Source organism: Halioglobus sp. HI00S01 (assembly GCF_001635445.1).
Taxonomy (GTDB): domain Bacteria; phylum Pseudomonadota; class Gammaproteobacteria; order Pseudomonadales; family Halieaceae; genus Halioglobus; species Halioglobus japonicus.
In genome coordinates this window covers 115344-172249 of the sequence record NZ_LWEE01000025.1, presented here as the reverse complement: position 1 = coordinate 172249, position 56906 = coordinate 115344, and the positions used below count along the sequence as shown (strand labels likewise).

Below are 56906 nucleotides of genomic sequence, written 5' to 3'. Positions count from 1 at the left end.
TTTGCCGGGCAGTGCGAAAAAACTGTTGCCGCTGTACTGGGTAGCGTACAGCGTGAAGAACAAACTCATCACTCCTAGCGATCCGCCGGCGAGGTAATAGTCTTTGAGGCTGGATTCGGCGCTGGCGCGTCTTGCGAACCAGCCGATTGCGAGCAATGAGCAGAGATAGACAATGACCAGCACGGTCCCGGTGCTGTCGAGAATCATAATGTCGTTGTTGTTTGTTCGTCGGTGAGCAGTCGTTCCAATTCTGCGATGTGTGGATCGGGGTCGCCCAGTTCGCGCAGGGCTTCGGCCAATTGCAGCGCGTAGTCGCGATTGCTGCCACTGGGGCCGTGTGCTCGGGCGATGTGCTGCGCGAGTTCCGGCATAGGGGCCGGGCCGAGGTAGGCGGGATTGTCGCTGTCGGCAACATAGATTACACCGGCCACCTGGGTGTTGTCACTGCGCAAGGTGATCAGTCCATTGAAGCGCTGGTAGCCGTTCTTCTCACGGTAGTCGAGATGTTCAAACACCTGATGCTCAACCAGGTAGGCGACGCCGTGGCAAACCCGGCCCGGTGCCGGGAGCAGGGTAACTACACGACCTGGAGCCTCCGGCGTGCCGCGATGATCGTGAGAGCCCTGCCAGAATCGCCGCTCCCAGCCCGTAATGCTCGCTATTTCTCGCCGCAGGAAAGGAAAGTCCACTTTGTAGATCAATGAGCCATAGCCAAATACCCAGGCAGGCTTGTGCAGGACGCGGGACTGGCGGTGGCCGGNGAGGGGGGCACTCATTGGGTTTGTCTGACATCGTACATGTTGGGCCAGTATATCGGGCTCCCGAGTTGCTGTGGAGAGCAACATCGTTTGTGCAAACTATATGTGGAATTTACTGGTCAATCCCGGGGGCGTTGACCAATTAGCGTGCGGCGCCTATAGCTTTTATGCCCCTTGTTGGAGCAGAAACAATGATCAATAAACGATATGCGTTCTTCACTTTGGTGGTAGCGATTATGGGTTGGTTTCCAGCGACTATCGCCTAAGCCGCAACAGACAGTGACGCCATAATGCAGCGATTGCTGGCGTTGGAGGGTGCCGTCCAGTGATGGGAGGCCAGGTAGCAACGACCCAGTCAGTTCCAGTTGGGCGCGCGCTTTTCGAGAAAGGCACTAATGCCTTCCTTGGCGTCCGGGCTTTGCAGGCATGCGTTTAGTTGTTCACGCAGGTAGGGTAGGGCACTGTCAAAGTCCATGCTGTCCTGGGCATTAAAGGCCGCCAGCCCCATACTCATTGAGCCGGGAGCGAGACTGGCCAATTCCTCTGCCAGCGCTGCCACATGTGTCTGCAGCGCTTCGGCCGGTACCGCGGTGTTAATCAATCCGTATCTTTCTGCCTCTATGGTACCAATAGGGTTGCCGCGCATAATGAAATCCAGCGCGGCCCGTTGCGGCATGATCCGGAACAAACCGCCCATTACCATAAACGGCCAGATTCCCCGTTTGATCTCGGGAGCCGAAAACTGCACACCTTCAGCGGCGATGGCGTGAGTGACATTGCACAGGAACAGCAAGGCGCCGGCAAACAGGTTGCCGTGAACGCAGGCAATAGACGGTTTGTTGAGATGGCGGAAGCGCAGGGCGATATCGTCCAGATTACCACGCACCGGTACGGTAGAGGCCGTCTCACTGGCCTTGCCGCTCATGGCGGCCAGGTCGCCACCAGCACAGAAAATATCGCCGTTGGCAGCCAGTACCACTGCGCGAATGCCGCGCTCCTGCTTGGCGTAATCCAGTGCATAGATGATCTCCGCAGCCATCGTGGGGTTAATGGCATTCTTGCGCTCAGGTCGGTTTAGCGTGATCGTGAGTACGTGGTTTTTCTCTTCCAGTTCGACGGTCTCAAAGTGAAGTTCGTTGAGTGAGAGTTGTTCATTGCTCATGGTTGCTGTCTCTACTTTGCCAGATCCGCTGGCACATCAATGAGTTTGGCGCGCAGATATTCGCCCATGGATTTGGCCTGCGGGTCAGTGCGTACTGAGGATGCCACGCCCTCGCCGAGAATACCCTTGATAAAAAAGTTCAGCGAATGAATGTTGGGCAGTTCGTAGCGCTCAATGTCGAACTCGGCGGTTTCGGGCATGAGCGTTTTGAGCCGTTCCACCGTCAGGAATTCGTGGAGAAATCCGTAGGCCTGTTCGCTGGTAGCCCAGACGCCGACGTTAGCGCAGCCGCCCTTGTCGCCGGAGCGCGTGCCGAACAAGCGTCCAAAGGGCAAGCTCACAGGGGCGCCCTGGGGGGCAGCGGGCACAGGTGCCGATGCAAACTCCGCTTCAATCGCTGGCAGGCCCAACTGTGATGTGGGTTTAACGTCAATCACCTGACCGTTTACGTGCACATGTTCAGTGACGTGGCTGCTGTCGATGAGTGCTGGCCAGTACGCGAGAAATGTGTCGCCATTGTCGATCGGGTTCATCGGTCCAAAGCCAGGAATGTTGGCCAGTGCGAGTTCGATCATCTTCGCGCTGAACAAGCGCCCGACAAGATCCTTGTCACGGGACTTGCATACGATGCGCAGCCGGGCGAAGGCCTCTTCATTGATGCTGGGGTTTTTTTTGTCCGTGCGCAGCAGTTCAATCGTCACATCGTCGAACTGTTCCTTGCCGCCAATACTGTTGAAGAAGGTTTCGCTCAGTATCTTGGCCTTTTCTTCAATATCCAGGCCGGTCAGCAGCAACTCGAAACCGTTGCGGAATCCGCCCAAGGTGTTAATGCAGACCTTGTGTGTTTTGGGAGGGGCCGAACCCTTGCAACCGCTGATATACACACGGTCTTCGCCAACCTGCTCAATTTGCAGCGAGTCAAAGTGGCCGATGACATCGGGGTTTTTGTAGGCGGGGTCACTGATCTCGTACAGCAACTGCGCCTTTACCGTGCCGACAGAAACGAGGCCGCCCGTGCCAGGGTGCTTGGTAATGGTGCAGTGACCATTGGCCTCAATCTCAGCGATGGGGTAGCCAGGGTTGTCGAAGCTGGGTACTTCCTGGAAGAACGCGTAGTTGCCTCCGGTAGCTTGCTGACCACACTCGATAATGTGGCCGGCGGCGAGTGCACCCGCCAGGGCATGGTAGTTATCCCGTTGCCAGTTAAACTTCCAGGCCGCCGGACCGATCACTACAGCTGCATCGGTGACGCGGGGACAGACCACCACATCAGCGCCCTGGTCCAGGGCCTCCTTAATGCCCCAGGCACCCAGGTAGGCGTTGGCGGTGAGCATCGTGTTCTCGGTGTCGACCAAGTTGATGCCGGTATCCATGTTGGTAAACGTTTCGCCACTCTCACCCAGCGCCTCCAGGCGCGGGGCAATATCGTCGCCATCGATGTAGGCAACATTTGCCTGCAAGCCTTGCTCGGCGGCAATGTCTTCGATGGCTGCCGCCATAGCGGCGGGATTGAGGCCACCGGCGTTGGTGACAATTTTGATGTTCTTCTCCAGGCACAGTGCCAGAACATCCTTCATTTGCTTGAGAAAGGTGCCCACATAGCCGGTGTTGCGCGACATTTTCTGGCTGTAGAGAATCGCCATGGTAAGCTCGGCGAGGTAATCACCTGTCAGCACGTCAATAGGACCGCCCTCAACCATCTCACGGGCCGCGGACAGCTTGTCCCCATAAAAACCACTGCAGTTGGCGACCTTGATTACATCAGTCATCGCTTTGTTCCCCCTCGATGGTTGCCAGCAATTGCTTGGATTTCACCTGCTGGCCCGTTTCGCAGCTGATCGCCGTCACGATGCCGCTAATGCCTGCCTTTAGGGCATGCTCCATCTTCATCGCCTCCAGAACCACCAGGGTCTGTCCAGCTTCGACAGTATCACCTTCCGTGACCAGTACATCGACAATCGCGCCGTCCATGGACGCTTTTAGTTGGCCGCTGCCTGCGCCTCCCGCAGCCGCGGCAGGCTGGTAGGTGACGTCCTCGATAATGAAATGACCGGTGCCGTCATCCAGATACAGCGTGTGGCCTGCAAACGCAAAGCGCATGGATTCGCGCACACCATTGTCGATATAGACGCACTCGGAATCGCTGAGGGCGACCAGGGTCAGGGAGTGACGCTCCTCTTCAACTGCAACTTCGTAGCTGCCGTTGCCTTCTGTGATCGCGATGGCCTGGGCTTGCCCATCGAAGGCCAGCTGGTAGGTGGTTGCCGCTGCAGCCGGGTTATGCCAGCTCGCGTCGCTTCCCGGACCGGCCGCAGTAGCCTGAGCCTGGAAGAGCAGGGCGGCCCGCGCGAGCGTGGCTTCCCCCGGCTTCTTCTGGTCCATACTGATGTCAGCACTGAAGTGCTGTTCGATAAATGCCGTGGTTGCTTCACCTTGAGCAAACACTTCGTGGCGCAAAACATTCTGCAGAAACAGCTTGTTGTTGTTCATGCCCAGCAGCTGGGTATCCTGAACGGCAGAAGCCAGGCGCCGGATAGCCTCCGCACGATCGCTGCCATAGGCGATGACCTTGGCAATCATTGGGTCATAGAAGGGGCTGACCTCCTGACCCTGCTGGATGCCGTGGTCCATGCGCAGTCCCGCGCGCTCGGGGTATTCCCACAGGCGCACCGTGCCGGTCTGAGGCATGAAGTTATTGCGGGGGTCCTCGGCGTAAAGGCGAACTTCCACCGCGTGTCCGCTCAGAGAGACTTCGTCCTGTGTCAGCGGTAGTTGTTCGCCGGAAGCTACTTTCAATTGCCAGGCGACCAGGTCTTGCCCGGTGATCAATTCGGTCACCGGGTGCTCTACCTGCAGGCGAGTATTCATTTCCAGGAAGTAGAAGTTCTTGTCCTTGTCGACCAAGAACTCTACCGTACCGGCCCCGCGGTAGTTGCAGGCTTTGGCTGCATTGACCGCCGCTTCGCCCATACGTTGGCGAAGCTGGGGATCTACAAAGGGCGAAGGGGCTTCTTCCACAACTTTCTGGTGGCGGCGCTGAATGGAGCAGTCGCGTTCCCCCAGGTACGCCGCATTGCCGTGCTCGTCTGCAAACACCTGGATTTCCACGTGACGTGGTTCGAGTACCGCTCGTTCCAGAATCAATTCCCCACTGCCGAAGGCGCTCTCGGCCTCTGAGCGTGCGGTGCGAATTTGTTCTGCCAGCTCACTCGCCTCAAACACCAGCCGCATGCCGCGGCCACCACCACCGGCAGAGGCTTTCACCATCAGCGGGAAGCCGATGTCAGCGGCCTTGGCGAGCAGCGTGTCGTCGGATTGGTCGGCATCCTGGTAGCCGGGAATACACGGCACACCTGCTTCGATCATGGCGATCTTGGATAGCCGCTTGCTACCCATTAATTCGATCGCATCGGGACGCGGGCCGATAAAGACAATGCCTGCGTCTTCGCACGCACGGGAAAAATCCGCATTTTCCGAGAGGAAACCATAGCCCGGATGAATTGCGTCGGCGCCTGTCAGCCTGGCGGCCTTAAGAATGTTGTCTGCTACCAGGTAGGATTCATTCACGGCGGCCGGGCCTATGCATACCGCCTGGTCGGCTTCGCTCACGTGCAGTGCATTCGCGTCGGCTTCACTGTAAACAGCGACGGTGCGATAGCCCATATCCCGAGCCGTGCGAATGACACGCACGGCGATTTCCCCGCGATTGGCGATCAGTAGTTTAGTAATCTTACTCATGATGCTGTTCCCTTACAGACGACCGACGCCAAAGGTATTGGTGTTGACCTGACGATCATCGCCCTCGCGGCACACGCTCAGCGCAAATGCCACGACTGAGCGCGTGTCCGCGGGGTCGATGATGCCGTCGTCCCAGATTCTGGCGGTATTGGCCAGGGCATTGGAGCGCGCTTCCATATCCTGGATGGTTTCCTGCTCCAGTCCGTCGATAAAGGCCAGGGTATCTTCGTTCAATTCGCCCCCGGAGCGAAGTACCTTTGCCTCGGCCACCTGGCGCAACACGCTGCCCGCCTGGGCGGGGCCCATGACGGAGACAACACTGCGTGGCCACGCAAACAGGAAACGAGGGTCCATGCCGCGCCCCGCCATGGCGTAGTTTCCTGCCCCATAAGAGCCAGCGATGAGAATCGTGATCTTGGGCACTGTACAGTTGGTGACGGCCTGAATGAACTTTGCACCGTGTTTAATGATGCCTGCCTGCTCTGGTTCGGTACCTACCAGAAATCCGGTTGTGTTCGTGAGGAACAGCAGAGGGGTACCGGACTGTTCACACAGTTGGATAAACTGCGCGGCCTTGGCTGCGCCCTTGGCAGTGATCGGACTGTTATTACCGATTACTCCACACGGGTAGCCTTCCACCTCGATGTGGCCGCACAGTGTGCCGTTGTCGAAATCACCTTTGAACTCCAGAAAGTCGGAGCCATCGGCGACCCGAGCAATGACCTCGCGCATGTCAAAGGGGGTTTTCGCATCTTCAGGAACGATGCCGCGCAGTTCCGCCGCCGGGTATAGCGGGGCAGCATGGTCGATTTGCGGTGGCAGGGATTGGCGCTTATTCCAGCCGAGTTTAGCGGTGATATCGCGCGCGATGCGGATGCCGTCGGCGTCATTCTCCGCCAGATAGTCGTTGGTGCCAGCGATCTCACTGTGCATCTCAGCGCCACCAAGCTCTTCATCTGTGGCGATCTCACCTGTAGCTGCCTTGAGCAGTGGTGGTCCCGCGAGATACATCGTAGATTGCTTGCGCACCAGTACCAGATAGTCGGAAAGCGTTGGCTGATAGGCTCCGCCAGCGGTGGCACTGCCGTGCACCACGGTAATCTGCGGGATACCTGCCGCGGAAAGGCGACATTGTTTGGCAAACATGGCGCCGGATGTGCCGAAGGTATCACCGACCAGCTTCAGGTTGCCGCCGCCACTCTGGGACAGGTTGACCATGGGCAGTTTGTTCTCCAGGGCAAGGTCCAGCATCCGCATGCGCTTGAGGCCGCCCAGCGGAGAGATGCTACCGCCTTTGGTCAGGTAGTCGTCTACGGCCACCACACAACGTACACCTGAAATGTAGCCAATGCCGGCGATGTAACTGCCACCCGCTGCGGAGCCGTCAGTGTCCTCTTCCTGCATGTAGCCACACAACGTCGACAACTCCAGGAACGGTGAGCCCGCATCAAGCAGCAGGCTCAGGCGCTCGCGCGGTGGTATCAGGCCTTTCTTGATGTAGCGGGGGGCCTTGGCCTGAGCCGCTTCAATCACGCGCCGCTCGATGCCGCGAAATTCATCGACGGCGGCGGTCATGACCTTATGGTTGTTCTGATAGTCCTCGGACTGGGTATCCAGCTGGGATTCGATGACAGCCATAGTACGTTCCTGTAGCTCGATTAGCTCTTGGGCAGAATGCCCATTTTCTTACAGATGATGCCGAGCATAACCTCGTCGGCGCCGCCGCCGATGGAGGTCAGGCGTACATCTCGGTAGGCGCGGGACACAGGGTTGTCCCACATAAAGCCCTGGCCACCCCAGTATTGCAGACAGGCATCGGTGATCTCTCGGCCGATACGGCCCGCCTTCAGCTTGGCCATGGAGGCCTTGAGGGTGACATCCTCGCCATTGATGTAACCCTCCACGGCGTCGTAGGTGAGGGCGCGCAGCGACTCCACCTCGGTTTGCAATTCCGCCATGCGATAGTGAATCACCTGTTGGTCGATGAGCGGCTTGCCGAACGCCTGACGTTCACGTGTGTAATCAATAGTGGCCTGGATAATGGATTCCAGGCTCTTGATGCCACCGGCGGCGGCGAATAGCCGCTCCTCCTGGAACTGCAGCATCTGGTAGGCAAAGCCCATGCCTTCATCGCCGATGCGGTTAATCTGAGGTACGCGCACATCGTCGAAGAAAATTTGCGCGGTATCGGAAGAGCGCATACCGAGTTTGTTCAGCTTCTCGGAGAAGGAAATACCGGGTGTGTTGGTGGGTACCACAACCAGCGATTTGTTCAGGTGCTTGTGGTCGCCGCCGGTGTTGGCCAGCAGGCACAGGTAGTCGGCCTGGGTGGCATTGGTAATCCACATTTTGGTGCCGTTGATGACGTAGTCTTCGCCATCTTTGACGGCGGTGGTTTTGATCGCGGCGACATCTGAGCCAGCGTGAGGTTCGCTCACTGCAATGGAGCACACTGCTTCACCGGAAATGGCCTTGCGCAGGAATTCCTGTTTGATGTGATCACTACCGAACTTGGCCATGGCTGGAGTCGCCATATCCGTCTGCACACCGATGGCCATGGAAATGCCACCGCTGGCGATTCTGCCGAGTTCTTCGGAGAATACTATCTGGTAGCTGTAGTCGAGCCCCATGCCGCCGTATTCAACGGGTTTGGCAATACCGAGCAGACCCAGATCGCCCATCTTCTTGAACAGTTCATGTGCAGGGAAAATGCCATCTTCCTCCCACTGGTCGCAGTAGGGATTGATCTCCTTATCGATAAACTGGGCGATAGTGTTGCGGATGGCTTCGTGTTCTTCAGTTAAACGCATAGTCTTGTCTCTTTCAATTATTTAAAAATACTGCCTTCTTCACCCAGCTTGACCACTTTCTGGAAAGCCGGGCGTTCGCGCATGCGGTTGAGGTAGTCGCGTACCTGGGGCTTGTAGCGTTCATCGATTTTTAGCACTTCACCCAGGTGTAGAGCGTAGGCAATGTCGATGTCGGCAATCGTGAAACGGTTGTCGACGAGATACTCGCGACCATCTTCGAGGTAGCGATTCAGTCTGCGCAGGCGTGCGTGGTACCACTTCATGTAGTCTGTCGCCGCTTCGGCCAGGCCGCGCTCAGGCGGTTCCTGCAAGGTGTAGCGAATGTAGACGGTCTGAGGGAAGGTGAGGGTGGCGTCGCTGTGGAATAGCCAGTTAATGTAGTCACCATACTCCGGATGGTCCGGGCGCAGGCCGAACTCGTGCTTGCCGTACTTCTCAACCAGGTACAGGGGAATGCCCGAGGACTCAGTCATGTGAACGTCGCCGTCGATCATATAGGGAATGGTACCCAGCTCATTGACGTCCATAAATTCAGGCTGCATAAAGCGGGGCGGGAAGGGCATGACTTCCACTTCATAATCGAAGCCCATTTCCTCCAGTGCCCAGATGGCGCGCAGTGAGCGCGCGTTATGGCAATGCCATACTTTGATTGTCACTGTTTATACTCCGTACTGGCGCGAGGCGAGGTCGCGCATGATTTCTTCTGATCCGCCGCCGATGGCCTGGACCCGCACTTCGCGGTAGATGCGTTCGACGCGGTTGTCACGCAGGTAGCTGGCGCCCCCGAGAATCTGGCTGGCTTCCCGGGCGCAAAACTCCATGGTCTGGCTGCACTGCACCTTGAGCAGGGCAATATCGCCGAAGTTCGGCTGGCCGGCCATGATCTCGCGGGTGCAGTGATTGATCATGGCCTGGCAGGCATTGATCTGCTGTTTCATCTCAGCAATCTTGTGGCGGATCACCTGGTGGTCGGCGAGACGCTTGCCAAAGGTTTTGCGTTCCTGCGCCCAGTTAACTGCTTCCTCCAGGCAAACCCGCGCATAGGCCTCCATCTGCACACACATGGACATGCGCTCGGCATTGAAGTTGTTCATGATGACCAGGAAGCCGTGTCCTTCCTCACCGATGAGGTTCTCTACGGGCACTTTCACGTTGTCGTAGTAGATGGTGGCGGTATCGGACACCCACCATCCCTGCTTGCGATCGAGCTTGGTGCGCGACACGCCCTCGGCATCCATGGGGACCAGCAGCATGGACACGCCGGCGGGACCCTCGCCACCCGTGCGTACCGCGGTGGTGGTCCAGTCAGCCCGCATTCCCCCGGAAATGAATGTCTTGGAGCCATTGACGATATAGTGGTCACCTTCACGACGCGCTGTGGTCTGGATATTGGCCACGTCTGAACCGCCGCTGGGTTCAGTAATGCCCAGAGAGATTTTCTTACTGCCGTCGAGCACCGCGGGCACGACCTGCTGTTTGATGGCATCGCTGGCAAAGTTGACCACTGGAGGTAGCCCAATGCCGTGAATGAGCAGCGACGGGAAGATGCCGCCGACACCCACACGCGAGAGTTCCTCGTTCATGATATTCACATGCCAGAGGTCGATCCCCTCCTGGACGCCGCCGAATTCTTCGGGATAGCCGAGTCCCAGCAAGCCCACCTCTGCAGCCTTTTGCCACAGTTCATCGGGCAGGGCGCCGTCTTCATCCCACTGCGCCGCATAGGGCATGATCTCGCGATCTATAAAGCGACGCAGTTGGGCGCGCCACTCCTCGTGTTCAGGAGTCAGATAGGGGTTGCTCAGGCGGGCACTGTCAAAGTCCAAAGCCATGATTTTGCTCCATATTCTGGTGGTATGGCAGACGGGAGCGCTAAGTGTAGACCGATGGCGGTACGGCGCCCCTTTTTGGGTGCCAATCGCATGGGAATTGGTGCCAAGGTACTGTCTCGAACCGAACAGGGCCCGGGCTGATGTGCCGGTCCTGTCGCACCGGGCCCAGCTACTCGCGCCACTTTTCGATGGAGAAAACCAACAGCAGTTGTTCGAACTTCGGGAAGGCAGTGGCCTCCGCATACAGCTGTTGGTCCGCGTTGACACGCAGCTGGCACGAACTATCGAGCAAATTGGTGTTGCGCGATCCACCGTTTAAATAACGATAGGTCGGAAATGTGTATCTCGCCGTAGCCCAGTGTCAGCAGGCCCTGAGTCTTTAACGTGGTCAGTGCTTTGCCGACGCTGACGCGTGATTGCCCCAGGGCAAAAGCAAGGTCGACCTGACGTACACGGATAACGTTGTCGCCAAAACAGCCTTCCTGTTGCAGGCGCAACAAGACTTTTGCGACGCGCACCTCGAGGGTGTTGGTCCGTGTGTCATCGGAAAATTCCAGCGCCTGGTACAGTCGGCTGGTAAGTGTGACCAGCAGTGCCTGGGTAAGAGCGGGCTCGCGGGCGAGCAGAGCATCCAGCTGTGGCTTGCTGACGGTGACAACGGTAGTTTTGCCGAGAGCGTCGGCATCGTAGGGCCGGGGCTTATTGAGGAACAGGGTAGCTTCACCGAAGCAATGACCTTCACCCAGTACGCCGGTTTGTATGAAGCCGCCGTCTTCACCATAGATTCCAAAGCCGACACGCCCATTCATGATGATCGACAGGCCTTGATGGTCGGTGCCACGGGTGTGGATGTGCTGGCCATTCTTGTAGTGTTTTTCCTGGCCACTTGCGGTGAGTGCCCTGGCCAGTGATTTGGGGAGGAGCGCGAGCAGGGGACGAGTTTCGTTCATCTGGATAGTCTTTTAAAAATGCTAAATATTTAGCATTCTATGTTGTGGCGGATCGCTAGGCTAGTGGGGAATATGTCGAACCTGGGAGCTTTGTGGTGGAGAAAGTCACGATATCCATAATCTATTTGCTGTTTGCAGTGGCCGAGACGCTGCGAGGCGGCTTTTTCCAGAAGCCCGGAGAAACCCGGAGCGACATGTATGTTGAACTTGTCAGTACGTTGCTGCTGGTCGCAGTAACCCAGCCGCTGGTCCTGCTCGGTGGTGGCTACGTTGCGAGTCTTGTGTGGCCGGAAGGTGCGGGGGCGCTCGTCGGGATTCCGATACTCGCTGTAATCGCACTGTTCCTCGTGTTTGACGACATGATGCAGTACTGGTGGCACCGCCTGTCCCACACGGTGCCCTGGCTGTACAACTTGCACAGACCGCACCACAACGCCGAGTATCTGTCAGTGCGGGTGGTTTACCGCAATAACATTTTTTACTACGCCATGATGCCGGGCCTGTGGTTTTCAGGTGCCCTCATCTACCTGGGGCTCGGCTGGGTTTACGCGGGCTACGTCATCGTCAAGATGACGGTCATCATCGGGGCGCACAGTGATGCCCGCTGGGATGCCCCGCTGTATCGTATCAAGTGGCTATCACCGGTGATGTGGGTGGTAGAACGCACAATCTCCACGCCGGCAACCCACAGTGCCCACCATGGTAAGTTTGCCGACGATGGTGTGACTCACTACAAGGGCAATTACGGCAACCTGCTGTTCTTTTGGGATGTGCTGTTCGGCACTGCGAAAATTACGCGCTGCTACCCTGAGCGCATGGGTGTTGAAAACCTGCCGGAGACCTCCGCCGCCGAACAGTTGCTGTGGCCACTGGTACGTGAGCCAGCCACACAGGTTGCTCGATCGCAGACACCCTGATCTGCCTGGCAGTTGTGGCGCCGCGTCAGGGGCGGCGATGCTCCAGGGGAGATATGCCATGCCAACTTTTGAACGCAGAGGAGAAGGATCCTTGATCGCTGTAGCCCAGCAAAAACGCGATTTCGGTCACAGTGAGTCGCTCGTCGCTGAGATAGCGCAACGCCAGGTCGGCGCGAACCTGCTGGAGTACCTGCTGGAAGTGGGTGTCGCGCTCAGACAGGCGGCGCTGCAGTGTGCGCCGCGACAACGTGAGCTCTTCGGCGACGCTGTCGATATTGCCGCGCCCCTGGGGCAGCAGCCGGAGCAGGCTTTGGCGCAGCTCTCTCAGAAAGGGGTCCTGGGTGTGATCCTTGTCAAACAGATGATCGACGGGCAGTTTCGCGAATGCCGAACTCATATCGCCGTAGGGGCGGGTGAGTGGATAGTCGAGGCTGTCGCGGTCGAAAAACAGACAACTGATCGGCTGCCCGAAGAGTAATTTGTCACCAAAGACCGTGCGCAGCATTTGCGTATCGCGGGGCTCAGCGTAGGTGAAGTGGGCTTCGCGAACGGGAATGGGCTGCACACAGAGCGAGTCGACAATAGCCGCGGACATGCTCAGCACAATGTCGCTGAGGTGGCGTTGCTCGCCGCTGGGCTGCCAGAGCGGGTGCCACTGCAGTTTCAAGAACCGTTTGTCGGCCTGCATGGCCACTTCACCGAGATCGCCCGTGGTGCGCAGCATGCTGGGCATCAGGTTGAGGTACTCGCGAAAGGTTGAACAGACCGTAGACATGTACAACTGCAGGTTGAGTCCGTCGACGTAGCCAACCCGCCCGGCGTAGAGGCCGAGGTTCTGGTCCTCGCTGAACTCGGTGATGAGGTCAAAGCACTGCAAAGCCTGGGCCACGGCGAAACGCTGGGCGGAATCCTTGAGCAGGTGTTTGTCGATGCCGGCCTTGATGAGCAGGGTGTCCATGGGGGCGCCGAGCGATTCGCCGGCCTGGACAATAGAACTCACGAAGGGGCTATAAACGCTCCAATTCGGATTGAGTTCGTGCATAGAATTGCCTTGGTGCCCGCGGTCATAAATTACTGTGCGGCAGTTTACCAGCCTCTGCGGCGCTTGCCATCAATCGGTGGCAGGTGGTGTTCCTGGCGTGGGTTCAGGCTTTGGCAAAAGTTTGACGTAGCCGCTGCGAAAATCCGGGTACAGCAACGTATACTCACTGTCGCGCAGTCGCTGGTTCCGACAGCGTTTACCGACAGCAACTGACTGGGCGTCGTCAGCGGCGGGCACGCGCCTTAGCTCAACCTGCAGCTGGCTGGCTAACCAGGCTTCAATATCCTGTAGTGATGCCGGCTCGTTATCGACCCCGTTGTAAATCGATAGCAACGGAGCGCCGGTGTGCGCGAGTGTGAACAAGTGGGCGAGAAAGCCGGCAGCATCGTCGCGGTGCACACGATTGGTATAGTGAATCGGGCTAGATGCGTTAGCATTTCCTGTGAGCACCCGCTCGATCAGGCGTGGGCCAGGGCCGCCATACAGACCACCGAATCTGACGATGCTTGCGGGCAGTCCGGCCGTTAAAAAATGATCCTCGGCGGTGGCGATAGCTATTGCCCTGGGGTCTGTATCTGATAGCTCAGACTTCTCGTCCACCCAGGCGCCGTTCTGCTCGGCATACACCCGGGTGCTGGAGGCCATGATGATGCGTTTGGGGCGGTGAGAGCCCAGGCCTGCGATGACATTTTCGGCCGCGCGAGTGAACCCCAACTGGTACCCGTCGATATCCCGTGAGATTGGGGTAAAGGTGGTCAGTACGTAATCAGGTTTGAGCTCTTCGAGCAGCGCGAGATCTTCGCTGCGCGTATAGTCGGCAGCGTGTAAAGGGAGTGTGTCGATTGCCTCCGGCCGGCGTCTTATGCCGGAGACACGCCAGCCCAGTGGGCTGAGAATGCGATGCACGCGAACGCCGAGATCGCCGCAGCCGATGATGAGAAGTGAAGGCTTGGCCATGTGTTCAGATCTGTTGTCTTGGGGTAGACATGTTGTGTTATCAATAGCGCGGAAGGATAGCATGGAAATTAGCGCCCACCCGGTTTATCCTGACTCGCTTTACGCACTTGAGATCCCACGAGGTAAATATGATCCGCACCCTTTCAGCGCTGCTGCTGTCCTGTGTTATCGGCAGTACAGCCGCCGTTGCCCAATCGGTAAAGTTGATGGCAAACACCTCGCCACCTTATGCGGACCAGCAATTGCCCCAGCGCGGCCTGGGTGTTGAGCTTGTCGAACATGTGTTCGCAGGCTCAGGTATCGATGCCACCATTACCATTGAGACCTGGTCGCGAGCGCTGGAAGGGGCCCAGTTGGGGGTCTATGACGGTCTGTCATCAGCCTGGTATGCCGATGAGCGCGCCAAGGACTTGCTGTTCAGTGAGCCTTACCTCAGCAGCGAACTGATTATTCTGAAAAAGCGCGGCGATAATCGCCAATACACGTCACTGGAGCAGCTCTCCGGTCGCATCGGCGTTCGTACCGACTACGCCTATCCGGTTGATTTGAGCGCGAACCAGAACCTGGTGCTGGTGCAGGAGAATCACCTGATTCAAAACCTGCTCAACCTGGTCAATGGCAAAGTCGACTATGTGATTGGCGATTTGCGCACGGTGAACCAGCAATTGCACGAGTACCTGTCTGGCAGTCGCCATCAGGTCTCTGTGACCGGCGTAGAACTGCCGCCGGTTGCGCGCCACGTGGCCATTAGCCGCAGCCTAGATGGGCATGCGGAAATCGTCGCGGCTTTCAACAAGTCACTGGCGAATGCCAAGCGCGATGGCAGTCACCTGGCCATTGTTGAACGCTGGGACGAGCGCTACCAGGGCCAATAAGCCTAAACCAGCCCCAGTGCCCGGGCACCGTCGTTGAGCTGAGCGTGAAACGGATCGCTGTCGGCGTCGCGGTGCCACTGGTATTCGGCACCATCCGCTGCGGCGATGGCGGCCTTCTCACCCCAAACCCGGGCGATCAGCGCCAGGGTCATATCCATGCCGGCCGAGACGCCGGATGACGTCAACATATTTCGATCTTCCACCCAGCGCGCCTGCTCAACCCACTGGGTGTCGCTGGGCACCATCGCATTGAGTTCGAAGAACTGTTTGTTGGTCGTTGCGCGGTGTTGATCCAGCAATCCCGCCTTGGCCAGAAGTAGCGAGCCTGTGCATACGGACGTGGTGTACTTTGCATTGGATGACTGGCGTTGCAAAAATGCGAGCAGCGCGGTGTTTTCCAGTTCAGGCATGGTGCCAAACCCTCCCGGCACAACAATAATGTCGGCCTGCGGCGCGCTCTTGAAGTCGTAGTCGGGCGTGGCGCGGGGGCCGATGCCAACGGCCTGACCCATAGCCGAACCCACCGGCTCAAGTGAGTGCGCGACGAGTTTGATGTCAACGTGTTCCTCGCCGAGTAGCGAGTACATTTCCAGAGGGCCGAATAAGTCCAGGAGTTCAAAGCCGGGGTAAAGCAGGCCGACGACCAGTAGTTTCTCGGTACTCACAGTATTGTTCTCCGCAACAGGTGGACTGGGGTTTGGGTGTGCTAGAGTGGCATTGAACATCCGCTAAGGCAAAATTTTGACTACGACACTACAGCGTACGCTCGCCATTCTCAGCCTGATTGTCGCGGGCGAAGTCATTTTCGCGTTGCCGTTTCATACCTCGCGATTTTTTCGCCCCACGTTTCTCGAAGAGTTCGGTCTTACCAATACTGAACTGGGTGATATGTTTGCACTCTATGGAATCGTGGCTATGTTGGCCTATTTTCCAGGCGGGTTCCTGGCTGATCGTTTTGCACCACGTTGGCTGATCGTTGTGTCGCTAGTGTTGACAGGCGCCGGCGGGCTGATCCTGGCATTCGTGCCGAGCAAAACAACCCTTTATGTCCTGTTCGGCTATTGGGGCTTTACCACGATATTTCTGTTCTGGGCAGCGATGATTAAAGCCACGCGAATATGGGGCGGAGCCAACTCGCAGGGCCTGGCCTTTGGATTGCTTGATGGTGGCAGGGGGCTGGTCGCCAGTGTGCTGGCAACCGGCGCTATCTGGTTGCTGCCGTGGCTTGCCCAGGGGCAGGCCGAGCTGTCCATGCAACTGATTATTTACTATTACACCGCGGCGACTTTCCTAGCGGCGGTGCTCGTCTGGTGGACACTTGGCGACGGCAACGTGGGCTCTGTCCAGGCCGTTCCCGGTTCGCGCCAGGCGTGGTCCGGTGTGGCTCGCAATCCATCTGTCTGGTGGTTGGCGGGTATTGTGGTGGCCGCCTATTGTGGCTACAAGGGCATAGATAACTATGGCCTCTACGCGGCACAGGTACTGGGCATGAGCGACCTGGCATCGGCGAAGTTTGTCACCGCGGCCAGCTATACCCGTCCCATCGCCGCGCTGTGTGCCGGATTGTTGGCAGACAGGATTGGGGCGAATCGCCTGATCCGCTATGTGTTTGGTTTATTGGTGCTCAGCTATCTAGTGCAGGCTGTATTCGGTTTTGTGTATCTGGGCGCGACCTTAATCATGGCCAACCTGGTGTTGTCGGTCGTCGCTGTTTATGCGCTGCGTGGGGTGTATTTTGCGGTGCTCCAAGAAAGTCGTATCGCCGCGCACCATACTGGCGCTGCTGTGGGCATTGTGTCTCTGGTGGGCTATACACCGGATATCTTCTTTGCGCCGCTGACGGGCCGAATTCTCGATGCAGGCACGCCCGCCGAGGGCTTTGCCAATTACTTCCTGGTGCTGACGATACTGAGTGTCTTGGGCCTGCTGTGTGCAATGGTGCTGGCCAGGAAGGTACGACGCGAGGCGCCCTGAATGTCGATTGCCCTGATTTATGCCCGTTCCCGCAACTATTGCATTGGCGTTGATGGCGATCTTCCCTGGCGGTTGCCTGCGGAGTTCGCGTTTTTCAAGCAAACGACGCTCGGTAGTGCAGTGATCATGGGGCGCAAGAGCTATGAAGATCACAATAGTGAACTACCTGACAGACTGAACATCGTGGTTACGCGCCAGCCAGATTACACGCCAGTGCCCGGCGTGCGTGTCGCCGATTCACTGGTAGCGGCACTGGCGCTGGCGCGCGATCAGGGTAAGCCTGTTTTTGTGATTGGCGGTGTCGGTCTGTTCCGCGAGGCTATGCCGCTGGCGGATACGGTATTTGAAACTATCGTCGAAGCGGATATTGAGGGTGATACCTTCGTCGATGCCTTTGATTTTTCCGGTTGGGGGTCCGAGCGGGTGCTGCAGCACGACGTGGATGCAAAACATCGCTACGCCTTTACGGCATATCGCCATTCAAGGCCTACATCGCACTCATCAAAAAGCCGGTAATCGCCGCATTATTATCACTGAGCGTGGGCACCACTTCATTGCGCACGTCTTTCACCAGCGTTTGATAGCGCTTGTAAAAGTCCCAGCTCGGGGTGGGGTGGTACTGGAAACTATCGATTTCAAGATAGGCCAGAATGCCCTTGGCAGTGGTGGGCTTTACGAAGACTTCGCGACTGGGCGCGTAGTAAAAGGGCACTACCGAAATCACCGACCATTTGGCCAGCTTGTGTTGCTGGAGCATGCCCAGCATGAGTTCGAATCCCAGCTGCTTTTTGCCATGGATACGCTCGTATAGCGCATCCGCAAAGCTCTGTTTTTCGTGACTGTTGAGGCTGTTAATAAAATCGCGAAAGCGTGGTTTCTCGAAACGCGACACCATGGAGGATCGGCTGAGCACGGTCAGTGCATCGTTGCAGACTTTTTCAGGGCGCCCGAAGGCGGCCTTGTTGAAGTTGCTTCTGGCAAAGTCGCTGAGCTTGCCAATATTGTGCCGTTTGCGGACGGTTTCCAGGCCGGGGTCGGCAAAGCCGCCAGGGTAGCGCTGCAGAAAATCCGCCTCGGCCTGGAGCAGTTTGTCGAGATTCACCAGCTGACGCAGAACACGTTCAGCTTGTTGCCATCGAGGTCGCGAAAATAACCGGCGTAAAAGCCTTCGCCGCGTGGTCCTGCAGCGCCCTCGTCGGCACTGCCCATGGCGATGGCTTTGGCGTAAACGCGATCTACCGCTTCCTTGCTGTCCACCTCAATGGCGGCCATGACTCCGTTGCCTACGGTTGCCGGCTCGCCGTTAAAGGGCTTGCTGATGGAGATCGGTGTGCTGTCGGCGCCGGTGGTCCAGGCGACAAAGGTCTCCTCGGTCATATACCGCTTGGCGCCAATTTCAGCGAGCAGTTCATCGTAGTAGGCGACGGCTTTGTCCAGGTCATTCGTGCCGAGCGTCAGGTATCCGATCATAGTGTTTATTCCTGGTTGAAGCGCAGAGCGCCGAGATAGTCCATTTTGCTGAGTTTAACGCCGTCCATGCGCAACAAGTCATAGAGTGTGGTGGCGTGGAAAAAGAAGTTCGGTTGCGAAAACGTCTGAACGAAATCGTCGGTCAAGAAGGGCAGTTCTGTTTCTCCCGCCTTGAATTTCATGGGTTTGCCACTCAATGCGTTAACCGCATCGGGAGTTTTCGCACTGATTTCTTCGATCGCCTCATGGATGAGCGTGTTGTAGCCGGCCCAGCCTTCGCAATCCACTTTGGGGGGCGGCTGGAACAGGCCCGACTCGAGGCTGCGCATGGCGCCCAGTGAGTGATGCCAGACTGAAACGATCTGGAAGGCGAGGGGAGCCATGTCATCGGTCAGGCGCAGTGTCAGGAGTTCGTCAGGGCTGCTGCCCCTGGCTTCGGCATGTGCTGCGCCCTTAGCCAGAACCTGCATGACCGCGCCAAGGGTTTGCAGATAGTTGGGAACAGTGATGTCGTAAAGGGATAACGCCATGGCTTACTTGTCTCGCAAATGTTTAGAGCCGATAAAGAAGTGCAGAGACGCCCAGGCCGCGGTCGCCGGAATGATATAGAGCATAGCGTAGCGCAGTGACTCCGAACCCAGCTCGGGTGCCAGATAGTCACTGAGTGCCCCAATCAGTGTCGGGCCCAGTCCCAGGCCGATGATATTAATCACCAGGAAGTACAGCGCTGAGGCTGTGGCTCGCATACGAGGCTCGACCATCCCGTGGGTCAGTGCCAGGCAGGGGCCGATATAACAGGTGGAAAGCAGGCTCGGGATCAGGTTAATCGAGAGGGCCGCGGTGGTATTCTCGGCCAATAGAAATGCGACGCAAAACGGCACCATGGCGAGTACGGCAATACCCGGCAGCAGCAGGTACCAGCGGCGATCAATTTTGCCCAGCTTGTCCGCATAGTAACCGGCGAGGAAGGTGCCTACACCACCGAATATACCGGCGCCGATTGCCAACCATATACCCAGTTCAGCAGTACCCATCCCGTGGCTGCGAATGTAGAAAGGTGCCGTCCAGTTCACCAGTCCGTAACCCACCAGTGAATTCAGCGCAGAGGCGAAGAACAGATTGCGAAGTGCGAGATTGGCATAGATGCGCTTGACCACGTCCTTGAGGGGGACCGAAGTCTCTTCGACAGCGGCTTGTTCGGACCAGCCCCTGAGTGGCTCGGCAACCGTCATGCGAATCCAGATTGCCAGCAGGATGCCCGGTGCGCCTACCAGCACAAACGCCCAGCGCCAGCCGAGCACCTCGTTCAGAATACCACCCAGGAAGAAGCCGAACATGATGCCGATGTTAATGCCCAGACTATAAGTGGACATGGCGGTGGCGCGGCTTTCCGGTGGGAAGATATCGGAGATCATCGAATGCGCTGGCGGGCTGCCGCCGGCCTCACCGACGCCCACGCCAATGCGGGCCAGCAGTAGCTGGGTATAGTTCATGCAAGCGCCGCTAATGGCGGTCATGAAGCTCCACACACCCACCGCCAGCGAGATGATATTACGGCGATTCCCGCGATCTGCCCAGCGGGCAATCGGCACGCCGGCGGAGACATAAAACAGGGCAAAGGCAAAACCCGTTAGTAGGCCCAGCTGGGTGTCAGAAAGCAGGAGCTCAGCTTTAATGGACTCCTGCAGTATGGAAATGAGCTGCCGGTCAATGAAGTTAAAGGAGTACACCAGCGTCAGCACCATCAGCACATAGGTGCGATAGGCGGGCTTGGTATACGGATTGTTCTCCACCGGAGCCTCGGTTGTCTCGGCCATTATTGGTCCTTATTGTCGTTATCGTGAAGGCTGCCGCTATCTTAGCCGCTGCGGCGGCCGGGCGCATCCCAAGCTGGTGCGAAAGCCCAAAACGCGCGATCATTGGCGCCCTCACGCCTGTATCGAGATAAACAAATGTTACGCCACCTGTATTACCGCTGGATTGCTCTGGCATTGACTGTTCTTTCACCATGGGTGCAGGCCCAGGCGCCAGCTGCGCCGGTGGTGGTGGCGACGGTGCAGCAGGCCGATATTGTGCAGGTGGTGCAATTGACCGGCACTGTCACCGCCGAACGTAATGCAGAGCTCTCGGTCGCAGTGGCCGGGCTGGTACAAAACCTGGCAGTCGATGCCGGAGACCACGTGGCGGCGGGCGACCCGTTGCTGCAGCTGGATCCAGAACTGGCCGAGCAGCAGATGCTGGCGGCGCAAGCTGCATATGCCCGCGCCGAACGCGCCGCACAGGATGCCCAGCGCCGCCTCGACGAGGCCCGGCGTCTCGCGCCCCAACAGAGCATTGCCGAAACCGCCGTGCGCGATCTCGAATCCGAAGTGGCAGAGGACAGCGCAGAACTGGCGCGCCTTGGAGCCGAGTTGGCCTATCGCAAGGGTGTGCTGGACAGGCACTTGCTGCGGGCGCCATTTGCCGGTGTTGTCAGCGCCAGGAGCGCTGAGCTGGGCGAGTGGCTGGCGCCCGGGGCCGCCGTCATGACCCTCGTTTCCACCGAGGACCTGCGGCTGGATTTCCAGGTGCCGGAGGATTATCTGGGACAGGTCGAGCCGGGTGCGCCGGTGCTGTTTTCGATCGGAGCCGACAAGTCGACTCGCTATCGTGGCTCGGTGATTGCTGCGGTGCCGGTGACAGATCCGACCGTGCGCACATTCCTGGTCAGGGTGGTGTCGGATGAGGTGATAACCGCGTTGTTGCCCGGTATGTCTACGCAGGTCACCCTGCGTCTGGGCGCAGGACAACAGGGGCTGGCGGTGCCGCGGGATGCGATTCTTCGCTACCCCGATGGCCGCATTATTATCTGGGAAGCAGTCACGGAGAATGGCGCGCCAGTGGCCCGAGAGCGCCTGGTACAAACAGGGTTCGAATTCGACGGGCTGGTGGAAATTCGCGCCGGGCTCAGCGACGGGGCGCAGGTGGTGGTCGAGGGCAATGAAAGCCTGCGCAATGGTCAGGCGCTAAGCCTTCGTCCCGGACAAGGGCGCTAACCGTGTTTGAAAAAATTATCGCCAGGGGCACGCTGGTAACGGTCTCTGTACTGATCGTCGCGGTCATTGGCATTCTCGCTGCCACACGTATTCCCGTACAAATGATTCCGGATCTGGATGTGCGCACCATTGGTGTGCGCACCGTCTGGCCCGGGGCAACTCCCCAGGATGTGGAGAAAGAACTCATCATTGAGCAGGAAGATTTTCTTCGCAACCTGCCGAACCTGTCGCGTATTACCTCTACAGCACAGACCAGCTCCGCATCGATTCAGCTGGAGTTTCCGCTGGGGGTCGATATGACGGACATGATGATCAGGGTCAGCAACGCCCTGAGTCAGGTGCCTAACTACCCGGAGAACGTCGACGAGCCCGCCGTATTTGCCAGCTCGTTCTCCAGCAATGCATTCATGTTCTTTAATGTTGTGCCGCTGCCGGGCAATCCAAGGCAGCTGGATATGGATCTGGTACGCGATTTTCTGATCGACAACCTGCGGCCGCGTATGGCCAGTGTGCCGGGAGTTTCAGAGGTGGATTTCTGGGGCGGTTCCATGCGCCAGGTGCAGATTCTGGTGGACCCTGCGCGTCTGGCACAGCGAGGCCTGACGCTGATGGATGTGCGTAATGCTATCCGCACCCGCAACCAGGACCGCTCCGGCGGCGACCTGTCTTCGGGCAAACGGCAATACATGCTGCGAACCATCGGCCGCTTTGAGGATTTGAGCGAACTGGAAAACCTCATTCTCGATCGGCGCGAAGATAATGTCATTCACCTGAAAGACGTGGCCACGGTTCAGCTGGATCATTTCGAAAAGCGCCAGTTTGCGCGCTACAACGGCCAGGAAAATATCACGATCGCGATTCGCCGTGAATCGGGATCCAATGTGATTGAGATCAAGCAGCAGATGCTGGCCGAGGTCGATGCACTGCGTGAACAGGTGCTGAAGCCGGCGGGGATGGATATCGTGCTGTCGTCAGACGATGTGCGTTACGTCGAAGACTCGGTGGCCACGGTCTGGAAGAACCTGATTCTGGGCGCGTTGCTGGCAACGGCAGTAATGTACCTCTTTCTGCGCTCCGGCCGTGCCACTGCGGTAGGTGTGATCGGGATTCCGCTGTGTATCATCGTGGCGTTTCTTGGTCTGTTGTTGGCGGGGCGCACCATTAACGTCATCTCACTGGCGGGGATTGCCTTCGCGCTGGGCATGACGCTGGACAACAGTATTGTGGTGCTCGAGAGCATCGAACTCGAGCGCCGCGGTGGAGCCAGTCGCTTCCAGGCGGCCGTGAACGGTGTGCGCAAGGTATGGCCGGCAGTGTTTGCGTCTACCATGACCACGGTGCTGGTGTTTCTGCCTGTGCTGTTTGTGGAGCAGGAGGCGGGGCAATTGTATTCGGATATTGCCATTGCGATCTCGGCCGCGATTCTGGCTTCGCTGCTGGTCGCTATCACGGTCTTGCCTACCGCGGCTGCGCGCCTGGAATTTGTCAACGAATCCAAACAGGCCAAGAGCGCCGCAGCCCAGGAAGCAGGCGCCAAAGCATGGACGCTGCGCCAGGTCGCTCGACTGTTGCACAGCCCCCGCAGTCGCCTGACGACAGTTCTGGTAGCTGTTATCGCTAGCGCCCTGGTGATCGTGGTGCTTACACCACCCGCCGAGTACTTGCCTGAGGGCGAGGAGCCCAAGATCTTCTCCTCGATGAGCCCGCCGCCAGGCTACAACCTGGATACTCTGGAACGAATTGCCAGCGAGGTGGAAGCCTACTTTCTCACCTTTGTCGGGGTAGATCCTGAGGCTTACGATCGCGGTGAAATCGATGTTCCCGCCCTCAAGTACTTTTCCATGCGTGTGAACGCTGGCAGGGTAGGGGCGCTCGTGGAGCCGGTGCGTCATCAAGACATTGAGCCACTGATGGATGCGCTGACCGGCAAGTATCGCGAATACCCCGGTATGCGGGCATTTGCCTCGCGGGGGTCGATTATCTCTAGTAACGACGGTGGATCGCGCTCGATTAACCTGGATATCTCCGGACCAGACCTGTTCACGCTGTTCCAGGTAGCTCGCACCATCGAGCAGCGGGCCGAAGAGGTGTTGGAGAACCCGCGTATCCAGAGCCAGCCGCGCTCGCTGTCGCTGGCCCAGCCCATGATGGAAATCCATCCGCGCTGGGAGCGGGCGGCCGAGCTGGGTATCGATGCCAATAGCCTTGGCTATACGGTCTCAGCCATGACCGATGGCGCGTTCGTGGACGAATTTTTCCTCGATGACGACAAGATCGATATGTACCTATACAGCGATACCGGGCTGGATGTGGAGTTGGAGAATATGCGCCAGCTACCGCTTTACACTGCGCGCGGTGAGGTCGTGCCCCTGGGGGCTATTGCCGATTTTCGCGAGAGTGTCGACACCAATGCGATTCGCCGTGTCGGTGGCAGACGAACTGTCACCCTCAATATTATTCCGCCGCGGACCACGCCGCTGGAGAGTGGCGTGGAACAGGTGAAGTCCGAGGTGATGCAATACCTGCTCGATAGTGGCGCTATTCCCGCCAACGTGACGGTAAGTATCTCCGGTGCCGCCGACGCATTGCAGAAAACCCGCGATGCGTTGTTGGGCAACTATCTGGTGGCACTGTTTATTGTGTATCTACTGATGGTGGCAATCTTCAATCACTGGGGCTATCCGCTGCTGATCCTGACCTCGATTCCCGTCGGCATTGCCGGTGGTCTGGTGGGGTTGTGGACATTGAATGGTGTTGGCGCGCTGCTACCGCTGTTCGGCGGTGCGGCGATCGTTCAGCCCTTTGACATGATTACCATGCTCGGCTTCCTCATTCTCATGGGAACAGTGGTTAACAACCCGATACTCGTTGTGCATCGCGCCGTTGAAAATGCGCGCACCGGATTCCTGCCACTGGAGGCTGTCACAGAAGCCGTGCAAACCCGACTGCGGCCCATTGCCATGTCGACGATTACCACCCTGTGTGGCCTGGCACCGCTGGTGCTGCTGCCGGGGGCCGGTACCGAGCTGTACCGTGGACTGGGCGCGATAGTGCTGTTTGGTATTCTCGGGTCCATGCTGGTGACCTTGACAATGTTGCCAGCACTCACCGTAATGGTGCTGGAGTTTCAGCGCCGCAAATCGTAATTGAGAGGAGGGCTCATGGCCGGCAATCTTTCCTTTGATTCGCTCAAGCAGCGGGTGGACGACGGTAGCATTGATACTGTGATTGCTGCCATTCCGGACATGCAGGGCAGGCTGATGGGCAAACGCTTCCAGGCCGAATACTTTGTGTCCACCGCCTGGAAGGAAACCCATTGCTGTAACTATCTCGTGGCCACCGATATGGAGATGGAGACGGTTGCGGGCTACAAGGCCTCCAGCTGGGAAGCGGGCTATGGAGACTATTCCATGGTGCCCGATATGGCCACACTGCGGGTGCTGCCCTGGGCTGATGGCACTGCCCTGGTGATTTGCGACCTGGTCGACCACCACACCCACGAACTGGTGCCTCACGCGCCGCGTACCGTATTGAAAAAGCAGTTGCAGCGGCTGGAAGCTATGGGGCTCAGTTCTGCGGTGGCCACTGAGTTGGAATTTTTCGTCTTCCGTGAGGATTTCGAATCCCTGCGCGATGCCGATTACACCGATATGACCACCATTAGTCCGTACAACGAGGACTACCACCTGTTTCAAACAGCCAAGGAAGAGCCTCTGATGCGCGGCATTCGCACCGGACTGCAAGGTGCAGGTGTGGCTGTGGAAAATACCAAGGGTGAGGCGTGCGCGGGGCAGGCCGAAATTAACGTCTGTTATACCCGTGGGCTGGAGATGGCCGATAACCACGTGTTGGTCAAACAGGCGGTGAAGGAAATCGCGCTCCAGCATGAGCGGGCCGTGACCTTTATGGCCAAGTGGGATACCGATGCTGCAGGTTCATCCAGTCATGTTCACCAATCCCTGCAAACGCTCGAGGGTGAGCCCGCGTTCTACGATGCGGATGCACCTTACGGCATGAGCGAGTTGATGCGCCACTATCTGGCCGGGCTATTAGCCCATGCCGACGACATCACCTTTTTTCTTGCTCCCTATGTCAATTCCTACAAGCGTTTCGCAGAGGCCACGTTTGCGCCTACCAAGGCGGTCTGGTCCATGGATAACCGCACAGCCGGTTACCGTATTGTGGCTCCAGATACTGCATCCGTGCGGGTGGAATGCCGGGTGGGTGGGGCCGACCTCAATCCCTATCTGGCCATCGCCGCGCAGTTGGCTGCGGGTATCAAAGGCATAGAAGACAAGCTGACGCTCGAGCCCGAATTCAGCGGCAATGCCTATGAAGAAGAGGGGATTCGCGAAGTGCCCCGTACCCTGCGGGCGGCGACGAATGCATTGCGTTCTTCGTCCATGCTGCGCGAAGCCCTGGGCGATGCGGTGGTGGACCACTATGTGCGCTGTGCCGAGTGGGAGCAGGAAGAATTCGACCGCAAGGTCACCGACTACGAACGCAGGCGCGGATTCGAGCGCGCCTAAGAGGTAACAATGATCAAGTGTATATCACCCATTGATGGCTCCACCTATATCGAGCGAGAGCCCCTGAGTGAGGCCGCTGCACGCAGCGCAGTGGATGCAGCCGCTGCGGCGCAGAAGCCCTGGGCGAGTCGCCCCTTACAGGAACGTATCGACCTCGTGTTGGCGGCGGTCGCAGAGCTGGAGGCCGTTGGCGATGAGATAGTGCCGGAACTGGCGTGGCAGATGGGCCGGCCGGTGCGCTATGGCGGTGAATTGGCCGGCGTGCGCGAGCGCAGTGAGTACATGGCCAGTATTGCCGCTGAAGCCCTGGCACCGCACGGGGTTGAGGACAGCGATAGCTTCCGTCGCCGGATTGATCGCAAGCCCCTGGGCGTGGTGCTGGTAGTGGCCCCCTGGAATTATCCGTACCTCACCGCGATCAATACCATTGTTCCTGCACTGATCGCGGGAAATACCGTGGTGCTCAAGCACGCCTCGCAGACTCTGGCGGTGGGCGATCGTCTGGCGCAGGCCTTTCATCGGGCCGGTGTGCCCGACACCGTCATTCAACACGTGGTGCTCGATCATGCCACCACGTCGGCGTTGATTGGCTCGGGCGTGTTCGGCTTCGTTAACTTCACCGGCTCGGTGCCCGGCGGCAAGGTGATGGAAGAGGCCGCTGCAGGTACGTTTACCCCGGTGGGGACGGAACTGGGTGGCAAGGACCCAGGCTATGTGATGCCAGATGCGGATCTTGATGCCGCGGTAGAGACGCTGATCGACGGCGCCATGTTTAATGCCGGTCAATGCTGTTGTGGTATCGAGCGGATCTACGTGTGTGAAGAACACTACGATGCCTTTGTGCGTAAAGCGGTGAGCATTGTCGAGGGCTATGTGCTCGGCAATCCTCTGGAGACGGCAACCACGCTGGGGCCAATGGCTCATGTGCGCTTTGCCGATGAAGTGCGCGCGCAGACAGTGGCGGCAATAGCCGACGGCGCGCGGGCGCTGATTGACCCAGCTCTGTTTCCCGCCGACAACGGCGCCTACCTGATGCCGCAGATTCTGGTGGATGTGAATCACAGCATGCGGGTGATGCGCGATGAGTCCTTTGGACCCGTGGTGGGCATCATGAAAGTGAGCAGCGATGAAGAAGCCATTGCATTAATGAACGATTCTGACTTTGGCTTAACCGCCTCGCTGTGGACGGCGGATGTGGCCCGCGCGGAACGTATCGCCGCAGAGCTGGACTACGGGACGGTGTTTATGAACCGCTGCGATTACGTAGATCCCGGTTTGTGCTGGACCGGTTGCAAGGACACCGGCCACGGCGGAGGGTTGTCGGTGATTGGCTACCAGAACCTGACCCGCCCCGCGTCGCGCCACTTCAAGTTGTGTTGAGCGAATTGTGAGTACTCAGGCTAACTGGTCGTATCCCACTGCCATTCGCTTTGGCGCTGGTCGGATCCGCGAACTGGCACAGGCCTGTCGCGAGGCAGGTATGGCGCGCCCGCTGCTGGTGACCGACCGCGGCCTGGCTGAACTCCCCATGGTGGCGATAGCCCGCCAAATCCTGGCGGAAGCGGGCCTTGGTGATGCACTGTTCAGTGGTGTCGACCCCAATCCCAACGAGCACAACCTAGCATCGGGTCTTGCAGCCTACCGCGATGGTGAACACGATGGTGTCATTGCCATGGGCGGAGGCTCCGGATTGGACCTGGGCAAGCTGGTGGCGTTTATGGCCGGACAGCAGCGTCCCGTGTGGGACTTTGAGGACGTTGACGATTGGTGGTCGCGGGCCGACCCGGCCGGCATTGCGCCGATTGTGGCAGTACCGACCACCGCCGGGACCGGCGCAGAGGTGGGGCGCGCAGGGGTGCTGTCCAATTCGGCGACGAGCGAAAAGAAAATTATTTTCCATCCGCAGATCCTGCCTTCCCAGGTGATCTGCGATCCGCAGCTCACCCTCAGCATGCCGCCGGCGATTACCGCCGGCACCGGCCTGGATGCCTTCGCACACTGTCTGGAAGCTTACTGTGCGCCTAACTACCATCCGCTGAGTCACGGCATTGCCGTGGAGGGCATGCGGCTGGTCAAGGACAATCTATCGCGGGTATATGCCGACGGCAGCGATATCGAGGCTCGCGGTCACATGATGTCTGCGGCGTTAATGGGTGCCACCGCATTCCAGAAAGGGCTGGGTGCTATCCATGCGCTCTCACATCCGCTGGGTGCGATTTACAACATCCATCACGGCACGACCAACGCCGTTGTCATGCCGGCTGTGCTGAACTTCAATCGGCCGATGATCGAGCTGGGGATAGAGCGCCTGGCTGCCTATCTTGAGATCGACGGTGGATTTGACGGTTTCCACGCTTATCTTGTGGCCCTGAACGAACAATTGGGAATACCGGAGAATCTCCGGGCTATGGGCGTGGTTGATCCTGATATCGATGCGCTGGTCGCAGCGGCATTGAGCGATCCCAGTGCTGGTGGAAATCCTGTTACCATGACCGCGGAAAATACCTGGGCCCTGATTGAGGCCTGCCTCTAGAGCAATAAGCAGGTTTACGCATGGGTGAGCTTTACGTCCAGTACGAGTACTGGTTCGCGACATTTCAATTGGTCACGGCGATGCTGGGCATGGGCGCCACGCTCACCGTGCGCGACTTTGGCGATATTCTGCGTGCTCCCCGGGCGGTGAGCATTGGCGTGGCGATCCAGTTGTTCCTGGTTCCCGTCATGGCTTATATGTTTTTAACGCATCTGGGGATAAGTGGCGGTCTTGCGATCGGTTTGGCGCTGGTGGCAGCCATCCCCGGCGGTACCACATCCAATATCTTTACGTTTTTTGCGCGCGGCAATAGTGCCTTGTCGATCTGCGTGACCGCAGTGAGTACCCTGGCCTGCCTGGTGAGTACCCCGCTGATTCTGTCGCTGCTCATCAGCGACAGCCTGCCACCGGATTTCAGCATGCCCACCGGGCAGATTATGATGGAAATCGCGCTGTCGCTGTTACTGCCATTGAGCCTGGGCATGTTGCTGCTCTATCTCTACCCGGCACCGGCGGCCCAGTTCTCGAAGTGGTGTATTCGCGCCTCTCTGCTCGGCATTGTGCTCATTATCATTGGTTCCACCTCGGCCGGCAGGCTTGACCTGGAGGCCTTTGGCGCGGCGAACATAGGGTTGGTGGCCCTGTTTATGCTGATGATGGTGGTCGTGGGAGCCGCTGTCCCGCGCCTGATGCGGCTGGAAAAGCGTGACGCCATCGCCGTTGAGTTCGAGGTCATTGTGCGCAACAGCAACCTTGGGGTGATGATTAAGGCATCGCTGTTCCCCGCGGCAGCGGCCAGTACCGCGCAACTGGGTGACACCGTACTGTTTACGGTTCTGCTCTACGGCGGTCTGCAGTTACTGATTGCGCCGATTCTGATCAGGCTCTACACCCGTGGCCCGAAGCGGGAAGAGGGCTGAAGGGTCACGCCGATGCCTGCTCCTGCAGCTGAAACAGCATGACAGCGACACCGGCAATCAGCAGCGGCACCGCAAAAATGATGAAACTGTCTGACTTTTCCACGCCGGCCTCGAGCAGGTAGCCTGCCAGTAGCGGCGAGATAATGGCGCCGATACGCCCCACGCCAATGGCCCAGCCCATGGCCGTGGTGCGGTTGAACGTTGGATAAAGCCGCGGCGCGATAGCGTACAGGCCAATCATGGACCCGATCAGGAAGAACCCCATCGTGAAGGCCACGCTCATGAGCAGGGTGAGGGGTGCCTGTAAAAACGTAGCGAAGGCCACTGTCATGGTGAATGTGGCGAACAGGTAGATGGCCGTCAGCCGCATCAGGCCGAAATAGCCGGAGATAACGCCGAGAATCAGGGAGCCGATGATGCCACCCACCTGAATTATCAGGCCGCCGGAAATCCCCTGCGACGCAGAAAGGCCTGCCTCCGTGAGCAACTTGGGTGTCCAGCTGAACGTGAAATACATGCTGAACATCAGCATAAAATAGGCCGTCCATAGCGCCAGCGTATTGCGGGTAGAGGCGTCGCCAAACAGGCTTGCTACGCTGGGTTTTCGGTTGTCCTCGGCGGTAAGTTCCGGCAGCGCCTGCAGGGGTTCCCGTCCCATAAGCAGCAGTGCTTTGTTGACTTTACGCAGCGCATCCCCGGGCTGCTTGGTAAGGAGATAGTCCAGTGACTCCGGCAGTATCCATAGCGTTATTGGAATCATCAGTAGCGACATAAAACCGCCAAACAAAAACGCAGATTGCCAGCCATAGTTGCTGATGAGTGGAATGGAAATCACACCACCGATAATAGCGCCGGCGGGATAGCCTGACTGAAGCACGCTGACTGCAAAGCTGCGGGCCCGCGCATTGCTGTATTCGGTGACCAGAATATTCAGGCTGGCAATCATGCTGCCAATTCCCAGGCCAGTGAGAAACCGCAGCGCGGCCAGTTGGGTCACGTTCTGACTGTAAGCCGAGGCAATCATGCCAACGCTGATCACGCCCAGACACACTAAGGTGATCGCGCGCCGCCCGATCCTGTCCCCATAGGGCGCAATAAACAGCGAACCGTGCGCCATGCCCGCGAGTCCGGCACTGAGCAGTACACCCAGTTCAGGCCGGGGAATCCCCCAGGCTTCGCTGATGGATGCGGCCGTAAACGACATGACCAATACGTTGAAACCATCGAGCATATTGATGATTGCGCAGATGGTGATGGTTATCACCTGGAGGCGACTGATGGGGTTCTGGTCTATGGAGGCTTTCAGGGTTTGTAGTTCACTCATGCAGCGCTGTTAACTTGACTGTCATTAGTATTGTGAGGGCCGCGCAGTCCGCAGTAGGAAACGCTAGCGGGGACACCGCCAAAAAGCCAGCCCAATCTATCTTTTGGTGCAGGCGCAGCCCGGTTGAATCAGCGCATGGAAATGAGACCGTTGCAGTGCCTAGTGTGTGGCGTCACCGCCGGCCTCTACCTTGGCAGCGATATCGGCGCCAATCTGCCCCATGAGCGCAAAGGTATTGTCGGGGTCACTGTGGCGCAATTTGGCGGCTTCCAGTTCCATACCTTTGGCGAACACCAGTTCGGGTGTGTTGGCCTGGATAGCCTCGGCAATCCCACGGGCGCAATCCATGGGATCGTCACCGTTGTCGATGTTGTCGTCTGATACGCCTCGTTGGGAGCCGTCGCCGGTCATGGCGTTGCGAGAGACGTCGGTGGCGACGGAGCCAGGCAGAATATTAGTGACCTGGATGTTGTGCAGGTTTGCAACCTCGGTCCGCAGTGCATCCATGTACCCAATGAGGCCGTGTTTGGCGGCACAGTAGGCCGTTCGCAGCGGCGTACAGCCGTCCCGCTACCGAACTGATGGCGACGATGTGGCCGCCACCGGCGGCTCGCATCCGCTCCAGTTGCAGCTGAGTCAGCCAGATGGGGGCGAGCAGGTCGATATTAATCATTTGCTGATAGACCTCAGGCGCAGTGTGCAAGGCCAGGCTGCGCTGACTCACGCCGGCGTTATTAACCAGAATATCGACCTGACCCTGCCAGGCCCATGCCGTCTCCACATGGGCGGCCAGCGCCGCATAGTCGGTCGCCTCAAAGGGCAGTACCAGCGACTGGGTGGGCAGTGAGGCGGCGACTTCCTGGAGCGCAGCCTCCCGGCGCCCGGAGAGAATAATATGCGCGCCCTCGGCAGCCAGCACGGTTGCCACTGCCTTGCCGATGCCTGATGAGGCGCCCGTTATCCAGGCGACCTTGCCGGCAATGTCTGTCATGGTGTCTTCCTGTCAGTGAATCAAGTCATTTGATTCTGCACAATCCGGAGCGCTTCTCAAGCGATCGCCTGATCTACGATGCGATTGAATGTATCCAGAGCACCTTCAAAGCGGCCGAAGTTGAGACGGCTATTGGCGTCACTGGCCAGCCCCGACTGAATGTCTTCCGCCAACTGGAAATCTTCATCCAGGGTCAGCACCGTGAACGCATGATTTTTTCGCCAGTACTCCTGCTTGGCGAGCGTGTTCTCACTGCGGGGCACCAGGGTCGAAAGTTCCAGCCGGGTATGTTCGGGGCCCAGCGGGATGCCACGAATCCACACAAAATGATCTGACTGCACCAGGAATTGGGCGCCCGGGAAAAAGCTGTAGAGAATGTTGGCGTGATCGCGCAGGCGCCATTGCTCGCGGGGCTGATCGGCCAGCGAGGCGAGGGTCGCGCGCGGCAGTATCGAGCGCAGGTGAGGCCCTTGGCTGCGGCAGGAGGAAAGGTTGTCGGGGGATAGGTCCGCAATGCTGTTCTTATGGGCGACTCGGAAGTGATAGGCCTCTATGCCGCCCTCCACCAGAATTTTCCAGTTGGCTTTGATCTCGCGTGTTTCTGTGGCAAAGATCTCGTGGCTGCCCGCATCCATGGCCAGCAGGTCATGGCGAATGTCTCCCAGATGATGCTCAACGTCGATTCTCGAGTCGCTGTCCAGTGAGAGCCAGATCCAGCCGGCATACTCCTGACAGGGCAGTGGCACCAGGCCAAACTCACTGCGATCTAGCACCGGGAATCCAGTCTTCTCATGGGGAACACCGATCAAGTCGCCGATGTTGTTCCAGGTCCAGCCGTGATACGGGCAGCGGAAGCGATGCTCACAGCCTTCATGCTCGCGCACTAGCTTTGCGCTTCGGTGGCGGCAGACATTGAAAAAGGCCTGCACCGCTCCGTCTTCATTGCGCGTCAGCAGCACTGGGCGGCATGCCACCTCCGTGGTCAAATAGGCATTGGGCTCGGGGAGGGGCGGAACTGTGGGCAATAATCTGGGGCAGGCGCACAGAAATTTGCGCCTGTTCACGGCGAAAGATGTCGGGTGAGTAGTGTCGCTCCAGGCTTTTGCGGTGACACTGCACATCCAGAAACGGCGACGTTTGTGCCTGTAACCCGAGAAGATCTTCGATCAATTCAATTTCGACACTGCGATCCATGGTGGAGGCCTCATAGAGCTAGCTTACCGAACGGTAAGTTTGCGGGCAGAATGCTTACCAACTGGTAAGGCGTCAAGCGCTGCGCTAGACTCGCCACCTAAACGCAGGATGACGAAATGAGTGAATCCACCCGGGAACAGTTATTGCTGACGGCGCAGCGGCTATTTGCCGAACGCGGGTTTTATGGTGCCAGTATTGCTGCCATTGCGACCGAGCTCGGGCTGACCAAGCAGGCATTGCTCCACCATTTCGGCAACAAGGAGAAGTTGTACGGACAGGTGTTGCAGCATATCTCCGAGAACCTGTCGGAGATAACCGACAGCATTCTGGCCAAATCCCTGGCGCCGGCGGAACGGCTGGAAACACTGGTAGTGGCGCAGTATCGGGATCAGATGGATAATCCCCACGCCGCCAGGCTCATCATGCGAGAGTTGCTCGATAATGAGGAGCGGGCTGCCCAGGCGGGGAGCTGGTATCTGCGATCCTATCTGGAGTTGCTGGTAGCGACTGCCCAGGCGCTGGACCCTGCGGGTAAATTGGATGATGCCAGGGCGTTGGCCCTGGTGTACCAGCTCCTCGGGGCTGCGCATTACTTTGCAGTGTCGGGCCCCACGTTAACCCAGACTTTTGGTGCCCAGCGCTACGCTCAAACCCGCAGCGCCTACGAACATGAATTACGGGTGCTGATCCGCACTCGCGTTGAAGCCATCGCTTAAAGGAAAAAACATTGAACAAGATTTCCCTGACCACTGTGGCTGCGGCCATTCTCCTATCGGGTTGTTCAGGCTCCGATACGGCCCAGAAAACCTCGGCAGAGTCCGACGCGGGCTTTACCGCGCCCAGCGCCTATACCGCGGACACCAATCGAGATATCGCCGCCGAACTGCCCGATGACCGTGGTGCCGATCTCGCGGCGGCGCAGCGCGGATTTATCGCGACCCGGTCTGATCCGCTGATTACTACTGCGGCGGGCGATGTGGTTTGGGACCTCGATGAGTATGCGTTCATGGAGGGTCCGGCACCGGACAGTGTGAACCCCAGTCTCTGGCGCCAGGCTACGCTGAACAACATTCACGGCCTGTTCAAAGTCACCGAGCGCATTTACCAGATTCGTGGCTTTGACCTGGCGAACATGACCCTCATCAAGGGCGATCAAGGCTTTATTGTGGTCGATCCATTGACCAGTGAAGACACCGCCGCTGCAGGGCTGGAATTTGCCCGTCAGCACCTGGGCGATTTGCCGGTCACCGCGGTGTTGTTTACCCACAGTCATATCGATCACTTCGCCGGCGTGTGGGGTGTCATCGATGAGGACGACTATCAGGCAGGCAGAATTCCGGTGGTCGCTCCAGAAGGGTTTATGGAAGAGGCGACCAGCGAAAACATCATCGCCGGCGTGGCCATGTCCCGTCGAGCTTCGTTCATGTACGGACGCCGCCTGCCCCGCGAAGCGCGTGGGCATGTCGGATCAGGCCTGGGCAAATCACCGGCCTACGGCACCGTGGGTATCGCTGAGCCCACTGAGATTATTGATCACACCGGCCAGACGCTGACGCTTGATGGCCTGGAGTTTGTTTTCCAGGCGGCGCCGGGTTCAGAAGCACCTGCGGAATTCACGTTTGCGATTCCTGAGTTGAAAGCCTATTGCGGGGCCGAGGTGGCGACGCGCAATTTGCACAACCTGTACACACTGCGCGGGGCCAAGGTGCGCGATGCGCTCGCGTGGACGGGCTATATCGATGAGATGATCGAATTGTCTGAGGGCAGTGACGTCTATTTTGCCAGCCACCACTGGCCAGTATGGGATCGGCCGACCATCGTCGCCTATCTGGAAACCCAGCGGGATACCTACAAGTATATTCACGACCAGACGGTGCGCATGTTTAACGGCGGCATGACGCCGCGAGAGATCGCAGAAGAACTGGCGCTGCCGGAGGGGCTGACCGCTGCCTACGCGAACCGCGACTACTACGGCACTGTGGCCCATAACAGCAAGGCCGTGTACCAGGCCTATCTCGGCTGGTATGACGCCAACCCCGCAAACCTGAACCCCTTGCCGCCGGTAGAATCCAGTGCCCGCTATGTGGCGCTGGCCGGGGGTGCCGAGGGTGTGATTGCCGAGGCAGAGAAATCCATTGAGGCGGGCGATTATCGCTGGGCCGCGGAGCTGCTCAATCATCTGGTGTTCGCTGAGCCCGACAATCAGCAAGCCATGCAATTACTTGCAAGCACCTATGATCAGTTGGCATATGTGGCTGAATCCGGGCCCTGGCGAGATGTTTATCTTAGCGCTGCTTACGAGCTGCGTTTCGGTGCTCCCCAGGAATCCCAGATCAAGTTGTCGCTGTTGGTGAATATGTTGGAGCAAACCCCGGTAGAGAAATTCTTCCAGACTATGTCGGTGCGTCTCGATCCTGACAAGGCCGCCGGGGTAGATCGTCGTGTGGGTATTGTGTTCGAGGACCTCGACGAGGCGTACCTGCTCACCGTTCGCAATTCGGTGATGCATCACCGAGGCCTGGATGCCGCGGATGAACCCGACGTGGTCTTGAAAGTGTCTCACGGCATGTTTATTCGCATGCTCATGGGGGAAGTCGGATTAATGGAGACGCTGCGCTCAGATGAACTGAGCGTGGAAGGCAATGCGCTCACGCTCGCCAGTTTCTTCGGTATGTTTGAGCAGCCCCAGGGCGAATTCAATATTGTGACGCCCTGACTCGGGGCGGCATTCAGGCGCGCTGGTTCCAGGCAATGCACTCGTCGAGGGTGATACCTTTGCCGCCGAATATATCCAGCGCGCTACCAATGGTCAGATCGACGTTGCCGCCGGACAGCGCTTGCACGCGCTCCAGATCGCTGAGATTACGGGCGCCTCCCGCATAGGTCACCGGCACCGGGCAGTGATTGCCCAGCAGGGTGACCAGCTCTTCGTCGATACCGTCCTGCAGGCCTTCCACATCCGCTGCATGCACGAGAAACTCATCGCAATACTGGCCCAGCTCGCGCAGTGTGCCGGCGTCCACGGGGGTGTCTGTGACGGTTTGCCAGCGGTCGGTGGCAATGTGCCAGCCGCTGTCTGTGCGCCGACAGCTGAGATCGAGCACCAGGTGCTGCCTGCCGGTTTCACGCAGAATGTTATCGAGTCGGGCAGGGGAAAGTTGGCCGTTCTCGAACAGGTAGCTGGTGACGATCACATGAGAGGCGCCGGCAGTGAGATAACTCGCTGCATTTCCGGCGGTGACCCCCCCTCCAAACTGTAGTCCGCCGGGCCAGGTATCCAGCGCCAACAGCGCCTGCTCCTGGTTGCCCGGGCCCAGTGCGATGACATGCCCGCCCATGAGGTTCTGCTCCCGGTACAGGCCGGCATAGTGGGCTGCGTCGTGCTGGCTGACAAAGTTGGTGTCGGCGCCGTCATCGTTGAGGCTGCCGCCGACAATCTGCTTCACCTGGCCCTGGTGAAGATCAATACAGGGACGAAATCGCGTCACGGTTGTGTTCCATTGGTATGCCGGACTGATTATAGCGTTTCATTATAACCAATTGAGCGCTCATAGCGAAAAAACGCACTGGTAATGGCCGGTAATAGGCCGCGTGCATTCGATTTGGTACAACTAGCGCTATTGTATCGCGCAGCCCGGAGGACATCATGTCCAAGCTGACAAACTGGTTAGAGCAAATTGACGAAGTGTGGATTGCCAGCGCCTTTTTCGTCTGCGCGGCCCTCAACGGTCTTTTCGGTACGTTCTAGTTCGCGCAGCGCTTGCTGCTCAAAGTTCCAGCCGCTATTCCACGGATAGGTCTGGCGTCTTGGAAACCAGGCCTTCCAGGGAAGGAGGGCCTGCCCAAACTCACCGTATTAATCCTGTTCGCTGTTCTTCGCCAGATACTTGTCTCGCAGTCGGGTAGAGCGGCTCACCATCGGCACCTGTTCGCCTGCAACAAACACCAGTTCCGCCTCGCGCACCAGTTCCAGCGGATCGCCACTCCACAGCACCATGTCTGCGGGCATATCAGCCGCGATTCTGCCGCTGTTGTCCAGCGAGAATACCGTTGATGGCGTACTGAAAAGCGCCGCCATCGCTGCCTCATAAGGCAGGCCATGGGCAACGGCCACCCCCGCACACTGGGTGACCAGGTAGGCGTTGTGGGTGTTCTGCCAGCCCATCCCGGTAAACATGATGTCGACACCTGCGGCGTGCAATAGCGCCGGGTTTTCCAACCTGGCACCGAGCGTCTGGAATTGCTCCGGGAGGTTCTCTATGGGATCGATGATGACCGGCGTGCCTGCCTCGGCGATGGCGTCAGCCACCATCCAGCCCTCCTGCGCGCCGACAAGAATCATGCGCAGGTTGTAGCTCTCACCCACCTCGAGAATTTTCAGAATGTCGCTGGCCCGGCTCACTTTGACGAACAGATACTCTTCGCCCTGCAGTACCGGCAGTAGCGCGTCAAGATCTTCAGCGGGAAGGCTGAGTTCTCGGCCTTCGCCTGCGGCGTATTGACGGCGCTTGTCAGCGAAGTGTTGGGCGTCGTTCAGGGCCCGGCGAATGCTGGCCAGTGCTGCCGCTCGTGAGCCACCTGCTACACCTTTGGCATATTCGTTGTAGTTCACCAGTACGCCGACACTTTGTTGCTCAATACTGCCCCCGGACTTGCCGGAGAGATTGACGATAGACACCTGGCCAGCAAACAGGGTGTCACTGGCGCTGGGAGCCACCAGGGCGCGGGTTAATCCGTGAATACGGTTCTGCGGAATAACCGTGCTGTTGGGATTGAATGCGTCGATGATGGCCAGCGACGCGGAGTAATCAACGCCTTCGGCGGTGGCATCGTAGGTTTCGTGGACGGCGTCGATCTCGACAACCCCCATTTGCGTCATCGCATTGAATACCCCCGGGGTGAGGCGCTTGTCTGTGCCGTCTATGATCCGGGCATCAGTGCTGTCGAGGTCGCGACCTATGGCGGCAACCCTGCCGTCGACGACCAGCACGTCGGTCTGGATGAGTTGGCCGGCGTCGCTCATGGTGTCGACCGTGGTGTTCTGGATAAGCACGGTTTCGGCGTGCGCGGCGCTGGCGAGAGAGAGTGCCGCCAGAGCCAGTATGTTGCGCATGGCGTTATTCATGGGCGGTTCTCCTCAGGGTTGATAATGCCGATATTGAAATCGCTGGTGCCCGCGACCGACGGGTTGTTAAGGTCGTACGTCAGCGTGCCATCGATCCACACCTTCTCGGCCAGTGCGTAGACGCTGAAGGGGTCCTCAGTCCACAGCACCAGGTCTGCATTTTTGCCGGCTTCGATAGAGCCGATCTGGTCGGCCAGCCCCAGCGATGTCGCGGCGTTTAGCGTGAGCCAGCGCATGGCTTCGCCGCGGGTCATATCCATGCCCATGCGTCGTGCCGCGGAGTAGGCCTTGGCTACCTCCTGGTTGAGTCGCTGTACCTGGAAGGCGTCATCAGAGTGGATAATGGCGCAGGCCCCGGCTTTCTCCAGCAGTGCCAGGTTTTCCCTGACCATATCAAAGGCCTCCTGCTTAAAGCCCCACCAGTCTGCCCACACCACGGCACAAATATCGGCGTCCGCCAATTGCGGTGCCAGTTTGTAAGCTTCGATGGCGTGATGAAAGGCAGTGATCTTGTAGTCGAACTCGCGAGCCATATCCATCATCTGTGCCATTTCGTCCGCGCGGTAGCAGTGGTTGTGGATGCGGATATTGCCGTTGAGTACCTCCATCAGCGTGTCGAGCTTCAGGTCGCGCTCTGGCGCCTCAGCCGAGTTGTCGCCACTTTCAAGTGCGGCATGGTAAGTGTCCCACTCGATTTTGTATTCCGCGGCCTCGGCCCAGGCCTGGCGGAACGCCGCCATGTTACCCATGCGGGTAGAGGGCAGTTGATTGCGTTCGCCATAGACCCGCTTGGGGTTTTCGCCGCAGGCCATCTTCAGCGAGTAGGGCGCGCCCGGGAACTTCATCCCCTGTACGGTCGTTGAGCGGATGTTCTTTACTGTTACCCCGCGGCCGCCAATCAGGTTGCCTGAGCCCGGCAGGATTAAAGCGGTAGTCACGCCGCCGGCGAGAGCCTTTTCCCACTGTGGGTCCTGCGGCCAAATGGAATGTTCTGCCCACACCTGGGCAGTCACCGGGGCGGTCATCTCGTTGCCATCGGCGTGGTTGTCCGTTGCCGGAGAGGGATAGACGCCCATGTGGCTGTGCACGTCGATCAAGCCCGGGGTGAGCCATTTGCCTTCGGCGTCGATGACGGTGGCGCCGCGGGGGGCGTCGAGATCTTCGCCAATAGCGACGAACTTGCCGTCCTGCACCAGCACGTCCACGCCCTCGAGTTGCTCTCCGGTGCCGTTATAAACACTCGCCGAGCGAACCAGCAGCGGTGGGCTGTCCGGCACCTGGTAGGTGGACGGGAAGGGGTTTTCGGGAGACCAGGCTTCGGTCTGTTCCTCGGGTTGGTCAGATGAACAGCCGGTAAGGGTGAGTAACGCGCTGGCCCCCAGCGCGGCCAGCATCGAGATGTGTTTTTTCACAGGCATTTCCTTTGCAGAAGACGGCAATAGCATAGCCTAAAGCCGCGTGGCTTGGCAGCGCTTGGTCTATGCTTGTTAACAGCGAATAAGCATAACGGGAGAACTCCATGCATACGGGTGCTTTCTCAATCAGTCTGGCCGTGAAGAATCTTGCGGCCTCACGGGAGTTTTACGAAAAGCTGGGTTTTGAGGTGTTTGGCGGCGCAGCCGAGCACAACTTTCTCATGCTTAAGCACGGTGAGCATGTGATCGGCTTGTTCCAGGGTATGTTCGAATTGAATACCCTGACGTTTAACCCCGGTTGGGATCAGTCTGGTCAGGATGCGCCTGCGTTTACCGATGTGCGCGAGTGGCAGGCACATCTGCAAGCGCAGGGCGTCCAGATCGATCAGGTGGTTACGTCAGACGGCGGTGCCGGATTTTTCCTGGTGCATGACCCGGATGGCAATCCTATTTTGTTCGATCAACATCGCCACTAGTCGATATCAAACACGCGGCGGGCATTGCCTTCCAGAAACAAGTCGCGCACATCATCACTCAACTCGAGCAGATCGAGCTGGGCCATGGCCCTGTCGGGTGTAATCATCGGGTAGTTGGTGCCGAACATCACCTTGTGCTTGCCATGCCCCTGCATGTACTCCACCAGTTCCCGGGGATAGCGCTTGGGAACGTAAGCAGAGGTGTCGATATAAACGTTGGGGAATTTCGTCGCGACGGCAATCATCTCGACATGCCAGGGATAGCCGATGTGGCCTCCGATAATCTTCAGGTCCGGGAAATCCAGCGCCATTCGCTCGATGTGAGCGGGACGCCCTGATTCAGAGCTGAGTAGCGGCCCGGTGTGCCCGACCTGCAGGCAGACGGGCACGTCGAGCTCCACGCAGGCGGCCAGAAGTGGATAGTAGAGCGCGTGGGTGGAGGGCAGTTCCCACAACCACTGGATGAGACGCAGACCCTTGAAACCGTGCTCGGTGACGTACTTACGCAGGGTGTTAACGGCGGCGACGGGGTCGCGCAGATCTGCAGAGGCGAGGCCAGAGAAGCGGCTGGGGTAGGCCTGGATCATTTCCAGGACCTGCTCGTTGGAGATCAGCGGTCCCTGGGGTCCGTACCACGCCGACAGCAGCGCGTGGCCCACGTCGGCCTTGTCCATACAGCCGATGAGGAACTCCGGCGAAATGTCGGTCAGGTCCTCGCCAGTCCAGCGTTTGAGCGAATCAAAGTAAGGCTGGGACAGGAAGTGGGGGTTGGGTTGCTGTGCCCAGACATCAATGGCAGCCACGCATCAGGCCTCTTTGGCGAGTTCGGAGAAATCGCCAAAGGCGCGGTCGCTGAAGCTGGGTTCGCGACCTTCCAGCGCGGCCATGACTGATTCCACCTGATTGGGCCGGCCAAGTATGGGGGTCTGCAGACGCTGCTCCTCGGCGAGGCCGTCTACGCTGCTGTCTCGCCAGGTGGTTTCGAACATGTATTTGCTGCGGGCAACGGCATCCGGGTTTTTCACGGCAATTTCGCGCGCCATGGCCATGGCGTCTTCATAGGGGGTGTCACTCAGGCGAGTTACCAGGCCCAGTGAGTGTGCTTCTTCTCCGCCGACAACCCGACCGGTATAAGACAGTTCCTTGGCGACGTCGACGCGCACCAGATCGCGCAGGGTTTGCGAGGCGGACATGTCCGGGATCATGCCCCATTTAATCTCCATCAGTGAGAATTTCGAGCCCGGGTGGGCGATGCGGATATCGGCTCCCAGTGCAATCTGGAAGCCACCGCCATAGGCCGCCCCGTGCACTGCACAGATCACCGGCGCCGGAATGGCTTTCCAGAGGTAGGCGGGCGCCTGGTAGTAATTTGGATGGCTATCACCGCGGCCGTTACCGAACGGGTCGTTGCCCATACCGCCGCTGAAGTTCTCCAGGTCCATGCCCGCACAAAATCCCTTGCCTTCTCCGGACAGGACTACGGCGCGCACCCCGCGGTTCGCCGCGAGTTCCCTGGCTGCTGTGGTAATTGCGTCGAACATATCCCAACTCAGGGCGTTCATTTTTTCCGGACGGTTCAGGCGTACGTCGGCGACGTGGTTGTCGATGGTAATGGTGACAAGTTCGGACATGGAAAACTCCAGGCAGGTGATTATGTTTGGATTGAGTATAGCGATTATCGCCAATGTTTACAGTGTTAACTCCGGGGCCGCTTAAGCAGTAAGTCCCGTCAGTCTGTTTCGAGGCCCGGCCCGGCCGTGGCGCGGATATCGCGCGGCGCCAGCAGGCGGCCGTCTTCACCTCTGACGCCCATTTTCTGGATCGGTCGGCCGGTTTCGCGATCGACAAACGTCACGCGTTCGCCGCGCGGGTGCGGGCGATGCTTGTCGCCCCAGTGGGTCATCGACAGGAGCACAGGTTGTAACTCCAGTCCCTGGTCGGTGAGCACATAGTCGGTGCGACCATCTTCTTTAGAAGTCCGGCGCGTGAGAATGCCTTCCTCCACCAGCGTATTGAGCCTGGCGGTGAGAATGTTTTTGGAAATGCCCAGGTTGCGCTCGAACTGGGCGAACCGCTTTGAACCAAAGAAAGCGTCGCGCAGTATCAGCAGTGTCCAGCGCTCGCCGATGATATTCAGCGTCTGCGCCAGGGAGCAGTTCATGTGGTCGAAGGTTTTGTATTTCACAGGCCGTCCAACAGTTTCTTCGCGGTGTGGCTTGCATAATACGGTTGCATGATGCAACCTTGCAACTCAAATAAGTTGCATCATGCAACCATATTGCGCATAGCGGAGGAGTGTTCATGAAGCCAGTTTGTCTGATTATTGGTGCGGGAGCCGGTATTGGCGGGAATGTCGGAAAGCGGTTTGCCGCCGCCGGCTACCATGTGGTGTTGTGTCGTCGCAGTGACGAGGAGGGCCTGCAAGCGATGGTGCGTGACATCGAAGCCGCTGGTGGCTCAGCAAGCGGTCGATTACTAAATGCGGCGGCGGAAGACAGTATTGAAGAGTGCGTGGCGGCTGTGGAAGCGGAGCATGGGCCCATTGAGGTGGCGCTTTATAACCTGGGTGCGCAGATCGGCAATCGCTCGCTCGAGGAAACCAGTTATAAAGCCTTCGAACTTGGCTGGCGCCTCGGCACTTTTGGCTTGTTCCGCCTGGCGTCGGTGCTGTGTCCATTTATGGCTCAACGGGGCAAGGGCAGTATTCTGGTCACCTCTGCCACTGCAGCGGTGCGCGGTAACGCAGGGCAGCATTCGCATGCGGCAGCGATGGGTGGCAGGCGTATGCTATGCCAGACACTGAACGCCCAGTACGCCTCACAGGGCGTGCACGTGGCGCATATTCTGGTCGATGGAGCGGTCGACGCGCCTGATACGCTCGGCAAGATGTTGGGCGCTGAAGCTTTCCAGGCCCTGCGCGATGCTCCCGACTACAACCTGATGCAGCCCTCGGAAATGGCCGAGACTTACTTTCATATCGCCCACCAGCACCGCTCCGCCTGGACGCACGAGCTTGATTTGCGCGCCCACAGCGATGTCGCCTGGTGGAATCACGCTTAAACTTTCGATAACGAGGAAACGTTATGTCCAAACTGGAATTCATGTTCGACTTTGCCAGCCCCAATGCCTACTACTGTCAAAAGGTGCTGCCGGGTATTCTCGAGCGAACAGGCGCCGAAATGGAGATCGTGCCGGTGTTGCTGGGTGGCCTGTTCAAGCTTACCGACAATCAGGCGCCGTTTTTGGCCTTTGGTGGCGTGAAGGGCAAGATGGCTTACGAAATGCTGGAGAGCCAGCGTTTTCAGGAAAAACACGGTCTCGATGACTTTGCGTTCAACAGCCATTTTCCCATGAACACCATTACCGTGATGCGCGGTCTGGTCGCCGCCACTGAGCTCGGAGTGCAAGAGGCTTACATTGAAGCGGTGATCACCGCCATGTGGGAACAGGACAAGAAGATGGATGATCCCGAGGTGGTTGCCCAGGTTTGGCGCGACGCTGGGCTGGACGCAGACAAGCTGCTGGAGATGATTCAGGCCGATGCCGTTAAAGATGCACTCAAGGCCAACACCCAGGCCGCTGCTGATCGCGGTGCTTTTGGCGTGCCTACGTTCTTCGTCGGCGATGAGATGTTTTTTGGTAAGGAGCGTCTTGGTCAGGTTGAGGAAGAGCTGAGCAAGTAAACGCTGTGCCCCATCCTATGGGTGGGGCGTTGATTTCTGCTCGAGGGGGTGCGTCTCCAACGTACCGAAGATCCAGTCATACAGCAGGGTGATGGTAGCGAAATTGCCCTTGTGCATGTCCAGATGATGCGCGTCGTGCTTGATGGCAATCCAGCTGAGCATTCTCCATAGAGGCTTGTCAATGTCGATTCGGCAGTGATTGATCTGGTTTAGCTGCGTGTAGATCAGGGTGGTGATGACGATAGTAGCAGCGTTGAACGGCTGCCCTGTTGCGAGTGCATAGCTGGTTGTCACGACATAGAACAGTGCGATTCCCATGAAGATTTCTACCGGATGCAGCAGATAGGAATCGATGGAGCTTACCCTGCTTCGAGCCTGGTGATGAACGGCGTGTACGCGCCTGAGAAAGCCCTGGCCGTGAAAGAGAAAGCGGTGCATCAGGTAGTAGAAGAAGTCGTAAATCATCAAAATCAGAACAACATCCAGCAGTATTTTCCACACCAACTGAGGCTCCAGTGTCACGATGAACGGGAGTATCAGTACGAAAAAGGCCAGGTTAAATGCGAGGCCAATTTTCTGTGAAGTAGGCACGCGATGCTGGTACTTCTGTGCCTTTTCTCGCCACTTCTTTTTGTTCTGGGTTCTGTCTTCATTCCGCGCTCTGGCAATATCAGGAATGGAGAATGCCAGTTTCTGGCCAAGGAAGGTGAACAGCACAACCAGGCCTACGGTGGTGAGCGCCGCCTCCCAGTGATAGGTCAGATTCATGAAGGCGTCTCGCTGGTGTCGTTGTTGGTGATGTCATGCTGAGCTTCGGAAATACCTTCTTCCATCGGGCCCAGCATCGCAGCGGCCCTGGGGTATCCGCAATACTGGGCAATGAACAGATGCAGTTCGCGCATGTCTTCCGGGGTGAGTTCGCCGCGTTTGACGCCTGCTTTGGTCTGAATCTTGAAGGTCTCCTTTTCTCCCTGGGCGGCGATCATGCCGAGCAAGAGAATACGCTTGTCGCGCATCGACAGGGCATCCCTGGTCCAGATCTCCGCAAACAGCGTGGAGAGCATGATGTCGGTAAAAGGGTAGCCTTCTGCGGGCACGACAATGTCGCCCGCGTACACATCCCTGATCGTGCTTTCGCCGATGGCTCGACGCTTTTCATCACTCATGGTGACTTCTCCCCTATTGTTTCAGGCGTTGTCGCGAGAATGCGCTCGGCCAGTTCGCGGGCCCGTTCCGGCCCAAGCTCGCGGTTTAAATTGCGGATAATGACGTCCATCTGATCGCCGTAGGCCTGGCCGAATACATCGCTCTCGAGCTGGAAGACTCGATAAATTTCTGCCATCGCAGCCGTGACCTGGGCAAAGGCTGCCTTGCCCATGAGTAAGGAAAATTCCGTCTTCAGTGTTTGCACAGCAGCTATTGAATCGGCAATCAGCTGTAGGCCTTTTTTAGTGAAAGTTACCACTAGTTGGCGAGCGTCATCCGGGTCGGCGCAGCGTTGGATATAGCCGAGCGTTACCAGTTCGGCAACTGTGGCGCTGATCGCCTGTTTGCTGACATCCTGGTATTCGGCTATTTGCTGGATGCGTCCACCATGCGGGCCGATAGCAATGAGGACCGGACCGAAACTTCGTTTGAGCCTCGGGTGTCCTGAGGCGATTGTCAGCTCCATTAGTTTGTTACTGATGGTGTCTGCCAGTCTGGGCAGCAGGCTGACCAGTGGGCTGTGTGTGCCGATACTGTCCGGTACGAACAGGCCGAGTTTGCGCGATAGCGTTGCCAGGTTTTTTGCGGTGTCATCGAGGGCCGGCTCGCCAATGATGTCTGCCAAACGCGACTGCTGCTGCATTGCCTCGCGTGCACCCTGGCGCGTTATTGATTTGCCGTCGTCAGTGAGCGTAAGCAACTTGGCGCGGCCGTCCTGCGGGTCGGGTGTGCGTTCCACATAGCCCGCGCGTTCGATTTGATTCACTGCCTGGTTTGCAGCCTGGCGTGAGATGCCCAGCCGGGTGGCGATGTCGGACAGTCGGGCACCGTGTTCACCGGCCAGGTTCATATAGGGTTCAAAATTGATGCGGAGTTGGCTGTGTCCGTGCTTTACCGTCAGTGCATTCATGATTTCAGACTGTAGATGAATGCTCACAGCGAGAATGTGCCTGGCAAAGTTGTCCCGGTAGTGACGCAGGAGTGACCGGTGGTTGCTGTTAATCGCTGTGCTCATGGAAATAAAGTAAATCATGGTTGACCTGTAGTCAATTAGGCTTGACATGCGGGAAGGCGCTTTTCTATGCTGCGAAAACATTTTCCCAACAAGCGGAATCAGCATGAGTCTGCAGACACACGTCGGCTACATCGGCCTGGGTAATATCGGCAAGCCGGTGGCTACGCGCTTGATTAGCGATGCCTATTCAGTGCATGTATTTGATGTTGATCAGGAGGCCGTGCAGTCGCTGGTCGAGCAGGGTGCCACAGCCTGTGAGTCACTCGCCGAGCTGGCGTCGCAGTGTGAACATATTGGAGTCTGTGTGCGCGACGACGCACAGGTAGAGAGCTTGCTCTATGGTGATGCTGGTCTTTTGAGTAATGCGGGGGCCAATACGGTTATCGCCATTCACAGTACTGTGACCCAGGAGCGACTGCTCAAGTGGTCAGATGACGCGTCGTCGTGCGGTATCTTTTTGATTGACGCGCCTATGACCGGCGGCGCTCATCGCGCGGAGGCAGGCACGTTGTGCTACATGGTTGGTGGGGATGATGCCATTCTCGATCGCAGCCATCCGATCCTGATGCGTTCCGCAGAAAAAGTGGTTCACGCCGGTGCCGTCGGCGCGGGCATTGCGTTGAAACTCTGTAACAATTTCATTCAGTACACTGAATTCGTCGCTATGGCTGAGGCTACACGGCTGGCAGAGGCCTGCGGACTGTCGGTGGATGTGTTGCGTGATGTTGGTTTGTCCAATGGCGTGGTCAACGAGCAAATGCATATGTTTGTCAGCGCTAGAAACAGTCTGGCCGCATCCGCCAGCGATGAGGATATGCAGCAATTCTTCGGAGCGATGGGCGCTCTGGGGAGCAAGGATCTCGAGTGTGCTATCGCGACGGCGGCCGCACACAGCGTCACGCTGCCCACGGCTGAATATGTGCGCGATCGTATTGAAGATGTTTTTCTGGCCCGTGATGCCTCGCGGCCGGCTCAGGCGGGGGATTGCAGCTGATATGAATGGCGAGGCACGATTGCTCATTGACGGCGAGCTTGTCGAAGCGACGGGCGGTGCCACTTATCCTAATCTCAACCCCGCGACGGAAGAAGTGTTGGGGCAGGTGGCAGATGCCGCTCCCCAGGACATGGAGCAGGCCATTGCTGCAGCGCGGCGAGCATTCGATACGTCTGACTGGTCAACCAACCACGCTTTCAGACACGCGTGTTTGCAGCAACTCAAGGAGGCGCTGGTGTCGTCAATGGATGTGCTTAAGCAGCAAATTGCAGCTGAAACTGGCGCACCACTGGGTATCTGTGGCCAGTCGGGGCCACAATGTGAACTGCCAATTGCGTTTATTGACTACACATTGGCGTCCTTGCCTGATTACCCCTGGAGCCGGGATCTTGGTGTGAACGAGATCATGGGAGGCAAAAACAAGCGTCTGGTGGAGAAGGAGGCTATCGGCGTAGTTGCCGCCATATCCCCATGGAATGTGCCGCTACAAATTAACCTCGCCAAGTGCATACCCGCGTTGGCTGCTGGTTGCACCGTGGTTCTGAAAGCTGCGCCGGATACACCCTGGTCAGCGACGATGCTGGGGCGCATCGTCGCCGAGCAAACGGATATTCCCGCCGGGGTGTTTAACGTTATTACCGCAAAGGATCCGGCTGAATTAGGAGATATGCTAGTCGCGGACCCACGAGTAGATATGGTGTCCTTTACCGGTTCGACGGCAGTTGGAAAGCGCATTATGGCGCGTGCTTCGGATACCGTTAAAAAGGTGTTTCTTGAGCTGGGAGGCAAGTCCGCCAATATCATTCTCGATGATGCCGATTTTGATACCAGTCTGCTTAGCGCGTTGGCGGTCTGTTTTCACGCAGGGCAGGGCTGTGCACTTAACACGCGCCTGCTGGTGCCCGGGCACAGGCAGCAAGAGGTTGAAGAGCGTTTGCAAACTTACTTCGGGTTTATCAGCTACGGTGACCCCTCCTCGGAAAGTGAGATTATGGGACCGCTGATCAACGAGCGGCAGCGGCAGCGCGTGTTGAGCTATATCGAAAGCGGCAGACAGGAAGGTGCTCGGGTACTGCTGGGAGGCGGTATCCCTCAGACATTGAAGAAAGGCTATTACGTTGAGCCCACGGTGTTTGTGGATGTCACCAACGATATGGTCATAGCCCGGGAAGAAATTTTCGGCCCGGTATTGTGCGTCATCGCTTATGACGATGAAGAGGATGCAATCCGCATCGCCAATGATTCCGAATTCGGCCTCTCCGGCAGCGTCTGGTCTGGAAGCGAAGAGCGTGCACTGGCAGTAGCCCGCCGGATTCGCACCGGAACGATTAATGTCAACGGCGGAAATTTCTACGGTCCCGACGCGCCGTTCGGCGGATATAAACAAAGCGGCATAGGCCGCGAGATGGGGCGTGAAGGTTTCGAGGAATATCTGGAAACAAAGACAATAGCGATAGCAGTATGAGTAATGCACTAGAAAATAAGGTTTATATCGTCACCGGGGGTTCCCAGGGTTTTGGTCTTGCGATAGCAAAGAGTCTGGTGGCGCAGGGTGCCCGGGTTGGTCTTGTATCGCGCAGCCAGCAGGGGCTGGATGCGGCAGTCAGCGAGCTCGGTGCCGAGCGGGCTATCGGCGTTTCGGCTGAGGTTAGCAGCCCGGGTGCGGTGCGCGATGCGTTTACCGACATCAAACAGCATTTCGGGCGTCTCGATGGTCTGGTCAACAACGCGGGGCTCGCAAGGCCCAATGCTGTCGAGCATCTGGTTGAAGAAGAAGTGGTGATGCAGGTGCACACCAACTTCCTCGGTGTTGTTTTCTCCAGTCAAGCGGCCATTCCCCTGTTACGAGGGGGCGAGGCGCCACGCATCGTGAACATTTCTTCCGCGTCTGCCCATCACTACGACGAAATGTGCCATCTATCAGTCTATGCCGCGACCAAGGCAGCGGTGGAGCGTTTCAGTCGTGATCTGCGGACAGAGCTTCAGGCTGATGGCATCGGTGTCACCTGTATTCGACCTGGTGCCGCCGCCACAAATTTTGCCCAGGGTTGGAATGTCGATGCCATTGTGGCCGGTCTAGAGGCCTGGTCGCATGTAGGTACCTACATGGACGTGGGTATGGAGGCAGGGCAAGTCGGCGATGCTGTCGCTTATGCGTTGGCGTTGCCAGGTGGTGTGGCTGTGGACTTGTTGGAGATTCGGCCTAACATCCCCACACCCAAAAATTCGCAGACCTAAGGGGGCAGGGATGTCAGCGTTACTGGGATATCAGGGCAAGCGCATCGTCATTACCGGCGCAGCTTCGGGAATGGGGCAGGCCGCGGCGCACATGCTCTCCGAACTCGGCGCAGAGGTTTACGCACTGGACATAGCGCCAGTGATGACGTCGGTTTACTCAGCGCTCATGATGGATATGCAAGACGCTGCAAGTATAGATGCAGGCCTGCAGCAGCTTCCCGACAGGGTGGATGCACTATTCAATTGCGCAGGTGTCCCCAGTCCACCATTTTCAGCAGAAGAAACAGTGCTGATTAATTTTTGTGGCATGCGCTACCTGACTGAGAAGTTGTTGCCGCGCATGACCGAGGGCGGCGCGATTGCCTCTATTGCTTCAACCGCCGGCATGGGGTGGAGAAATCACTTGGACAGCGTCAAAGCGTTTCTGGCCCTCGAACCAGACTTCGAGTCGGCGCGAGCATGGATGGTAGCCAACCCCGAAGTGTGTGCAGATGGCTACGGTTTTTCCAAGCAGTGCATGATCGTCTATACGATGCAGCAGGCGGCTGTGTTGGCGGGTAGGGGGATAAGAATCAATGCGATATCGCCGTCGCCAACGGCCAGTGGTTTCATGGACAAGCTCACGGGGGAAGGCCAGATGCCGGCAGAGGCCATCGATTTGTTCCTGCCCGCTAATGGACGATATGCCTCAGGGGCAGAGATGGCTCAGCCACTGGTGTGGCTAAACAGTGCTATGGCGGAGTTTGTCAGCGGCGTAAACCTGCCTGTCGACTTCGGCTATTGTGCCGAAGTATTTACAGGCACCCGGGATAATTTACTGAACATTAGCTGAGGTGACGGTGACTACCATTGAACGTAACAAGCAACGCACGCTGGAATTCTTCGATGCCATGCAGCGGGGTGATGGTGAGGCGATTGCCAATGCCTATTGTGATGAAGGTCGGGTTGTCACGATGGGACAAACCCTGATCTCGGGATCGCGCAGAAAGGAGGAAATTCGCCAGTTCGCGTCCGGGGTGTTGGATGCTTTTCCCGAGGGATTGGCCTTTAATGTTGTCGGTATGATTGCCGAGGGTGATCGGGTGGCCGTTGAGGCGGTGTCTGACGGCATGCACGTGTCCGGTCAGCAATACAGCAATGCCTACCATTTTCTGCTGACATGGCGCGACGATGGCCTGCTCGAGTTGAAGGAGTACATGGATACCGAGCTGGTGACGGACATCCTGTGCGGCGGCCAACGCCCCGGCGCTATCTAGACCGCGGTACTCTCCACATGTTCAGCGTCATTGGGTCTTAACCGCGCTGCGATCAGGCAGCCGGCGACAATAAGCGCCGTGCCCGATATCGTTACCAGCGTGAGTCGCTCGCCGTACATAAACCAGCCCAGCAGTGACGCCCAGACAAACGCCGTGTACTCCACGGGAATTAGCGCTTTCGCCTCGGCCCGGGCGTATGCCCAGGAGAGACACATCAGCGAAGCGACGCCCAGCGCTGCAGTGAGCGTTAGTACAGGCCATTGATGCAATTGCGGAACCACGGCCAGGAAAGGTGCGAATAGCAGGTAAATGCACGTCACTGTCCCGTTCTGGAACAGGGAGATCTCCACCGGGTTGGCAATAAGCGCCTGCTGGCGTTGCAGAATCAGGTTGTAAGCGTAGAGCGTGGCGGACAATAGAATCGCTACAACACCTTTGGCCGCTTCCGGGCTGTAGTCACCGCTGAGTTTGCCTTGGATGATGACAATGGCCCCGGCCAGTCCCAATAAGGAGGCGATGATTGTCTGGCGGTTAATGGTTTCCCCAAGTAGTAATGCGGCTAGGTACAAGGCGATCAATGGCGCTATAAACGACAGCGCAATGGCTTCGGCGAGGGGGATAAACACCAGCCCCCAGAAAAACAGGTAAGCCATCACGGAGGTAATCAGCCCCCGCCAGAGATGAATCCGCAGCGCAGCCCGGCCCGGCAACGAGCAGCGTTTGAGAGAGAACAGTAAGAGCGCCAGGCAGGCGGCAATGCCTGTCCGCCAGAGCAGTGCGTTGTACACACCCATCTCGATGGACAGTCCTTTCATCAGCGCGTCCATGCCGGCAAACGTAGCCATTCCCAGCATGGCGGCTGAGATCGGCAGGGCAGGATTGACGCCGGCGACGGTCACGGTTCATTCAATCCAGGTGGTCTGCCAGAAAGCTCACAAACAAACGCACCTTGGCCGACAGGTGACGATTATGCGGATACACAGCCCACACTCCGGTGTCGGTAGGGGTGCAGTGATCGAGCACACTGAGTAGCGTGCCTGCGGCGATGTCCTGATCCACATAAAACGACGGCAGTTGCACCAAGCCCATGCCGGCGAGAGCGGCGTGCCGCAGCGCCCGGCCATTGTTGCTGCGCCAGTTGCCGGCAACGCGCAGATCGATGTGGCGGTTGTTGTCCCGGAAGCGCCAGGTATCGAGTGTGCCCAGCAGGCAATTGTGATTAGTGAGCGCGTCGACGCTGGAGGGTTCACCATAGCGTTCGAGGTAGGCCGGTGCTGCGCAGGTGGTCAATCGGCGCGAACTGATGCGGCGGGCAATGAGTGAGGAATCCTTCAGAGTACCGGCCCGGATAGCAATGTCGTAGCCCTCCGAGATCAGGTCGATCAGACGATTGCTGAAATCCAGCTCTACAGTGAGGTCAGGATACTGGGCCATGAAAGCGATGGCCGCAGGGGCGATAAAGTCTTCGCCGAAAGCGCCAGCGACGGAAACCCGTAAGATGCCGCGGGGTTTGGCCTGCTGGTCCTGTACCGCGCGCTCCGCCTCATCGAGGTTGCCGACGATATCTTGGCACTGCAAATAGAATGCCTGGCCCACCTCGGTGGTCGACACCTTACGGGTGGTGCGCAACAGTAACTGGGCCCCCAGGCGGTTCTCGAGGGCGCTCACCTGGCGACTCACATGCGAGCGGGAGACGCCAAGATCCTCGGCTGCGCGGCTAAAGCTCTGAAAGCGCACAACGCGCTCAAAGGCTTCTATACTTTCCCAGCGATGGCCTGACAAAGTGAATGTCCTGATTGTTTCTGTATGGCAACAGTTAGATGCAAGATAGGCTATTTATCTTACTAACTGCAACTATTTTAATAAGGGCATCCAATCAAGCAATCGAGGGTCGATAAGATGAAAACACGTGCTGCAGTCGCTTTTGGTGCAGGCCAACCGCTGGAAATCTGTGAGGTAGACCTGGAGGGGCCCCGGGCGGGCGAGGTGCTAGTGGAGATCAAGGCCACCGGCGTCTGTCACACGGATGCGTTCACCCTGTCGGGTGATGATCCGGAGGGCGCATTCCCCGCTATTCTCGGCCACGAAGGCGCCGGTGTCGTGGTTGACGTCGGCCCAGGTGTTACGTCGGTAAAGCCGGGAGATCACGTCATTCCTCTGTACACGCCGGAATGCCGCACGTGTGATTTTTGTCTGCACCCCAAAACCAATCTGTGCCAGTCCATTCGTGAAACACAGGGCCAGGGTGTTATGCCGGACGGCTCAAGCCGTTTCTCCCTGGATGGTAAACCGATTCTGCACTACATGGGTTGCTCGACTTTTTCCAACTACACCGTGCTGCCCGAAATAGCGGTGGCCAAGGTCCGCGAAGACGCTCCCTTCGACAAGATCTGTTATATCGGCTGTGGTGTGACCACGGGTATCGGCGCAGTTGCCTTTACGATGAAAGTGGAACCGGGTTCGACTGTGGCGGTATTTGGCCTCGGGGGGATTGGCCTTAACGTTATCCAGGGTGCAAAGATGGTCGGCGCCACGCGTATCATCGGCATCGATCTCAATCCTTCCAAGGTGGAATTGGCGACCAAGTTTGGTATGACAGACTTCATCAACCCCAGTGAGGTGGATGATGTGGTGGGCCACATCGTGGAGATTACCGGTGGCGGTGTGGATTACAGCTTTGAGTGTATTGGCAATGTTGAGGTCATGCGTCAGGCGCTGGAGTGCTGCCACAAGGGCTGGGGCGAAAGCTGCATTGTCGGGGTTGCCGGCGCGGGCAAGGAAATCTCCACGCGTCCGTTCCAGCTGGTGACAGGGCGTTCCTGGAAAGGCACTGCGTTTGGCGGTGCCCGTGGGCGCACCGACGTGCCAAGAATTGTCGACTGGTATATGGAGGGCAGAATCAATATTGATGATCTGATTACCCACACCATGCCATTGGACGATATCAACAAAGCCTTTGACCTGATGCACTCCGGTGAAAGCATCCGCTCGGTGGTGGAGTACTGATGGAGCAGATTGCAGAGAACCGCTGTTTTGGCGGGCGTCAGCTGCGCTACCGACACCCTTCGGTAACGCTTGGCTGTGAGATGGTGTTCGCCGTCTATCTGCCGCCGCAGGCAGAGGCTGGGCCTGTGCCGGTGTTGTACTGGCTTTCCGGTCTGACCTGTACCGACGAGAATTTCGTGACCAAGGCGGGGGCACAGCGTTACGCCGCGGAGCACGGCATTGCCATCGTGGCGCCCGATACCAGCCCTCGTGGTGACGGCGTTGCGGATGATCCCGACGGTGCTTATGACTTCGGGTTAGGTGCCGGCTTCTATGTCAATGCAACCCAGGCACCCTACGCAGCTCACTACCGTATGTACGACTACGTGGTCGACGAGTTGCCGGCGCTGGTGGAAGCCGAGCTGCCTCTGGATTCCGCGCGAAGGGCGATATCCGGGCATTCCATGGGCGGTCACGGCGCGCTGACTATTGCCCTTAAAAACCCTGGGCGCTATCAGTCGGTGTCTGCGTTCTCACCCATTTGCTCGCCGCTCAATTGCCCCTGGGGTGAGAAAGCGCTGTCGGGATATCTCGGCGATGATCGCACTACCTGGCGCGATTACGACGCGACTGATCTGGTTGGTAGAGCTCAGGAGCAATTACCGGTGCTGGTCGACCAGGGTGAGGCGGATGATTTCCTGGTAGAGCAACTGAAACCGGAGCTGCTGGTCACCGCGAGCGAAGCGGCGGGCTACCCGATCACGATTCGCACGCAGCCCGGCTATGACCACAGTTACTATTTTATCGCCAGTTTTATCGGCGAACACCTGGCCTTTCACGCGGCAAACCTCTGAGTAGCGCGTCGCTAACATCATGTCGGGAGGAGAGCATTTGCAAGACCAAGCCCTGCTGGACCAGATTTTGACGTGCCATCGCAACGAGCCTGGCGGTTTGCTTCCTGTGCTGCGTGATCTGCAAGACGGATTGGGCTTTGTTCCCGAGGAAAGTTATCTGGCGATTGCCGAGGCGCTCAATATATCCGTTGCGGAAGTCCACGGTGTGGTGAGTTTCTACCATGACTTCCGCACTGAGCCTGCGGGGGCGTGTGTCATCCAGGTCTGTCAGGCAGAGTCCTGCCAGGCCTGCGGCTCTCGAGAGCTGACCGCGCATGCGGAACAGCGTCTGGGTGTCGCCCTGGGCGAGACGCGCGCTGACGGTGCTGTCACGCTGGAGCCCGTGTATTGTCTGGGTAATTGTGCCTGCTCACCGGCGATTGCCATCGATCAGCAAAGCCATGCGCTCGTCGACAAGGCGCGCTTCGACGCTCTGACGACACAGTGGGCGCAGGAGAGCGACACGTGACGCGACGATATTTCCTACCGGCCGATACCACCGCTGGTGCTCTCGGCGCGGACGCGCTTGCAGAGCAGTTACAAGGTGCATTGCACGAGGGCGAGACGGTCGTTCGCAATGGCTCCCGAGGCGCGTTCTGGTTGGAGCCACTGCTCGAAGTAGAGGAGGGCGGCGAACGCATTGCGTTTGGTCCGCTGGACGGGCGGCAACTCGGAGAGTTACTGGCGACTGACTATACCCAGTGGCGCGAGCACGAAAGCTGTTTGGGGCCAGTGGCGCAATTACCCTGGTTCAAGGCCCAAACGCGACTCACCTTTAAGCGTGCTGGTATTGACGACCCGTTGTGCCTGGATGGCTACCTTGCGCAGCAGGGCTTTGAAGGGCTGGAGCACGCCCTGCATCTGGCGCCTGAAGACATTGTTGAAGAAGTTCTGCGCTCCGGTCTGCGCGGTCGCGGCGGAGCCGCCTTTCCAGCCGGTATTAAGTGGCGCACCGTTGCCGAGGCCAGTGCAGAGCAGAAGTACATCGTGTGCAATGCCGATGAAGGTGACTCCGGTACCTTTGCGGACCGTCTACTCATGGAAGCCGACCCGTATCAGTTGATCGAAGGAATGGCGATAGCAGGGCTGGCGGTGGGCGCCACGCGCGGCTACATCTACCTGCGGTCTGAGTACCCGCGGACCTGGGAAGTCCTGCACAGAGCGATTGCCAAGGCGGAGGCTGCCGGCTACCTCGGGGATAATATAAGCAATAGCAATCGTGCGTTTCATCTTGAGCTGCGCATTGGGGCGGGCGCCTACATCTGTGGCGAAGAGACGGCCATGCTTGAAAGCCTTGAAGGCAAGCGAGGCATGGTCAGAGCGAAACCACCGCTGCCGGCACTGGAGGGACTGTTTGGCCAGCCCACCGTGGTGAACAATGTACTGACGCTGGCGGCCGTATCGACGGTGCTCGCAGACGGCGCCGAAGCTTATGCTGCGCTTGGCATAGAACGCTCCAAGGGTACCCTGTGTTTGCAACTGGCGGGGAATACCAAGCGCGGTGGTTTGCTCGAGGTCCCCTTCGGAATGAGTGTGCGCGAAGTGGTGGAGCAACTGGGCGGGGGAACCCGCAGCGGACGGCCCATTAAAGCGATTCAGGCGGGTGGGCCCCTCGGCGCGTACCTGCCGGAGTCAGCCTGGGATACTCCTCTGGACTACGAGGCGTTTGCAGGAATAGGCGGCATGCTGGGTCACGGCGGTCTGGTGGTGTTTGACGATACCGCGGACATGGCTGCACAGGCGCGATTTGCGATGGCATTCTGCGCTGAGGAAAGCTGTGGCAAGTGCACGCCTTGTCGGGTTGGCTCAACCCGTGGGGTTGAGGTGATCGACAAAATCATTGCGCGCGAAAATCCGACGGCCAACATGACGTTGTTGGAGGATCTCTGCGATACCATGGAACATGCCTCACTGTGCGCCATGGGCGGGCTTACACCGCACCCGGTGCGCAGTGCCATGACGTATTTCCCCGAGGATTTCTGTAAGGATGTCGGCGAGGTGTGACATGCTGAAATATTACGAACCCCAGAAAGATTTTGGTACACCGCCAGCCAGTAGCGATGCACAGGTGTCGCTCACTATCGACGGTGTTGCCATCAAGGTGCCAGAAGGTACCTCTGTGATGCGCGCCGCCGCGCTGGCCGGTATCAAGGTGCCGAAACTGTGTGCCACAGACAGCGTCGATGCATTCGGATCCTGTCGCGTGTGCATGGTTGAAATCGATGGGCGGCGCGGCTACCCGGCTTCTTGCACAACGCCGGCGGAGGAGGGCATGTCGGTCAGCACCCAGACGCCTAAGCTGGCAAATCTGCGGCGAAATGTCATGGAGCTGTATATCTCCGATCACCCACTGGATTGTCTGACCTGCCCTGCTAATGGCGACTGCGAACTGCAGGACACCGCCGGTGAGCTTGGCCTGCGTGAAGTGCGCTACGGCTTCGAGGGTGAAAATCACCTGTCCGCCGAAAAGGACCAGAGCAACCCCTACTTCACCTTCGACCCCAGCAAATGCATTGTGTGTTCGCGCTGTGTGCGCGCCTGTGAGGAAGTTCAGGGCACGTTCGCACTGACGATCGAAGGGCGCGGATTTGATTCCAAAGTCAGTGCCG

Annotated in this window: 58 protein-coding genes (2 of these 58 cut by a window edge); 25 read left to right on the top strand and 33 right to left on the bottom strand. The window is 58.1% G+C overall.

From position 1 onward, the window contains the following. The 10 genes from A3709_RS05740 to A3709_RS05695 all read right to left on the bottom strand — a co-directional run. Positions 1–207: the 5' portion of a sodium:solute symporter family protein gene (locus A3709_RS05740; RefSeq protein WP_066051396.1), read on the bottom strand. Its footprint begins 1248 nt before the window's first position; the window shows 207 of its 1455 coding nt (coding positions 1–207); it begins with the start codon at positions 205–207; the stop codon falls past the left edge of the window. After that, positions 204–776 carry a gamma-glutamylcyclotransferase gene (locus A3709_RS05735; protein ID WP_066051393.1) on the bottom strand — a complete coding sequence of 191 codons (573 nt, stop codon included), beginning with the start codon at positions 774–776 and terminating at the stop codon, positions 204–206. Before A3709_RS05735 ends, A3709_RS05740 begins: the two co-directional genes overlap by 4 nt. Before the next feature lie 337 nt (positions 777–1113). After that, positions 1114–1920: an enoyl-CoA hydratase/isomerase family protein gene (locus A3709_RS05730; protein WP_066051391.1), complete on the bottom strand. Its 807-nt coding sequence runs from the start codon at positions 1918–1920 to the stop codon at positions 1114–1116. 11 nt (positions 1921–1931) lie between these two features. Continuing rightward, complete coding sequence (locus tag A3709_RS05725) at positions 1932–3689, bottom strand: acyclic terpene utilization AtuA family protein (RefSeq protein WP_066051388.1); 1758 nt, start codon at positions 3687–3689, stop codon at positions 1932–1934. Then, positions 3682–5658 (bottom strand): acetyl/propionyl/methylcrotonyl-CoA carboxylase subunit alpha, encoded by a 1977-nt coding sequence (locus A3709_RS05720; protein WP_066051385.1) that lies wholly within the window; start codon positions 5656–5658, stop codon positions 3682–3684. The genes A3709_RS05725 and A3709_RS05720 overlap by 8 nt, the downstream gene beginning before the upstream one ends. A gap of 12 nt (positions 5659–5670) precedes the next feature. Then, on the bottom strand, positions 5671–7296 hold the full coding sequence (locus A3709_RS05715; RefSeq protein WP_066051382.1) for an acyl-CoA carboxylase subunit beta: 1626 nt from the start codon (positions 7294–7296) through the stop codon (positions 5671–5673). A gap of 20 nt (positions 7297–7316) precedes the next feature. Further along, the gene (locus A3709_RS05710) at positions 7317–8468 is read right to left on the bottom strand and encodes an acyl-CoA dehydrogenase family protein (RefSeq protein WP_066051379.1); all 1152 of its coding nucleotides are present in this window, start codon (positions 8466–8468) and stop codon (positions 7317–7319) included. Positions 8469–8485: 17 nt separating this feature from the next. Then, positions 8486–9124: a glutathione S-transferase family protein gene (locus A3709_RS05705; RefSeq protein ID WP_229801579.1), complete on the bottom strand. Its 639-nt coding sequence runs from the start codon at positions 9122–9124 to the stop codon at positions 8486–8488. 3 nt (positions 9125–9127) lie between these two features. Then, complete coding sequence (locus A3709_RS05700) at positions 9128–10300, bottom strand: acyl-CoA dehydrogenase family protein (protein WP_066051376.1); 1173 nt, start codon at positions 10298–10300, stop codon at positions 9128–9130. A gap of 281 nt (positions 10301–10581) precedes the next feature. After that, on the bottom strand, positions 10582–11250 hold the full coding sequence (locus tag A3709_RS05695; protein ID WP_066051374.1) for a Crp/Fnr family transcriptional regulator: 669 nt from the start codon (positions 11248–11250) through the stop codon (positions 10582–10584). 95 nt (positions 11251–11345) lie between these two features. On the opposite strand from A3709_RS05695, the gene A3709_RS05690 reads away from it, so the two are divergent. Beyond that, on the top strand, positions 11346–12167 hold the full coding sequence (locus tag A3709_RS05690; RefSeq protein WP_197484082.1) for a sterol desaturase family protein: 822 nt from the start codon (positions 11346–11348) through the stop codon (positions 12165–12167). A gap of 25 nt (positions 12168–12192) precedes the next feature. Here the strand turns inward: A3709_RS05690 and A3709_RS05685 are convergent, their stop codons facing one another. Both A3709_RS05685 and A3709_RS05680 read right to left on the bottom strand, forming a co-directional pair. After that, the gene (locus tag A3709_RS05685; protein WP_066051367.1) at positions 12193–13209 is read right to left on the bottom strand and encodes an AraC family transcriptional regulator; all 1017 of its coding nucleotides are present in this window, start codon (positions 13207–13209) and stop codon (positions 12193–12195) included. A gap of 69 nt (positions 13210–13278) precedes the next feature. Next, positions 13279–14166 carry an NAD(P)H-binding protein gene (locus tag A3709_RS05680; protein ID WP_066051364.1) on the bottom strand — a complete coding sequence of 296 codons (888 nt, stop codon included), beginning with the start codon at positions 14164–14166 and terminating at the stop codon, positions 13279–13281. Positions 14167–14294: 128 nt separating this feature from the next. Between A3709_RS05680 and A3709_RS05675 the strand changes: the two genes are divergently transcribed. Continuing rightward, positions 14295–15041, top strand: coding sequence for an ABC transporter substrate-binding protein (locus tag A3709_RS05675; protein ID WP_066051360.1), 747 nt, complete (start codon positions 14295–14297; stop codon positions 15039–15041). 2 nt (positions 15042–15043) lie between these two features. Here A3709_RS05675 and A3709_RS05670 read toward each other — a convergent pair whose 3' ends face one another. After that, positions 15044–15706: a DJ-1/PfpI family protein gene (locus A3709_RS05670; RefSeq protein WP_082849920.1), complete on the bottom strand. Its 663-nt coding sequence runs from the start codon at positions 15704–15706 to the stop codon at positions 15044–15046. 76 nt (positions 15707–15782) lie between these two features. Here A3709_RS05670 and A3709_RS05665 point away from each other — a divergent pair, with 76 nt between their 5' ends. Continuing rightward, positions 15783–17015, top strand: a complete 1233-nt coding sequence (locus tag A3709_RS05665) for a nitrate/nitrite transporter (protein WP_197484080.1) — start codon at positions 15783–15785, stop codon at positions 17013–17015. Further along, the gene (locus A3709_RS05660; protein ID WP_066051354.1) at positions 17016–17531 is read left to right on the top strand and encodes a dihydrofolate reductase; all 516 of its coding nucleotides are present in this window, start codon (positions 17016–17018) and stop codon (positions 17529–17531) included. Here the strand turns inward: A3709_RS05660 and A3709_RS05655 are convergent. From A3709_RS05655 to A3709_RS05640, 4 genes are read right to left on the bottom strand one after another with little or no spacing between them, the layout of a single operon-like run. After that, entirely contained in the window at positions 17503–18117 is a 615-nt protein-coding gene (locus A3709_RS05655) for a hypothetical protein (protein WP_066051351.1), read from the bottom strand. The genes A3709_RS05660 and A3709_RS05655 overlap by 29 nt on opposite strands. Then, entirely contained in the window at positions 18114–18485 is a 372-nt protein-coding gene (locus A3709_RS05650) for a VOC family protein (protein WP_066051348.1), read from the bottom strand. Before A3709_RS05650 ends, A3709_RS05655 begins: the two co-directional genes overlap by 4 nt. Positions 18486–18490: 5 nt before the next feature. Beyond that, positions 18491–19015, bottom strand: coding sequence for a DUF1993 family protein (locus A3709_RS05645; RefSeq protein WP_066051346.1), 525 nt, complete (start codon positions 19013–19015; stop codon positions 18491–18493). 3 nt (positions 19016–19018) lie between these two features. Then, positions 19019–20302 carry an MFS transporter gene (locus A3709_RS05640; RefSeq protein WP_066051343.1) on the bottom strand — a complete coding sequence of 428 codons (1284 nt, stop codon included), beginning with the start codon at positions 20300–20302 and terminating at the stop codon, positions 19019–19021. A 135-nt stretch (positions 20303–20437) separates the two neighbouring features. Between A3709_RS05640 and A3709_RS05635 the strand changes: the two genes are divergently transcribed. The 6 genes from A3709_RS05635 to A3709_RS05610 are packed head-to-tail and all read left to right on the top strand — an operon-like array spanning position 20438 to position 29502. After that, positions 20438–21520 carry an efflux RND transporter periplasmic adaptor subunit gene (locus tag A3709_RS05635; protein ID WP_066051340.1) on the top strand — a complete coding sequence of 361 codons (1083 nt, stop codon included), beginning with the start codon at positions 20438–20440 and terminating at the stop codon, positions 21518–21520. Between the two features lie 2 nt (positions 21521–21522). After that, entirely contained in the window at positions 21523–24666 is a 3144-nt protein-coding gene (locus tag A3709_RS05630; RefSeq protein WP_066051337.1) for an efflux RND transporter permease subunit, read from the top strand. Between the two features lie 15 nt (positions 24667–24681). Then, complete coding sequence (locus tag A3709_RS05625; RefSeq protein ID WP_066051332.1) at positions 24682–26049, top strand: glutamine synthetase family protein; 1368 nt, start codon at positions 24682–24684, stop codon at positions 26047–26049. A 9-nt stretch (positions 26050–26058) separates the two neighbouring features. Then, positions 26059–27429 (top strand): aldehyde dehydrogenase family protein, encoded by a 1371-nt coding sequence (locus A3709_RS05620; protein ID WP_066051330.1) that lies wholly within the window; start codon positions 26059–26061, stop codon positions 27427–27429. A 7-nt stretch (positions 27430–27436) separates the two neighbouring features. Continuing rightward, positions 27437–28582, top strand: a complete 1146-nt coding sequence (locus A3709_RS05615; RefSeq protein WP_066051326.1) for an iron-containing alcohol dehydrogenase — start codon at positions 27437–27439, stop codon at positions 28580–28582. Positions 28583–28602: 20 nt separating this feature from the next. Further along, positions 28603–29502 (top strand): bile acid:sodium symporter family protein, encoded by a 900-nt coding sequence (locus tag A3709_RS05610; RefSeq protein ID WP_066051322.1) that lies wholly within the window; start codon positions 28603–28605, stop codon positions 29500–29502. A 4-nt stretch (positions 29503–29506) separates the two neighbouring features. Here the strand turns inward: A3709_RS05610 and A3709_RS05605 are convergent, their stop codons facing one another. The 5 genes from A3709_RS05605 to A3709_RS23580 form a co-directional block, all read right to left on the bottom strand. Continuing rightward, positions 29507–30826 carry an MFS transporter gene (locus tag A3709_RS05605; protein WP_066051319.1) on the bottom strand — a complete coding sequence of 440 codons (1320 nt, stop codon included), beginning with the start codon at positions 30824–30826 and terminating at the stop codon, positions 29507–29509. A 159-nt stretch (positions 30827–30985) separates the two neighbouring features. Next, positions 30986–31333 carry a hypothetical protein gene (locus A3709_RS24790; RefSeq protein WP_255359720.1) on the bottom strand — a complete coding sequence of 116 codons (348 nt, stop codon included), beginning with the start codon at positions 31331–31333 and terminating at the stop codon, positions 30986–30988. Beyond that, a complete protein-coding gene (locus A3709_RS24785; RefSeq protein ID WP_255359719.1) occupies positions 31281–31817 on the bottom strand; it encodes an SDR family oxidoreductase in 537 nt (178 codons plus the stop codon). The genes A3709_RS24790 and A3709_RS24785 overlap by 53 nt, the downstream gene beginning before the upstream one ends. A gap of 56 nt (positions 31818–31873) precedes the next feature. Beyond that, positions 31874–32776, bottom strand: a complete 903-nt coding sequence (locus A3709_RS05595; protein ID WP_231871112.1) for an SRPBCC family protein — start codon at positions 32774–32776, stop codon at positions 31874–31876. After that, the gene (locus tag A3709_RS23580; protein ID WP_197484078.1) at positions 32757–33011 is read right to left on the bottom strand and encodes a hypothetical protein; all 255 of its coding nucleotides are present in this window, start codon (positions 33009–33011) and stop codon (positions 32757–32759) included. Before A3709_RS23580 ends, A3709_RS05595 begins: the two co-directional genes overlap by 20 nt. Positions 33012–33127: 116 nt before the next feature. Here A3709_RS23580 and A3709_RS05590 point away from each other — a divergent pair, with 116 nt between their 5' ends. Further along, positions 33128–33727: a TetR/AcrR family transcriptional regulator gene (locus A3709_RS05590; protein WP_066051316.1), complete on the top strand. Its 600-nt coding sequence runs from the start codon at positions 33128–33130 to the stop codon at positions 33725–33727. Between the two features lie 11 nt (positions 33728–33738). Continuing rightward, positions 33739–35727, top strand: a complete 1989-nt coding sequence (locus A3709_RS05585; RefSeq protein ID WP_066051313.1) for an alkyl/aryl-sulfatase — start codon at positions 33739–33741, stop codon at positions 35725–35727. Positions 35728–35740: 13 nt separating this feature from the next. Here A3709_RS05585 and hisA read toward each other — a convergent pair whose 3' ends face one another. The 3 genes from hisA to A3709_RS05570 all read right to left on the bottom strand — a co-directional run bounded on the left by hisA (position 35741) and on the right by A3709_RS05570 (position 39548). Next, positions 35741–36499, bottom strand: a complete 759-nt coding sequence (gene hisA, locus A3709_RS05580; RefSeq protein ID WP_066051311.1) for a phosphoribosylformimino-5-aminoimidazole carboxamide ribotide isomerase — start codon at positions 36497–36499, stop codon at positions 35741–35743. A gap of 368 nt (positions 36500–36867) precedes the next feature. Next, positions 36868–38136 carry a hypothetical protein gene (locus A3709_RS24445; RefSeq protein ID WP_066051308.1) on the bottom strand — a complete coding sequence of 423 codons (1269 nt, stop codon included), beginning with the start codon at positions 38134–38136 and terminating at the stop codon, positions 36868–36870. After that, positions 38133–39548 (bottom strand): amidohydrolase, encoded by a 1416-nt coding sequence (locus A3709_RS05570; RefSeq protein WP_231871111.1) that lies wholly within the window; start codon positions 39546–39548, stop codon positions 38133–38135. Before A3709_RS05570 ends, A3709_RS24445 begins: the two co-directional genes overlap by 4 nt. 107 nt (positions 39549–39655) lie before the next feature. On the opposite strand from A3709_RS05570, the gene A3709_RS05565 reads away from it, so the two are divergent. Then, a complete protein-coding gene (locus A3709_RS05565) occupies positions 39656–40027 on the top strand; it encodes a VOC family protein (protein WP_066051302.1) in 372 nt (123 codons plus the stop codon). Here A3709_RS05565 and A3709_RS05560 read toward each other — a convergent pair. The 3 genes from A3709_RS05560 to A3709_RS05550 form a co-directional block, all read right to left on the bottom strand. Further along, the gene (locus A3709_RS05560; protein WP_066051298.1) at positions 40024–40830 is read right to left on the bottom strand and encodes an amidohydrolase family protein; all 807 of its coding nucleotides are present in this window, start codon (positions 40828–40830) and stop codon (positions 40024–40026) included. The two genes, A3709_RS05565 and A3709_RS05560, sit on opposite strands and share 4 nt — an antisense overlap. Positions 40831–40833: 3 nt before the next feature. Further along, on the bottom strand, positions 40834–41658 hold the full coding sequence (locus A3709_RS05555) for a crotonase/enoyl-CoA hydratase family protein (RefSeq protein ID WP_066051294.1): 825 nt from the start codon (positions 41656–41658) through the stop codon (positions 40834–40836). 98 nt (positions 41659–41756) lie between these two features. Beyond that, on the bottom strand, positions 41757–42212 hold the full coding sequence (locus A3709_RS05550) for a helix-turn-helix domain-containing protein (RefSeq protein WP_082849919.1): 456 nt from the start codon (positions 42210–42212) through the stop codon (positions 41757–41759). Positions 42213–42328: 116 nt separating this feature from the next. Here A3709_RS05550 and A3709_RS05545 point away from each other — a divergent pair, with 116 nt between their 5' ends. Together A3709_RS05545 and A3709_RS05540 are read left to right on the top strand one after the other, a co-directional pair. Further along, the gene (locus A3709_RS05545) at positions 42329–43087 is read left to right on the top strand and encodes an SDR family NAD(P)-dependent oxidoreductase (protein WP_066051292.1); all 759 of its coding nucleotides are present in this window, start codon (positions 42329–42331) and stop codon (positions 43085–43087) included. Between the two features lie 23 nt (positions 43088–43110). After that, positions 43111–43710, top strand: coding sequence for a 2-hydroxychromene-2-carboxylate isomerase (locus A3709_RS05540; protein WP_066051289.1), 600 nt, complete (start codon positions 43111–43113; stop codon positions 43708–43710). Between the two features lie 15 nt (positions 43711–43725). On the opposite strand, the gene A3709_RS05535 is transcribed toward A3709_RS05540, so the two are convergent. From A3709_RS05535 to A3709_RS05525, 3 genes are read right to left on the bottom strand one after another with little or no spacing between them, the layout of a single operon-like run. Then, the gene (locus A3709_RS05535) at positions 43726–44478 is read right to left on the bottom strand and encodes a sterol desaturase family protein (RefSeq protein WP_066051286.1); all 753 of its coding nucleotides are present in this window, start codon (positions 44476–44478) and stop codon (positions 43726–43728) included. Further along, positions 44475–44876, bottom strand: a complete 402-nt coding sequence (locus A3709_RS05530; protein WP_066051284.1) for a carboxymuconolactone decarboxylase family protein — start codon at positions 44874–44876, stop codon at positions 44475–44477. Before A3709_RS05530 ends, A3709_RS05535 begins: the two co-directional genes overlap by 4 nt. Next, a complete protein-coding gene (locus tag A3709_RS05525; protein WP_197484077.1) occupies positions 44873–45979 on the bottom strand; it encodes a MarR family winged helix-turn-helix transcriptional regulator in 1107 nt (368 codons plus the stop codon). The genes A3709_RS05530 and A3709_RS05525 overlap by 4 nt, the downstream gene beginning before the upstream one ends. A 55-nt stretch (positions 45980–46034) precedes the next feature. On the opposite strand from A3709_RS05525, the gene A3709_RS05520 reads away from it, so the two are divergent. From A3709_RS05520 to A3709_RS05500, 5 genes are read left to right on the top strand one after another with little or no spacing between them, the layout of a single operon-like run. Continuing rightward, on the top strand, positions 46035–46925 hold the full coding sequence (locus tag A3709_RS05520; RefSeq protein ID WP_066051279.1) for an NAD(P)-dependent oxidoreductase: 891 nt from the start codon (positions 46035–46037) through the stop codon (positions 46923–46925). Position 46926: 1 nt separating this feature from the next. Next, entirely contained in the window at positions 46927–48390 is a 1464-nt protein-coding gene (locus A3709_RS05515) for an aldehyde dehydrogenase family protein (RefSeq protein ID WP_082849916.1), read from the top strand. Then, positions 48387–49163, top strand: a complete 777-nt coding sequence (locus A3709_RS05510) for an SDR family oxidoreductase (protein ID WP_066051273.1) — start codon at positions 48387–48389, stop codon at positions 49161–49163. Before A3709_RS05515 ends, A3709_RS05510 begins: the two co-directional genes overlap by 4 nt. 10 nt (positions 49164–49173) lie before the next feature. Next, positions 49174–49995, top strand: coding sequence for an SDR family oxidoreductase (locus A3709_RS05505; RefSeq protein WP_066051270.1), 822 nt, complete (start codon positions 49174–49176; stop codon positions 49993–49995). Positions 49996–50002: 7 nt separating this feature from the next. Beyond that, positions 50003–50419, top strand: a complete 417-nt coding sequence (locus A3709_RS05500) for a nuclear transport factor 2 family protein (protein WP_082849948.1) — start codon at positions 50003–50005, stop codon at positions 50417–50419. Here A3709_RS05500 and A3709_RS05495 read toward each other — a convergent pair. Both A3709_RS05495 and A3709_RS05490 read right to left on the bottom strand, forming a co-directional pair. Then, positions 50416–51318 carry a DMT family transporter gene (locus tag A3709_RS05495; protein ID WP_197484076.1) on the bottom strand — a complete coding sequence of 301 codons (903 nt, stop codon included), beginning with the start codon at positions 51316–51318 and terminating at the stop codon, positions 50416–50418. The genes A3709_RS05500 and A3709_RS05495 overlap by 4 nt on opposite strands. Before the next feature lie 7 nt (positions 51319–51325). Further along, the gene (locus A3709_RS05490) at positions 51326–52201 is read right to left on the bottom strand and encodes a LysR family transcriptional regulator (RefSeq protein ID WP_066051267.1); all 876 of its coding nucleotides are present in this window, start codon (positions 52199–52201) and stop codon (positions 51326–51328) included. A 117-nt stretch (positions 52202–52318) separates the two neighbouring features. Between A3709_RS05490 and A3709_RS05485 the strand changes: the two genes are divergently transcribed. The 5 genes in view from A3709_RS05485 to fdhF are tightly spaced (at most 37 nt apart) and all read left to right on the top strand, a layout consistent with a single transcriptional unit that may run on beyond the window. Continuing rightward, the gene (locus tag A3709_RS05485; RefSeq protein ID WP_066051263.1) at positions 52319–53425 is read left to right on the top strand and encodes an S-(hydroxymethyl)glutathione dehydrogenase/class III alcohol dehydrogenase; all 1107 of its coding nucleotides are present in this window, start codon (positions 52319–52321) and stop codon (positions 53423–53425) included. Beyond that, on the top strand, positions 53425–54258 hold the full coding sequence (gene fghA / locus A3709_RS05480; protein ID WP_066051260.1) for an S-formylglutathione hydrolase: 834 nt from the start codon (positions 53425–53427) through the stop codon (positions 54256–54258). The genes A3709_RS05485 and fghA overlap by 1 nt, the downstream gene beginning before the upstream one ends. A 37-nt stretch (positions 54259–54295) precedes the next feature. Continuing rightward, a complete protein-coding gene (locus A3709_RS05475) occupies positions 54296–54766 on the top strand; it encodes a formate dehydrogenase subunit gamma (protein WP_231871110.1) in 471 nt (156 codons plus the stop codon). Then, on the top strand, positions 54763–56301 hold the full coding sequence (locus A3709_RS05470; RefSeq protein WP_066051255.1) for an NADH-ubiquinone oxidoreductase-F iron-sulfur binding region domain-containing protein: 1539 nt from the start codon (positions 54763–54765) through the stop codon (positions 56299–56301). The genes A3709_RS05475 and A3709_RS05470 overlap by 4 nt, the downstream gene beginning before the upstream one ends. Position 56302: 1 nt before the next feature. Further along, on the top strand, positions 56303–56906 hold the start of the coding sequence (gene fdhF / locus A3709_RS05465) for a formate dehydrogenase subunit alpha (RefSeq protein WP_066051252.1). 2246 nt of this gene lie beyond the right edge of the window; 604 of the gene's 2850 nt are visible here — the first part of the coding sequence; its start codon is at positions 56303–56305; its stop codon lies off the right edge, out of view.

Coding starts and splice junctions, on each gene's coding strand:
- A3709_RS05730 (WP_066051391.1), bottom strand. CDS start 1,920: ATGAGCAATGAACAACTCTCACTCAACGAACTTCACTTTGAGACCGTC.
- A3709_RS05725 (WP_066051388.1), bottom strand. CDS start 3,689: ATGACTGATGTAATCAAGGTCGCCAACTGCAGTGGTTTTTATGGGGAC.
- A3709_RS05720 (WP_066051385.1), bottom strand. CDS start 5,658: ATGAGTAAGATTACTAAACTACTGATCGCCAATCGCGGGGAAATCGCC.
- A3709_RS05715 (WP_066051382.1), bottom strand. CDS start 7,296: ATGGCTGTCATCGAATCCCAGCTGGATACCCAGTCCGAGGACTATCAG.
- A3709_RS05710 (WP_066051379.1), bottom strand. CDS start 8,468: ATGCGTTTAACTGAAGAACACGAAGCCATCCGCAACACTATCGCCCAG.
- A3709_RS05700 (WP_066051376.1), bottom strand. CDS start 10,300: ATGGCTTTGGACTTTGACAGTGCCCGCCTGAGCAACCCCTATCTGACT.
- A3709_RS05695 (WP_066051374.1), bottom strand. CDS start 11,250: ATGAACGAAACTCGTCCCCTGCTCGCGCTCCTCCCCAAATCACTGGCC.
- A3709_RS05685 (WP_066051367.1), bottom strand. CDS start 13,209: ATGCACGAACTCAATCCGAATTGGAGCGTTTATAGCCCCTTCGTGAGT.
- A3709_RS05680 (WP_066051364.1), bottom strand. CDS start 14,166: ATGGCCAAGCCTTCACTTCTCATCATCGGCTGCGGCGATCTCGGCGTT.
- A3709_RS05675 (WP_066051360.1), top strand. CDS start 14,295: ATGATCCGCACCCTTTCAGCGCTGCTGCTGTCCTGTGTTATCGGCAGT.
- A3709_RS05660 (WP_066051354.1), top strand. CDS start 17,016: ATGTCGATTGCCCTGATTTATGCCCGTTCCCGCAACTATTGCATTGGC.
- A3709_RS05650 (WP_066051348.1), bottom strand. CDS start 18,485: ATGATCGGATACCTGACGCTCGGCACGAATGACCTGGACAAAGCCGTC.
- A3709_RS05645 (WP_066051346.1), bottom strand. CDS start 19,015: ATGGCGTTATCCCTTTACGACATCACTGTTCCCAACTATCTGCAAACC.
- A3709_RS05640 (WP_066051343.1), bottom strand. CDS start 20,302: ATGGCCGAGACAACCGAGGCTCCGGTGGAGAACAATCCGTATACCAAG.
- A3709_RS05635 (WP_066051340.1), top strand. CDS start 20,438: ATGTTACGCCACCTGTATTACCGCTGGATTGCTCTGGCATTGACTGTT.
- A3709_RS05625 (WP_066051332.1), top strand. CDS start 24,682: ATGGCCGGCAATCTTTCCTTTGATTCGCTCAAGCAGCGGGTGGACGAC.
- A3709_RS05620 (WP_066051330.1), top strand. CDS start 26,059: ATGATCAAGTGTATATCACCCATTGATGGCTCCACCTATATCGAGCGA.
- A3709_RS05610 (WP_066051322.1), top strand. CDS start 28,603: ATGGGTGAGCTTTACGTCCAGTACGAGTACTGGTTCGCGACATTTCAA.
- A3709_RS05605 (WP_066051319.1), bottom strand. CDS start 30,826: ATGAGTGAACTACAAACCCTGAAAGCCTCCATAGACCAGAACCCCATC.
- A3709_RS24790 (WP_255359720.1), bottom strand. CDS start 31,333: ATGGATGCACTGCGGACCGAGGTTGCAAACCTGCACAACATCCAGGTC.
- A3709_RS24785 (WP_255359719.1), bottom strand. CDS start 31,817: ATGACAGACATTGCCGGCAAGGTCGCCTGGATAACGGGCGCCTCATCA.
- A3709_RS23580 (WP_197484078.1), bottom strand. CDS start 33,011: ATGGATCGCAGTGTCGAAATTGAATTGATCGAAGATCTTCTCGGGTTA.
- A3709_RS05590 (WP_066051316.1), top strand. CDS start 33,128: ATGAGTGAATCCACCCGGGAACAGTTATTGCTGACGGCGCAGCGGCTA.
- A3709_RS24445 (WP_066051308.1), bottom strand. CDS start 38,136: ATGAATAACGCCATGCGCAACATACTGGCTCTGGCGGCACTCTCTCTC.
- A3709_RS05565 (WP_066051302.1), top strand. CDS start 39,656: ATGCATACGGGTGCTTTCTCAATCAGTCTGGCCGTGAAGAATCTTGCG.
- A3709_RS05555 (WP_066051294.1), bottom strand. CDS start 41,658: ATGTCCGAACTTGTCACCATTACCATCGACAACCACGTCGCCGACGTA.
- A3709_RS05545 (WP_066051292.1), top strand. CDS start 42,329: ATGAAGCCAGTTTGTCTGATTATTGGTGCGGGAGCCGGTATTGGCGGG.
- A3709_RS05540 (WP_066051289.1), top strand. CDS start 43,111: ATGTCCAAACTGGAATTCATGTTCGACTTTGCCAGCCCCAATGCCTAC.
- A3709_RS05535 (WP_066051286.1), bottom strand. CDS start 44,478: ATGAATCTGACCTATCACTGGGAGGCGGCGCTCACCACCGTAGGCCTG.
- A3709_RS05530 (WP_066051284.1), bottom strand. CDS start 44,876: ATGAGTGATGAAAAGCGTCGAGCCATCGGCGAAAGCACGATCAGGGAT.
- A3709_RS05525 (WP_197484077.1), bottom strand. CDS start 45,979: ATGTCAAGCCTAATTGACTACAGGTCAACCATGATTTACTTTATTTCC.
- A3709_RS05520 (WP_066051279.1), top strand. CDS start 46,035: ATGAGTCTGCAGACACACGTCGGCTACATCGGCCTGGGTAATATCGGC.
- A3709_RS05515 (WP_082849916.1), top strand. CDS start 46,927: ATGAATGGCGAGGCACGATTGCTCATTGACGGCGAGCTTGTCGAAGCG.
- A3709_RS05510 (WP_066051273.1), top strand. CDS start 48,387: ATGAGTAATGCACTAGAAAATAAGGTTTATATCGTCACCGGGGGTTCC.
- A3709_RS05505 (WP_066051270.1), top strand. CDS start 49,174: ATGTCAGCGTTACTGGGATATCAGGGCAAGCGCATCGTCATTACCGGC.
- A3709_RS05485 (WP_066051263.1), top strand. CDS start 52,319: ATGAAAACACGTGCTGCAGTCGCTTTTGGTGCAGGCCAACCGCTGGAA.
- fghA (WP_066051260.1), top strand. CDS start 53,425: ATGGAGCAGATTGCAGAGAACCGCTGTTTTGGCGGGCGTCAGCTGCGC.